Raw genomic sequence first — 57,671 nt, 5'->3', positions numbered from 1 at the left:
ATAATCTTTATAAATTGGTTCACCCATTTAAACTACTCCTTTTCGTCTAGTAACACTAGTCACCAAAAATATATATTTATATGATATCAAAAACTTTCTGCTATAGTTATCAATATTATCAATTCAGAAAGAAATGGGTTCTTTTGCATTATAAATAAAAAATCAGATAAATTATAATCCTACTGTTATTCTACTACAAAATCGCAAATTTTTGGAGATTAGCTCTTAAGACTTAGTAGAAAGCTGTTAATTAAATACTAAGCTGACTTTTAAGTGCCTAGCACGGATGGTTATCAATTAGGGCTAGGGCAAAACAAAAAGGGCTGTTTCTAGCCCTAATTATCTCAATAATTCAATCAGTATACTCTTTACTGAATATATAACCTTGCTTTTCAATAAAAGATAAATCCAATTTCTAATTTTACTCGACTATAATAATCTCCAGCAGCCCTCATAACTTCTATGTCGAATTCCATCTTGTCACAATCATTTACTTTCATGAACTGTTCTTGTGCTTCTCTTGCTTTACCTATTATTTGAGCCCTTCCATAATGAATTGTATTACAAGGACTACATATACCTATGATGTCAACAAGCTTTTGAATATGGTTTTTTTCGTCAAAATCCCAAACTTCGTGAGCATCCAGTGTTTGGCAAAGCCTCCACTAACTTCTAGCTATACAAGAGGATATCCTGCACGCAATTCACACAGAAAGCCATCACCAAAAATTTATGATCATATTTTGGATCTAAAGATGCTTCTATTAGTTTTGAAGAAAAGTTAAGTAAGTTAAATATTTTTTCACAAAAATCAGAGGAAGAACAAAGAAAAAAGCCAAATGGGAACCTCTATGAATAAAACTTTCAGAGTTATATTAAAGAGACAATTAGTAACATGTAAAGGGAGAACTGTTAGTTCCAAGAAATAATTTACAAACGAAGGGATAAAATGAAAACGTTATATACCATGACATTGCTTTTATGTAGATTAATGTTAACTGGATATGGAACATCAATAACTATGAATAATACGCAAAGCAAAACCTATTAATTTATTAGAAGATAATGAAATTGAAGAAGAAAGAGAAACACAAGATGACGAATTATAGGAATTATATACGATGCTCGATGAGCTTGGCTTGGAATATACGACACCAGACGGAAACGCGTCAATAGTCATTGAAAAGCCTAAAAAGATTGTATCAACCTAAGAAGTAAAGTAAGTTATAGTCCGTAATTAAGAACCTACAGAAACAATAATGACTCAATTAATAAAAATGACGCACTACTATGTTAGAAATGCGTCATCAGTCATCTTTGTTTTAGTTTATTTTTCTATTTACGTAAGTTTCCAATTGCAGCTATCACATTAGGGAAATAAACAATAAACTCCCAAAATGATGGCTTTTTCTTTTATCATACTAAAAAATAACGACTATATTTTATCGATAAAAAGGTATTAAACATTAGTTGAAACAGTGATTGATTCTTGTTTTTTTCTTCGAAACAGATATAAACACAGGCCCAAAGAAATCACGGCATACAAAACTCCAAAAATCCCTCCTGCTAAAATGAGAGTATAATTATCAAGAAATAAACTAAAGAAAAACGGGCCTAAACCAAACCCAATATTAAATGTTGCGTTTAGAATTCCAAAAATAATTCCTTTTTTGTTTGAAGGTGTAAATTCATTTACTTTTGAATTCAAGTTAGCTATATGTGTAAGTTCTCCAGTTGTAAAGATAATTATTAGAATTATACATAACCATATACTTGGATAAGAAGGTAAGATACTCAATAAAAAGAAAAAACACGCAAACATAAATGCTGTAACACTCATTTGACTTATAAATCTCCATTTACTAACATGTTTTATTACAAACATTTGAAAAAAAACGATTAATAATGAGTTAAATGCAAACAAATAACCGATGGTTATAGGTGACAGTTTAACAAAATCTACAAATATAGCTCCTAGAAGTTCATTATAGACACCATATGATAAAACAAGAACAATGTTTAAAAGAAAAACACCTGTAAGCAATGGAATATAATTAGGTTTTTCTTCCTCAATATCTTCTGTGTTTGATTCCGTGCTTATTTTAGCTCTTCTGATATCATCTTTCAGGTAAGGGTTGAAAGTTGCAATAAGAGAAAAACACAATAATAAAACACCTGTGAAGATATAAATAAATACTGAATTATATGTAACAAGTACACCACCTAGCACTGCTCCGATACCCACAGAAATATTTTGGTTAATATGAAACAGAGCAAAAGGTGTTGTGGGATCTGTTTTGTCAATTGTATCGCCAATTAACGCAGCAAAAACTCCACGGAATAATGAATGAGCAAATCCAAGGATGATATAAATAGCAAAAAATTGGATCAATGAGGTTACAAACGGAAGCAATAAATAAGATAGACTTGTAACAAAAAGTCCAATTAACATTAAAGGTTTTCTGCCAAAGCGATCAGAAAGTGCACCACCAATTAGCCCTCCAAAAGTTCGAGCAATAAAATAAAGCAAAATACTTCCAGTGATTTCACTATAATTAACATTTAGACGTATTTTCATATCAAGTACTAGAAAAGGAATAATTGCACCACGTGAAAGTCCAAATAAAAAATCAAGTAAGATAATGCGCTTATGAACTGGCTTCAACTTTAAAAGCTGTTTCAAGAGCATAATGAACATCTCCATTCTTAATTTAGGATGGAGCAAATTATTTATTATCAAAAATTTAAGTGTAAAGACTTATCCTTATCTCCATCCACTTCAGTTTTGTTCTTATTTCAAACACTTTCTATATGAGATTAATTTATATACTCTAAGTCAAGACATATCCAAATATCTTGAATAGTTTCCAATCTTTTGTGGCACTTGTTATAAGTGCCACAAATTCTTATAAATACATACCATCGTATTAAATCTGAGATTTTAATATATTCTCTAATAAATCCATATTTTGTAATGAAGATTGGTTCTCACTATAAACTACATAGATATGTCGGCTTAATGAGTCCGTTACTGCTTTAATCTCATGGCCGTGTTGAATTAATATACCAATTTCATAAAGATATATTTCCTGGTTATCAGAAAATTTTATTCCCTGTTCTTTACGGACAAAACCTTGGTATTCAGGATGAGATGGCCAGTACACTATAGGGTTTTCAGGGTCATATGGTCTTTCAAATTTAGATCCAATCTCTAATGTTAAGTATTTTTGAAAAACCTTTTTTTTAGGTGTATCGATATTATCTACATTTTCTCCCAATGCAACTTGCACATATAAATCATATGGATTAACTGCACCGGCATAAAGGTATAAGTCCATTATTCTGTCCCCTGGATTTCTTACGCTCCACTCCATAATTTTTGGGATACCTTGGTGATTAACTTTAAACTCTAGGTGAACAATAGCATTTTTAATTTTTGATTCTCTAATAACGAATTCGTTCATTTTTTCTACTTCATTCATTAATTCCTCAGGTAAATTAGTGAAATGAACTTCATGTCCAACTTCTACAGGAAATTCAATCCCGTTTGAGCTTAATGTTTCTTTTTTAGTAATTGAGGAATAAACAATAGTTCCATTTTGAACCCAACTTTCAATAGAATATTCCTGACCATCAATTCTATCTTCTAAAAGGTAAATTTGACTAGTATCTTCCAAATCGATAGAGTTTAAAACTTCTTGCCCTTGCTCTTTGTTTGACCAAATAACAACATTTACAGACCCATATTTATCAATAGGTTTAATTACTCCACTCTTAGGTAGTTCAGTGGTTTTTAGTTGGGAAATAGAAAGCTTCTGAGAATGTACCCCCCATGGAGTTTCTTTTACAAGCTCCCGTTGTTTTTCTTTATTTCTAGAAATTACTGCAGCCTGTAAGCCAACTGACGGTACATTAAAATAATTAGCTAAAATTGCGGAATCAATTACCCATCTTTCATCCATAGCAACCAAACCTGTAATCTTGTAAGCTTTCAAGCAATCCTCTAATTCTAGGAACAATGACTCCATAGAGAATTCATTCTGGGGTATGCAAATATACTGATCAACTAACCTTGTAAAATGATCAACATTTCCCTCTTTATATGACATTAGTTGTTTATATTTTTCATGTTTGTTATCAAGAATAATAACTGCGAGCCCTCTTTTATGAATAGCTCTCACATAGCCCTCTGCAAACTCTGTAAATCCACCAACAATAAGAACTGCCTTCTCCACACCAACCCCACACTTTCATTTCAACATATTTATTACCCAACAATAAATCGAAATTTATCAATTGCACTGACAACACTTTTTTCTAATTCCACAAAATCAAACTTTGTGTTTTTAAAGACAATATGTCCATTAGATCTACTGCTTTTTGGTGCTCTTAATGCTTTTTCACCGACGTCATCATAAATTTGATGTTCTCTATACAATGGATCCAAAACAACCGTAGATTCACCAGTTATAGCTGTGATATTACCTTCCATTGGTGCCCAAAGACAATGAGTTATCGTAGGCTTAGGGTTATTTAATTTTATATCAGGGGTATTTCCACAAGAAATATCAATTAAGACTTCGATAAAATCATTACCCGTAGACTGTAGAACTGATCTATAGATAGGTCCTCCACCTAATCTTGCTCCGAATTCTAACAATATTAAATCATCTTTAAAAGTTCTAAATTCAGTGTGGAGTACATAACACCCTTCCCCTAATTCTTCATGTATTCTGGAGACGTATGATTCTGCTTTTTCTTTTAAACTTTCAGGTATCCTACTTGGTGTTGACCATATATACTCTTCAAAATACGGTCCATTACTTGGAATAGGTTTGTCATGAATGGCTAATATTACTGTTTTCCCATTATAATAAATACTCTCCACACTTATTTCCCCTACTCCATAAGGAAACATTGTGTCAAATTGGGTTTCACCACCAATGATTTCTTCTGCAATAAAAGGGATGTTACCTTCTGGGGTTAATTTTTTTTCAAATAACGAATCTTTCCTATAAATATCTATCGCTAGTTCCCTTAATTCACCTATCTCAGTTGTTAGGTCTTCTAAAGATGAAAATCGTTTTACTAAAGTAGATCCTCCACCGATAACTGGTTTAACAATAATAGGGAACTCCAGATCATTACATGCTTTTTCTAAATTGTCAATTATAATCGAGAAATTAGGAATTGGTATAGAAAGTTCATTACATAACTTCCTCATAAGGTATTTATCCCTTGCAATATCGACTACACGTTCACTAGGACCAATTAAATTCCAATAATTAGACAATAAACTATGTAAAGGTACACATGCTTCAGAAAGGTTGACAATACCATCTGGTTTCTTAATATTTTGAATTTTATTAACGATCTCGTTAAAATCCTTATACACATCTTTCATAGAAATAGTAATAAGGTGATCCACATATCTTCTCTGCCAATTTTTCTCATGTGAATGATCCATGATAAGTGTAATTTCAAATTTATTTCTTAAAGAATTTATTTTTCTCAAATGTGCTAACCGACTCGGATTATGTGAGTATAAAAAAAGAATATGTTTCTTATGCATCTTGCAAAATGTCACCTCTTATTCATATCATGATGCATGCATTATATTTTCTGAATGCAAGCATGCCTTTATTTTCTCAATTCCTTTAATAATGTCTGGCATGGAACAAGCATATGAAAATCTTACAAAATGCTCCTTACCAAATGCAATTCCTGGTGTCACAGCTACATGAGCGTGATCCAAAAGGAACTTACTAAAATCTAGTGAATCCATTTTAAATTCTTCTATATTTACAAACAAATAGAACGCTCCTGCTGGTTTCGGAGGTAGCTTAAAGCCAGGTATTTTTGACAGTTCAGAATACATGTAGTCCCTTCTGATAGTTAACTCTTCTTTCATTTCATATAAAAAAGTATTGGCTTTGGTTAGGGCAGTGATTGATGCTGCTTGAGCAATACTGTTAGCATTGGATGCATTATGCCCCTGAACAATACCAGCATATCTTGCAATATCTTTCGGCGCTGCCATATAGCCTATCCTCCAGCCAGTCATTGCATGCCCTTTTGACATACTATTGATAATAATTGTCCGTTGCTTAACCTCTTCTGATATAGTAGCTATAGAAATAGTCTCTCTTTCATAAAGTATTCCTTCATAAACCTCATCAGAGATAACGTGAAAATCATACTTACACGCTAGTTCCCCTATCTTCTTTAATTCATATGGTTCAATAACAGCTCCAGTTGGATTATTTGGATTATTTAGAATAATTGCTTTAGTTTTTGGGGTAACCATTTTTTCAATTTCTGTAGATCTTAACATAAATCCATCTTCAATACTTGATTCTACAAAAACAGGTATTCCACCAGCTAATCTAACCATTTCCGTATAACTAACCCAGTAAGGAAGAGGAATTATCACTTCATCCCCTGGATTAATAATGGTTTGGATCACATTATACAAAGCGTGCTTAGCTCCATTAGATATAACAATTTGATCAATTTCATAATTTAGATGATTTTCCCGCTCTAATTTATTTCTAATGGCTTCCTTTAAAGTTTTTATACCTGTTACTGGGGTGTATCGTGTTAAATTATTGTCGATTGCATCTTTAGCAGCATCTTTAATTTTTTGAGGTGTATGGCAATCTAACTCTCCAGCTCCAAAGGAAACAATGTCTTTACCTCCTTCGCGCAGTTGATTTACTCTCTCTAGGATCTCAGATGTAACAGACGATCTAATTTGTAAAACACGTTCTGATAAACCCAACCAAACCACCTCCCTGGATAATGTCTTTAAGCTTATATTTGGTTTAGGTTCTTCTTTTATGTAGATTCTCCCTTAATAAATCCGTTCAAAAAATAGGTAATTATATAAATATCTTGGACACAAAAATGTGCGTTTTTGTTCCAAGATATTTAATCAAATACCACCAAAGAGATTAGACAATTAATCAAGGTTTCACTACTGTCCACCTCTATTAAACAAAGCGAAATTATATTCTTTTACCAGATTTTTATCTTATTTAAATAAATCTGAGCTTGTCCCGTCGTTTAGTATAGTCTTTACTCTCCAACAAGATGGATCTGAAGCAACTAAACACTCATACTCGGAGTAACCATGTGTTTTTAGAGTTTGGTATACGGTTCCTCTACATCCTCCGTAGCACTCTCGGGTTTTAAATAACTCACAATCAGAACAATCACCCTCAATATATGTCTCAAGGTTACGTACTATATTAAGATTTTTATCTTTAAGAATATCTTTAAGGGATTTGTCGTTAAGGTTACCAAGTATAGTTTCAACTCCTGGGCACGGCTTTACTTCTCCATTAGCATGAAGGTCAACTCGGATTAAATTCTGGTAGCATACGCCCGCCACATATGGAGGCTTCGGTGACCAATCTTCATAACCATTTGTAACATCTTGTTTACGAACTTCTTCAAAAAAGTCTGCGATTTGATGTTTAGAAACCTGTAGAAATTGTTGGTTTTTTGCAAACCCTTGATCCTTAATAATTTCAATATGGCTGTAAATGTTCCACGACCGTAATTGAGCAATTAAATCTGGCAGATACGGTAGGTTATTTGCTGCTATAACAGATTCTACTCCAAGACGTGTTTGCCCTTCACTTGGTGATGTATTAAATCCGGCCTCCATTAATCTATAAATTAAGTTCTTTTGATATTCATAGATTTCTTTTTCGTCTCCTAATTTACCAGATAGGACCTTTTGTATACCTACAAACTCCTCGTATTGAGTATCATCTTCTTCAACAAGAGGAACATTAATTTTGGTTAATAACGAAACCCCCAAATCATACAATTTCTTAATTAGTTCATCCGTTAAAAACCCTCCATTTGTCACAAGGGTTACCTGTACCCCATTTGATTGACAGTATTCAAGGATTTCTAAGTAATCTGGAGATGTTGTCGGTTCAAAAGTACCATTAATTGTTACGGCACGAACCCCTTCCTCCATTCCTTGAGCAATCCAACCTTTCATTTTTTCAGCCCAATCTTTATCTTTATAGGGGTTATAATCGTCAACCCCCTCTGGCTTCAAAATACGTGGGCGATCTTTTGCATCTGGATTTCCTACATAACAATAGGGACAAGCCCAGTTACATGTTTCAGGTGTATTAACTTTTACACCAAGACGAAGTAATTTATTTTCAGATGCTACTCTATAGTTCTCATCTACACCCACTTTAAATCCATAGAAAGATGGGATAGGTTTCACACTTACTGCGTTATTCATTTTTTAAAAAGCCTCCACTAGATCATTTTGTTTTCTTAAATTCTATATGTATCATAAAGACATTAACTAGATATACTGCCAATTGGTTTCCCAAATACAATTATCTTCTACCCATTTTGTTATAAGATCCATTCGTGCCACAACTTCTTCTTCTGTTTTACCTTCTACAACTGAAACTGCAATCTTATCAGCACTATTATTAATAGAGTCGTTAATCATACCTATTTCTGCTCTTATTTGGTAATTGACAACCCAATGAAATGGAACTTCTTTAGGAATAGATAATAACTTCCCTTTACGAGGTGGAATTTGCACGAAGCCAAAAATCTTATCGTTTCTCACTAGATTAAGCTCACTAACTAGTCCACACTGTCCTTGAACCCACGCATGATTTAAATTCACACCAAATTTGAATTGTGCTAGTTCATTCATACATCCCCCCCCTGTACGACTCGCTATTTCACAAAGTACTAAGCGGTTATCAGAAGTATGGAATACTTCTGCATGAAACGGAGTTACTTTTGGCATGGGCATACTTGTTATTAGTTCTTGAATGAATTGTTGAAGACGGTTGTATAATGGATTTGACTCAGCAAGCTGTACATTTGAGGCCTGCTTTCCATCATGAAAGGAGAGACAATCATTTACATATCTCCCAGGCCAACTAAATAGAACTTCTCCATCTTGATATAATCCATCTACAGTGTACATGTCGCCTTGAATATACTCTTCAATTTCAAATCCCTGGAATTTTCCATTTTCCAAAAAGATGTTTAGCTCGTTTTGATCTTTGAGAATATAGGTATTTATTGAGCCAGAACCATCAATCGGCTTGATCACAATAGGAAACCCATAATCACTGAGAAAATCATAAATATCAAAAGGTGTCTTAATTCTCCGAAAATTCGGGACTTCAACTACTGCTTGTGCATATTCTTTCATAATAATTTTATCTCGAAATGCAGAGGCACTTCGTATACCTTGTCCCTGAACCCCTAATTTTTCTCTTAACCTTGCAGTGCGATTAATATCGTATTCTGATGTAACCACTATACTAGAAAAGTTATAGGACTTACTTAATTCAATAGCCCGAAATTCAACTTGAGCATTATTATCAAAGTTGTTAAATCCCTCGACATATGCATACCCTTTATCGTAGGTATCTATTTGTTCATTTGCAGTTAAAAGAATTAGTTCTTCTTGGGAATCTTTTAATAGTTCAGAAAACGGTATCTTTTCATTAGAAAATCGATTAATTAGCAAGATAGCCATTATATGCGCGAAAATATCTCTCGCTTCCCCCCTTATATTAAAAGCTTCTACTTCAAGGTGTTTTCTTTTCCTAATACTATTTATTTGTTAAACAATTCGATCATGTTTTTATATTGTTAACTAGTCATTTATACAAATGGTGATAAGCTTTATTTCAAAATTGTCCATCAACAAACTTCTTAACATTTTCCTTTACAGAATGAATCTCTGAATAGTTCTCACCTTTAAATATTATCCTTCCTGATCTATCAAAAGATGAGCTGTATACACTAGCTTTTTCTTTTTCTGCGATTTTCCAGTCTACTATGTTATTTGAATATACATTTTGAAATTCCTCAAACCCACTCTCATCGTTTATGTTATCGATAAATTGAATAGAAGAATATTCTATCAAATCATTAGGGATGGAGACTTCATTTCCTGCTAATATGTCAATTAAAGCAAGATATGGATTGAAGCCATATGATATGTCTATCAAGTTAAAAATATAATCACCTGCAGGTCTCCCAGCACATTCTATTACCCTCGGACCATTCTCATTTATAATCCATTCTATATGCATAACACCATTTTCAAAACCGAGTGTTGATACTAATTTGTTTATATTAAATAGTAATTCTTCCTTACTCTTATCTGGTTGTGAAGATGGAACAATATGCCCCAGTTCAACAGAGTACCTTCCACTTGATACAAGTTTATCTGTGTAATTAACGAATAGAATTTCCCCATTTTGCACAAATACTTCTGTACTTATTTCCTCTCCAAATATACATTCCTCAATTATGTAATTAGTAGACATTTCCCGGTTTGCACGATGAATTCCCTCATCTGTTGATAATACTTCTTCCCAAGAACTCTCTATTTCTGAATTGTTAGTTATTTTAACAACACCTAAGCTCCCTTGTTTATTAGATGGCTTTAATACTATAGGTGCTCCACTAAACAACTTTCTAATCTCTTCAGAATTTTTTACTTTTTTGTACCAAGGTTGTGGAATTCCATGTTTTTCACAGTGATTTCTGAATAATAATTTGTCATTAAGAATTTCTTCTTTCTTTATACCTGAATTCTTAAGACCAATCTCACGAGCTAACCTTGTTGCAGCTGGTGTTCCATATTCTAATCCTGGAACTACAGCTTTAAATTCAACATTATTCTTAGTCATATATTCTTTTACAACATCGATATAGTTATTACATTGTTGGTACTCAGCTAATATGATCTCATCCAAATGTTCAAACTTCTTTTCTCCAAGATTTTTTCCGTTATATAAATCTGGTTCTTCAAGAACTGTTATTTTGATATTCACATTTTCCTTAGATAACAAATTAAAAAAATTAATGTTAAATCCTATCATTAATATATTCATTTATCCCCTACGTCCTTTTCATCAATTAGTGTTTAAGTTTGTGTGGTATTTATATTTGGTTTTGTCATACTGTTATTAAGTGCTCTTATTGGGGCAAGTTTTCACTTTCTAGGTAAGTTAAGAGCGTGTTACTAACGGTAAGCTATATCTCTCCCAATTAATAATTCCACCCTTAAGTGACCATATATTTTTGATACCTTTATCATTAAATTCTTTTTGAATATGTTTGCTTATCTTCCCAAATTGACATACAATTACAACATTATATAAGCTGTTCATTTCTTGTATTGTCTTCTTTAAATTGTTTTCTTCAATTAATATGGATCCTTCAATATGACCATCATTAAACAGTTCTTTATCCCGAATGTCTATTATTTTAAAAGAATCATCTTTTTTCAATACGTTTAATTCATGAGGATTAATTTCATAGTCTACATTTTTTACTTTTTTATTATCAACAGTACATTCTTCTACATAAGTGATATGATCTTCTTGGTTGTTACTACATATAGGACAATTGGGGTTTGGTTTTCGTTGTAGAGTTTGAAAGTCACCAGATAATGCATCATAAAATATTAGACGGCTTTCATAGCTTTGACCAATATTTAAAAGAACCTTAATAGTTTCCATTGCTTGAATGGATCCCATTACTCCAACAAGTGGTCCAAATACCCCCGAGTTACTACAAGATGGAGCATTATCTCCTGCCGGTGGGGTTGGATAGAGACACCTATAACAGCCTTTTTTAGGCATATATACTGCTACTTGCCCCTCAGACATAACTACACTTGCATCAACTAAAGGCTTATTCAGCTTGCTACATGTATCGTTCACAAGATACCTAGTAGAAAAATTATCCGATCCGTTGATTACAACATCATAATTTTTAATAATAGAGTTTGCATTTTCTGAAGTTAAATATTCATTGTATGGCTTCAAATTAATATTTGGATTAATTTGTTTTAACCTTTCAGCTGCAGTTATCGCTTTAGATTTTTCTATATCATACGTAGTAAAGATGATTTGTCTTTGTAAATTTGATAGGTCAATGTTATCTCCGTCAATTATACCAATTGAGCCTACACCTGCTCCTGCTAAATAAAGTGCAACAGGTGACCCTAATCCCCCTGCACCTATTAACAAAACAGAACTATTAAGGAGCCTATCTTGCCCTTTAACGCCTACTTCTTTAAGAAGTAATTGACGAGAATAACGGTCTACTTCTTCATCTGTTAATATAGGTCTCTTTATCGTCAAATTACTCATCCTTCTTTTCTTATATTATAATTAATTAAAATCAAGAGTAGCTTAAGCTACTCTTGATAGAATTAATTATCCCACTCGTGGCATATCGATTTCCGTCGCCATGCGCGGCATATCGATTTCCGTTGCCATGCGCGGCATATCGATTTCCGTTGCCATGCGCGGCATATCGATTTCCGTTGCCATGCGCGGCATATCGATTTCCGTTGCCATGCGCGGCATATCGATTTCCGTTGCCATGCGCGGCATATCGATTTCCGTTGCCATGCGCGGCATATCGATTTCCGTCGCCATGCGTGGCATATCAATTTCCGTTGCCATGCGCGGCATATCGATTTCTGTTGCCATGCGTGGCATATCAATTTCTGTTGCAGTACGCGGCATATCAATTTCTGTTGCTGTGCGCATTTCTGAGATTGATATATTTGCTACTGCGTTTTTGAAATCATTTATTGAATATTTCTTCATGATGTTCACCTCCTTTCAAGTGTTAACATTTTCTCTTTTCTCTTCATTTACAATTTCATAAGCTTTTTCTATAGCTTTAATTGCATCTAATCTTTTAATCCTATAATCGAAATTTTCAATCATGTTGAGCAAGCTATTGTATTTTTCTATAGATAGACAGTCTGAAGCAAATTGATAGAACATAGCTAACGTTCGTTCAGTAAAATAAAGCTGTTGGATCTTATGAAACAATTCTTCTGAATCTTTTACATTTAATAAGCCTATTTCTTTTGCCTTTTCTATAATTATTCTAAAATGAACAAGAGGTTCAGACATTGCAGATCCGGTAATTGGATCCATAGACATAGCTACTTCATCATCTGCTATGATTATTTCATCTCGATACATTTCAAAGACCCTTCCGACTCCTATCATCCCAAAACTTCTTAATTCAGTTGCACGAATTGCTCCTAAACTAGATGCACCTATCACCTTGATACCTTGTTTTAATAAATTTAAAATTTCCCTTGGAGAAACTGTTAAAGTATTTAGAAATGCTCCATCTATAAGAACAATTATCTTTGGTCTAATAGAATCGGATGGAAAAACGAAATCTCCACGTTTCGCAGGTGGTAAAATAGTTATATTAGGTGCTATAACTTTGGCCTCTTCCATAGATAGGGAAGGTCCTGTATATACCCAAATATCATTTATTAAGTTCGAGTACTTGTCTTCCTCGTTCACCTAGAACACATCCTTTAATATCAAAGTGATTAAGAACCCAATTTTCTAACTGTGGTATTAAGACCCTAACTACAGGAATACCTATATCACCTTTAGTTAGATCAGCCATAAACACTCTCTGTACTCCAACATCCCATAGTCTGTCTAAAATACAACGGATATCTTCTTCAACAGTTTTATTTTTATAAGAGATGCATTCATTAAATGATTTTACATTCCCTCGATCTGAAGTCATAAAAGATAAATCACTTGGTTTTTGACTCGGTGCTTGTTCAGACATATCTTCCCTAGTACCTTGGAAATCAGTCAATCTAGATTGCGCTGCTTCTGTAATTGCTCTTTCTAAAGCTATTGTGGAATCTGGATGAGTACCCACTCCACCGTGGCAATAATAGTTACCTTCCCAATTCTCTTCTACAAGAGCAGCTGAAAAGGTAGGAATACCTATATTTGAAGTTATATCTCTGATGATCAACCTTACCCCTTCACTCTCTATTTTCTTTGAAATTTCGAGTAGATGTTCTGGGATAGAATTTATATCTAAGATATCGAAACCAGTTGGATCACTTGCAACTAAGGGACTTCCTTCTATAATGCTTGAAAGATTTGGTTTAATCCTTGCTTTTAAAACAGCTAACGTATGGGCATCTCGTTCAATTAATTCATTTAAAGCATGACAAATAGCCTCTTCAATAACATTACCGCTTCCAAGTCCGTTTGTACTTTCAATCCAGATGCCTTTACCGTTTCCTTCCCATGGGATACCAACTAAATTTCCTGGCACATAAATTCTTTCTCCCGAAAAAATTTCAATAGAAGGTACCCAATCAAATTGTTCAATATGTAAGTTTTTTTCCAAATCTATATAACTAGCAACAGAATAGGGATCTAATAGGTGCTTATCTTTTGAAAGCTCATCAAAAGTTCCTGTGATAATTGGTAATTCAACGTTTTCAGCACAGAATCTTTCGATAGTCTCCATCATTGCTCCTACTTTAGCAGCTTCCATCGTAGTACCCTTTCCATTATTTACAGAAATAGCACAACGATCGTCAGGTACAGTCGCGGAAAATACAGGTACGCCTAACCGGTCCAACCCTGTCAAATCTGCAATTCTGGTAATACCAACTTTAGGTACGATATCTTTGATTTTTTCTAGTGTTTCATTAGGTGACATGACCCTATGAGTACCAAAGTTATTGTATTTTCTAGTGTCACCAAATAATATTCCCTTTATATCAGCCATAGTGGATCAACCCCCTGCTACACTTCCAATAAATAGAACTTCATCATTCGGTTCTATCCTAATATTTTGAAATTCACCTTCTACTTTAGAGCCATTTAAGTACACACCAACAAATGCTTTTATGTTATCGTTACCATCAGTGATTTTATTGTACAGTTTAAGATTTTTAACTTTTAATTCAGTCATCACGTTCTGTAAGTTTCCTTCTGATACTTCCCATACTATAGAGGATGACTGTCCAGCAAGAGCTCCTGAAAATTTCACTTTAACATTCATATATATCATCCTTACTTAACTTGATAGATAATCAAATGTTACTTATAGTAACTTTAAATTGATAAGATGTTTTCACCGCATTCTCTCTTTGAAAAGTTTATGTCCAATAACATTTTCTATAATTACTCTCAAAGAATTTTATCTATACAAAGGAACTAAGCCTGTTCATTAAGCGTAAACTCTTTAAGCTTTAATAGACCATGGTAGGATTTCATCTTCTCCAAATGCTTTATTTTCAGTCATTGATGTTGTGAAAACAGATAATAAAATAATTAAGCAACATAAGAAAATTAACTTTTTCATATATTAATACCTCATTTTTTGTTATTATTAGTACTCAAATAGTTACTAATAAAAACATTTTTGCATAATATGTTGCTATTTGTCAATAGTAATTAGTAAATAGTGATATATTTTTCCTATTTAAGTCATTTAATAAAATCACAAATGTTAGTTAGTTTTATAAACCCTCCATGATTCAAGCATTAAGTAATAGTGGCATAATTGTAAGTTATTCGATTTACTTATATAATTACTCTGTTTAGAATAAAAAAGAAAATCATAAAAACACCAGGAACAAAAGGCCTGCTTTCAGTAAACAAAGATAATTTATTCTGCTAGGAATTGTTAGAATGTAAATATGTTTATAAAAAAGTATGTGTATTCAACAAAACTTCTTTATCTTCAACTCCTGGATAATGTTTTGTATATTTGATATAGGATATTAACGGACTGGTTATATAATTTTTCTGGCGGATTTTTCTAGATTTTTACATACGATGAAAGATAAAGAATTAAAGTCAAAGGAGTTTTCGATAATGGACAATCAAAGAATTGGACTAAAGATTAAAGAATTAAGAATATCAAATAATATGACACAAGAAGAGTTAGCAGATGGAATTATAACAAGAGGATTTCTTAGTAGATTAGAGAGAGGATTAGCCATCCCATCAATAGAAACACTAAGTCAAATTGCCCAAAAGCTAAATAGTAGTATTGCTGACTTAATGGATACTGTAGATAATGTAGGTTCAATACCTAACAATAAAATAGATCAGACGAATAACACCACCACTTTAGATTACATAGAATTAAAAATAGAGGAACGAGAATTCAAACATGCAAAAAAACTATTGGATAAATATGAGGAAAGTTATACTACTTCGTATAACCAAATAAATCACGGAAGGTACTTATACTTAAAAGCTTTCCTATTGTGGGAAGAAAGAAATATTAAGCTTGCTCAAAAATTTATAGATGAATCCATAGATATTTTGAAATTTGAAGATAGTGAACTTATCAAAGTATTTAATTTAAAAGGAATAATTTGTTTTCATTTAAACAAACATGAAGAAGCTTTAAATCTATTCATTAAATCATTAAGCTTATCATTTAAATATCCCTCAAATGTAAAGCATAAAATAAATACAAATTTAAATTTAGGTGTACTATATACTCATTTAAAAGAATATACAAGTGCAATATACTATCTAAATGAAGCTGAAAGATTAAATGTTTCATCAGATTTAATGTATAAAGCTTCAGATATTTTTTTAACCTTAGGGGTATGTTTTAAAAGGATTAAAAGGCACAAAAAGTCTGAATTTTTTTATCAAAAAGCTTTAAGTATTTCTAATATAAAAGCTGATTTGAATATAAAAGCTGCTGCTTTAACCAATTTATCTGTCTTAATGAGAGAATTAGAAGACTTAGATTTAGCCCTTACTTATATCAAAGAAGCAATTAGCATCTACAAGAGCGTTGGAAAAGAACAATTAGAAATTTCGGCCTATATAAACTATTTAAAAACTCTAATACTCGTGAACAATTTTGAAGAAATTGAAAAGGTATTCATATATTTGGAAGAAAAATTAAATGTTTTCACAAAACAACAATTAGCCACTTTTTATCATATTAAATTCAATTTTATATTAATAAATAGCAAGAATGAAGAATCGGAAAAAATGAATTATTTCGATAAGTCTTTGCAGTTATACAAAGATCTTAATCTAATAGAAGAACAAATCTCTTTATATAAAGATGCTATTGAGTACTATATTAACAATGATTCGGCAAAAGCTTTACATCTATATAAAAGTCTTTCTATTTTACTCAAATAGAAGTTGTAATTCTAAATTTTGTTAAGTCGTTTATGTAAGTTACTAAGGATAAAATATATAATGTCGATGAAGGAAGTCTAAATATTGAAGATCCCTGAACTACCCCCACTATAACAAGACCGAGAGGTCTTGTTATAGTGGGGGTTTTCTGACCATATATTGATAAAATATGAGTTCTCTAAGTAAATGATTTTACTTTCGCATATTTATCTACCTTATCAAGTGCTAATCGTGTAAATATTATACCGATGAAGGAGAATAATACAATTAAAATTGCCATATTAATTCCTCCTACAGCTTCACCAACAATAATTCCTAGCGCTCCAAATAATTTTCCAATTTGAAATACAAAACCATTAAAGGCCATATAAGCCCCTCTACGACTGTCATCGACAATATCAGCTAGAAGAGACTGTCTGGTAGGAACATACAAGAGCTCCCCTATTGATAAAACAACGACTGCAACGAATAGCCCAATTATGTGGTTAGAAAAAGCAAGAACGGCATAACCAAGACCAAATAACAAAAAGCCAAAATACATAATTGGTTGTTCAGATTTATTTTTGATCCACTTTGATACAAAACTAGTAAGTAAGACAATAATTAGTGTGTTTTCAATTACTAGTAAACTTAAAAGCTTTACTCCGTCTAATGAAAATTGTATATTTCCGAATAATGTGATTGCTTTAGGTATAATTTCCTCTTCCAGTCTGATTGAAATAAAGTTGTTCCTTTGAAATTCAATTGAAAAAATTGCAATGCCACCTAGTGTAAATAGTACAAATGGTATATCTCGTATTACAGTTTTATAACTTTGAATAATAGGTTTTAGCCCGTATAATTTAATATTTTCAAAAGGTTTCTTTTTTGATGAGTATGTTTCTTTTATTAGTACAGTTGTCATCCACAGTGTTATCAAAGATATAATAAAAAGAGTGATTAATAGTTCAAAAAAATAGTTTTTAAACAGGAGACCTCCGATCATTAATCCTAACATTATCGATAAATTCACAGCCCAGTAGTTAACAGAATACATGAATGCTCTAGTTTTTTTTGTACTAACATCTATAAGCATTGCATCTGCTGCTGGGTTTACAACACCTGAAGAAATCCCCATAATCACTAACATTAGAAATGTGATCCATGGTGATGTAATCCAAGGAGAGTTCGCAATAATCATTCCAAGGAATGCAAATACCTTCATCCATTCTCCGATAACCATCATTTTTTTTCTACCGATTGTATCAGCAAAATACCCACCGTAAAGACTTGAGATAAATTGGATGATAATTTGAATCATTAATAAAATCCCTGCATAGGTAGCATTTAACTTTAAAGTAAAATAAATTGCCATAAATGGGAAAATCATCGCACCTATAACTCTACTTAAGAAAGAAGTATAAATTCTAATACGAATATTTGAGTGTAGTTCTTTAAACAAATCCGTGTCTCCTCCTTTGAAAATATAAAAACGCACTAATCCCTCAATAAGGGACGAGTGCGTTATACCCGTGGTTCCACCCAAATTCCCATAAGATAAAAAGATATCTTATGGCTCTGGTGCTATAACGTAGCATAGACGATATTGGATACTTGGATTCCCCAATACAGCTCAAAGGTGGTAAGATACTTTCCTGCGTTAGGAAGATTTCAGAATTTCTTCCCTCTCTGGAAACCGTAAAAAGTAACTCATGTCCTTATCAGCGCTTTTTGAATTTAAAATTATTTTTCATACTACAATAAATTTTCATAAATAGCAACATTTGTTTTTGCTTCTAACATTAGCCTTTCACTATCAATCAATTAAATTCACCAATAGCACCAATACCCTCTTCTTCCCATTTTACGTACCTAACAATGCCCAATTATATACTTGAGAATATCAATCTTGGGAAGTTAATATTTAGATGTTTTTCAAACATATTCAAAGCTAAAAGACCTCTGGAACCTTTAGATACGAATTACTCTAATTCTAATTTAAGGTTCAGAAGGTTGTGATCTGCTTCTTCAGCTGCTTGTAGATCTTATGATACATAGCTATCTTCCTTTAATTCTGATTTATCAATAGTTTTGACAACATCTGATTTAGTGTAGTAAATCGGTTTTCCCCTTTATTAGGGATGGGAGAGTTAATCTGTTGGTATTATGTATTGAATAATTAAATTGAATCCAAAAAGTATTATATGTTATTCAAATTTTGATCAATCAGTATAGAATAAGGTGGTTTTTCGCCAGTTGTACCACCTCCGCAACAAGGATCGTCACTAGCAACAGAAATTCCATTGTTCGAAATTAATATAAGCCCTAACACAGTCAATTTAAAAATATTTTTCATCTTCATTCACCTCTTATATTTATTATTAACATTTTAAACCATATTTTAATATTATGATTTTTCGCTCACTTGCTGTATAGTTTATATACATACATATATCTTTCATATTCTCTATGAATCACCTTTTTATATTAATATATTTATATTGCGAGGAGATTTTGTTGGCAGCTAAAAAAAAGATAATCGGTCTAAGGATTAAAGAGCAGAGAGAAATATTAAATATGACACAAAAACAACTTTGTGAAGGGATATGTTCTCAAGCTCACTTAAGCCGCATTGAACATGGCTCAACCTACCCCACTACATATATAGTTGAGAAAATAGCTAATAGAATAAATGTGGATATTAATCGTTTACTGGGAGATGTTACTTTATATCAGAACCATTACATTGAACAGTTCAATATTGAGGTTCAAAAATCCTTAGCTAAAAGTGATTATGAGGATGTAGCTCTAATTATTAAAAGAGAAGAAAACAACCCTATATTTTTCTCAGGAGAAAATCTTCGAGTTTTTCTACGTTATAAAGCAATTATAATGTATTTTTACTATAAAAATCCTGATGAATCATTGAATATAATAAACAAAGTTCTACTAATAGATCAACCAGAAAACTCTTATAATTATCTAGATATCGAAATCAAAAGTTTAAAGGCAAATATTATTTTCAATCAAGGGGATATTAAGCAATCTATTAATATATATGAAGATATAATGGAATCAATAAAAAATATGGAGAAAATCAATTACGGAAAATTGTATAACCGAATTACATATAATTACTCAAGAATACTATTTGCATTTAAGGACTATAACAAATCACTAACTATCTGCTTAAAAGGTATATCTTATTCAAAAAATATCTTCAGTATGTATTACTTAGATCATCTTTATCATTTAAAAGCTGAAATTCATTGGAAATTGAATGAAAAAAATCTGTGCAAAAGATCATTAAAACTAGCTTATTCATTTGCTGAAGTATTGGATAATGAACAAATCTTATCCAAGGTGAAAAAATCATTAGATAATTTTTTTAATAATAATTAAACTTTATAGAACGTAAATGAAATGAATTTGAAAGAACTTGAGAAAAAATTAGAAGCGTAAAACTAGAACGGTTATGAAAAAAAGTACGATGTCATAATACTCTGCTTTAGTAATTTTAAATTTAAAAACCTCGTTTTCTCAAAGGTTATTGCTTTAATGAATTTTCTGATAGTATCATCATATATACCGATATTTAGACAAATATTAAATTGAAACTAATAAGGATATTAAACGTCTAATATAAAAAAGAGGGAAATATGAGGAAATTAGTTTTTTATTTAGCCATTACAGTTTTCACAGCACTATTGTTAGAGGGCTGTTCTGATAATCAAAATGCGAAAAATCAAAGCGAAATAGATGGTTATATTGAAGCAAGAGAATCCGCTTGGAATTTCGTTAAAGAAAAAGGCTGGTATGATACGGCAAAAGATAATTGGCAGAGTGCCGGAGTAACAAAAGTCGTTGTTAATAATAACTATGAGTTATTAGATAAAACTTATGAGGGAAAAGAAGTGTTATCTGTTTCCTTTGAAGATAAAGAGAATAGCATAGTTGGTGCACCTTTAATATTAATCGAACCGTATACAAATAAGGTGATTGGTTATATGCCAAGTGAATAGGGAATGGAATAGATCTCTTAATGGAGGTCTTTTCTTATGCACTTATCAACATCTCCAGAGTTAAATAATTCAATGTTTGACACACTGAAATGAGTATTTGTTCTACTCGTTTTATTTCTCCTGTATTTCATTAAGATTTTTTAATCACATTTTTTGACCAAGACACCAATAACAAAATACATTTTAATACTCGCTGCACTTTGTCTAACATCTTTCCCTCTGTTTTTGTCATTTCATATAACCTACCTTTTGCATTAATTACATTTATTTAATTTCGATCGATCGAACAAACATTCAGTTTTCTGATGCAAAAAAATCCTCCACTCCGAAGAGAAGAGGCTACGTGAGGTTATGTAAATATGAGTATTTCATGTTTGCAGACTATTTCTACCCAATGTAACTATGAAGATGAGGCTTTATGTACACTCTCTTCTAAAATATGTGCATTTCTAAGGTGATGGTTTAGCCCTGCAAAGACTCCCATCAAAATGATCCAAAAACCTGCAGCAGTGAAAAGAATCGGTACTCCAATAATATCTCCCAATATTCCAGCTATTAGGGTTGATACTGGCATAGTAATGATTGCAAAAGTTCTTACTATCCCCCATACACGACCACGATATTCTTGTGAGACTATAGACATTTGTAAAGTACTTAAATATATTGAACTTATTGATACAAAGAAGGTTTGACCGAACATAAGGAATAATGTTAACGGAACAAAAGTAGAGAATGATATTCCTAATGTACATAATCCTGCTAGAATCCATAATAGCCCAACAATTGATTTTAATTTGAGCTTACGAACAACACTCCCTGTAACTAATCCCCCAGTAATTCCTCCAATTAAACTAACAACATGAATAAATCCAAATACTGATGCGTTTCCATTTAACTGTTGATCTACTAATGCTGGGTATAGAGGAGGCATAAAAGATATAATGTTAATCATTAGGTATAACCATAAAATAGTCTTAATTAATGGAAACAATTTTATATAGTTCCAGCCATCCTTTATATCTGTTATTAGAGAAAAGGTAAATGATTTATCTTTGTTTGAATTAGATTTATAGATTTTATTCTTAGGGATTCTTGCTATTCCGATAAGTAAAGCTACTATCATAAAAGTGACTGCGTCAATAGTAATTGACCAGCCAGCACCGATACCTGCAATTATTACCCCTGCAACAGCATTGCCTAATAATGCAGCAGTTTGCCCAATTGAAGAAAAAATACCATAAGCAGTGGCTAATTGTTCTTTCCCTACAATTTCAGGCATTATCGATGCTTCACATGGAGATAAAAATGTATTTAAAATGTTTAATAAGAGCACGGATACAAGCGCTACCGAAAAAGGCAAGTAACCAAAAACTAATACGATAGTTGCTACACAAAACAACACCAATGAAGCTATTACATTTGTATAGACCATTACTTTTTTTCTATTCATACGATCAGCAACGGTACCTGCTACGAGAGAAAAGATAGCGGTTGACAAATGTGAAAGAGCTCCTATTACAGCGGTTTGAAGAACCGATTGACTTTGAGAATAAACCACCCAAATCACTGCTAAGTCAAAAAAAGCATCCCCAATTATAGAAATAGACTGGCCTGACCATAATAACATTAATGTTCTATTCTTTATTAGGTTTAGATAAATAGACTTCTTCTCTCTTTGAGTGTTATTAATCATTTTTCACCTATATTTATTGGCGTGCTGCTTACATTTTCATTTGGTAGCTTTAAATTTTTTGCTTTTTCCTGCAGTATTAGCTCATCCACTAAAAAATTAAAATTTGAACCTTGATTCAACAACCTATGAAGGAATAAGGCTATACCACTAGAACCTGTTCCAAAGTCGTTATTAATTCTGAACAAATTATCCCCTGGAAACGCTACGCCATCCCCCTTTAATATTTTAAAAGAATTAATACTCTTTGCAATATCATATGCCCTATGTAAATATTTTTCTTCATTAAGGAATTGGTAACAGTCTAATAAAAAATTTCCTATACCCGAAAGCCCATTATATAACCCTGGAAAAAGAGAAAATTTTCTAAACGTATCAGTTTCTATTTGGTTAAGCTGATCCTTATAATATTTACTTTCAGTAACAATAAAATATCTTAGTACAGTTGTTGCTACACCTGCTGTACCAAAAGCCCAATATGGAGAAACTATATTACTATTTGAAACTCTACGTGGGAATGAAGCAATTCCTTCATATTTAATAGAATTGTTCAAGTCAAAATCCAGTGCTTCCTTTCCACAATCCAGATATTTCTGTTCATTAGTAGCCTGATACAAGTATAGAAGGTATAATGCTGTACCACTAGAACCTCTGGAATAGCCTATGTGAGTCTCTCCTTCAGGAGATGGCCAATATATCCCTTTTTCATTTTTAATACCAGTATCAAGTAACCTATCTCCTACCTCTTTGGCCATTTTTATATAAGATGTATCTCTAGTAATCGTCCAAAAGTATAAATTTGCAAGTCCTACACCTGATAGCCCTGTATATATATCAGTAGATTTATTCAATAGTGGATGATTATTAGCTCTTTCCATTACATCTGTTGCATAATCCTTTAAACCAATTATTGATAGCGCCCAAGCAATACCGGATAATCCTACATACAGTCCTTGAGGATATTTTTCACATGTAATTTCTTGTTTTAATACCCAATTAATATGTTGACTTGGTATTTCACCATTAATTAGTTTAAGTGTAACAGCTACTCCTAATGCTCCATTTGAAATAGATAATGAATTGACCATTTTTGCATCAGAAGGATAAAGGCGATCGTTCCGTTTAAGTGTAGCAGTTTCTTCAATAAATCTTGTAGCACCCTGAATTGTTTGAGAAATAATGTTATCAGAAATTCGATCCTTTATATAAAATTTATGGGAAAGGGATACAACAGTCGCCTCAAGTTGAGTTATAACATCCTGTATAGACGGCCGACAACTTGGATCATCATCCATTAAAGACAGTATAATTTCCATAATTTCTTCTGGTAAACCAAACTCGGTAACTAATTCATCTAAGAAATCTTTATGTGCATTTGGTTTAATTCCCAACATATTATTATGAGGAGATAATAAGTTTAAGAATATACAACCTAGACCATAAAAATCATTATATACAGAGATTTCCTTCCCCTCTGTTCCATTACTATCAAAAAAACCCATTGAGTACATTGCATCGTTTTTTTTACTTTTTCCAATTATGAATGACCCATCTAAATCTGGGAACATTACACTGAAATCAGATTTGATAAAGATATTATCTGGGGACCAATCTACTAATATAACATTTTCTTTGTGTAGTTTTTCTAAACCTTTAGCTAAATTAACACATATTTTTATAATATTGTTATAAAAATCTATTAACTGCTTCTCAGTTGGATCAATTAACAAAAACGGGCTATTCGATGCAATATATTCCCTTAAAGTATCCGCCTCAATGTAACCTTCTACTAAGAAAAGATGCTCCCATTCATAAAATAAGGCAATTGGATCTGGTACTACTTTGGTCTCTTTTAATACGTTTAATATATCCCATTCCTTTTCTCGTAGCTTCATTGAGTTAACAAACTCATTATGCATACCTGTATATGGTCGTGCTTCTTTTACTATAACCTTTTTCTTTAATTTATTATCAAAAGCTAAATAAACACCCCCACTATTTGTAAATCTTATGGCTTCCAATACATCAAACCTTCCATCCATTAAACCCGTTTCGTCTTCAGTTTGATTAGAATTATCCAAACTTTCCTCGGTTTCAAACGGATCATTAACCCAAAAGGGTTCAGAATAGTATGGTAATCTTAAATCAGGAGTTTGTTGTCCATCTGGTGCAGATAAATAATCTACAAATGATCCATCATAATCTAATTCTTTGTCAGGTAATATACCCCCGTATCTATAATAAAGTACTTTACAATCCTTGTATCTTTTATCAGATAGGATGTATGGACCATTAAATTCTTTCAGACTTATATATAATTCTTCTATTATTGTTTTAAAAGCAGCTTCATTAATTGGGTATATTGTAATAAATTTCCCTGAAGAACTTCGAGGATAATTCTTATCAGAAGATATACTAATAATAAATTTATCTAGCATAAATTTAAATGATGTATCAAACTTTATACAAATTGGTATGACTTTTCGAAGTACAGATTCATGGTCTAATAAAGATGATGAAATATGAATTTTCCAGCCCTGTTTTGGTAGGGATTGTTTAGGGTTAACAACATGGTAATAAATACTTTGTCTAATTATTTTCCAATCGGATAGTACTTTATCCTTTACTATTGAGATTAAATGATCGTTTGGAATATATCTATCTAATGAATCATAATAATTTTTATCACTAATCAATGAAAAAAAATCTTGTTTCATATGTTCATATGAACGCATGTCCGACAATACTTGAGTTTCATTCCTTTGTGTCATAATATCCTCCTTGTAAACCTCTTATACACAAAAACTTTTTATTTACGCAAGTTATAATCCCTTTTAAAACCAAAGGTATGTGTTATTCATATCCTGAATAAATATTTGTTTATAAAATCGTAGGATAGTATTGAGCAATTTACATAAATATTATAGTTAGAATTATTCAAAGGAAGGGTATCCCCTTCCTTTGAAAATCTTACATAATAATTATCTTACTCTACGCCTACTTTACAACCAATACTGAAAGAACTAGCAAACTTACCGCCTTCTTCTTTTTGCCTTTGGTCCAATTTTTGTAAATTAAGAACATTGTTCATTAAGTAACACCTCTTCCCATCATTTTTGCAAGAATGTAATTCTTGTATTTTTATAATAGTCTAATATTTCCGTAAACAAAAACGCTGTATTTCCTTATTTTGAGATAAATTACTCTATATTTTTTTACATTTTTATTTTTTACTAAATATCTCATAATTTAATATACATATATGTATATTTAATTTTTGATTAGAGTCTAATATCGCCGTTAAGAATGTAATCATTTCTGGTCAAAAAACCCCCACTTCAATCAAAACCTTGAGGTCTAATAAGTGGGGGAGTTCAAAAAAAAGACGAGAAATAAGCTCTCGTCTTTAAGTGTGCCCGGCATGGTTGTAATCTCTAGGGTGAAAGTCCCGAACCGTGAAGGCAGAAGTAACGGTTAGCTTAACGCAAGGGTGTCTGTGGCGACGCAGAATCTGAAGGAAGCGGACGGCAAACTTCCGGTCTGAGGAACATGAACTTCATACAAGGCTAGGTATCATTGGATGAGTTTGCTTAACAAAACAAAGTCCTTTCTGTCAAAGGTGATACCAAGTAAATGAAGCAGATAGGTGGAAGGAAAGATTGCACTCTTACCCGGGGAGGTCTGATGAATACGTGAAGTAAACTTCATAACCTACTTAGTGATAAGTAGCTGAATCATCAGAAGTCAGCAGAGGTCATAGTACGAATCGGTCTAGAACGGTTCGGAAGGACTGAACAATTAAGAGAGAATAGCCCTTGGCATGCAGTATGTCATGATGAACACAGAAAACGCAATACCTCACTTGAGGAAGGAAACGGTGAATCCCGTGGGGGACCTCTTGGAGGGTGGAGGTACAACTGTTATAAGAAGAATAGTTATTCACGGAAGGAAAAATTAACGATGCTTATGAATCAAATCCTATCACGGGAGAATATGCTTCTAGCACTAAAGCGAGTAGAACAAAATAAAGGGAGTCACGGAGTAGATATGATGCCCATACAAATCCTACGAAAGCATATAGCAGAAAACTGGCAATCCTTCCGAGAGGCAATTTTCGAGGGTACCTATGAGCCAATGCCAGTCCGAAGAGTCGAAATCCCGAAACCTGATGGCGGTATTCGATTATTAGGTATTCCAACTGTGACAGATCGTTTGATTCAACAAGCAATCGCCCAAGTATTGTCGAAGATATATGACCCGTTGTTCTCCGAACATAGTTATGGTTTTCGACCAAATCGAAGTGCACATGACGCAATAAGGAAAGAAAAAGGATATATCAAAGAAGGGTATAGATGGGTAGTAGACATGGACTTAGAGAAGTTCTTTGACAAGGTAAATCATGATAAACTCATGAGCATACTAGCGAAAAGAATCAAAGAAAAACCACTTCTAAAACTCATCCGCAAATATCTACAAGCTGGTGTCATGATAAATGGAGTAGTTACGAGTACAGGACAAGGAACACCGCAGGGTGGTCCTCTTAGCCCACTTCTATCGAACATTGTGCTAGATGAACCAGATAAGAAGTTAGAAGCTAGAGGACACAACTTCGTTCGTTACACAGATGACTGTAATATCTATGTAAAATCGAAACGGGCAGGAAACCGGACAATGGCAAGCATTCGACGTTTCATCGAAAAGAAGCTTCGCCTGAAGGTGAATGAGAAGAAGTCAACAGTGGATAGACCATGGAAACGAAAGTTTCTAGGGTTCAGCTTCACAAATTCAATAGATCCGAAAGTCCGTATCGCAAAAGAAAGCTTAAAACGATGGAAGAAGAAAGTACGAGAAATTACTTCAAGAAAGATACCCTAATCGGATCGAGAAATTGAATCAGTATTTAATAGGGTGGTGTGGATATTTCGCGTTGGCAGATACGAAAACCATCTTTAAAGAATTAGATGGGTGGGTTCGGAGAAGACTTCGGATGTGTTTGTGGAAAAACTGGAAGAAACCAAAGACAAAAGTACGCAAACTCGTCAAATTAGGAGTTCCTAAGTGTAAAGCTTATGAGTGGGGGAATAGCCGGAAGGGTTATTGGCGTATCTCGAATAGTCCAATATTACACAGAACCCTTGGCAACACCTATTGGAATTGCCAAGGGTTTAGAAATCTACAAGAACGTTATGAATCCGTACGTCATTTATCTTAATTGAACCGCCGTATACCGAACGGTACGTACTGGTGATGTGAGAGGACGGGAGGTAATCACTCCCTCCTACTCGAGATTGTAGTAAAATCTATGATCAATTTCGTCTCTATCTCTCACACTGTATTTATAGGCAAGTTTTGGAGATAAATGTTCCTAGAATGGCATTTCATCTATATGGTTTTCATACCATTTCTTATATAATTGTATCACTTTCGTTTTTTCTAAATCTGATTCAGATAATGGAGGTAATCGATTGTCTATTCTATATTGATTAATACTATCAAATTTGTTGAACAAGACTTTCTCTCTTTCTCTAGCCAGCTCATCAATATCAGCTTTTGTTTCAGGGTTTACTTTCCTAATCATCATAATGAAATGATCATAAAGCTCTTCCAGTTCTTTAATGTCTTTACCAGTTAACTCTTTTATTCGACTAGCCACGTTTCCGATTGCTAATTTATATAATGGATTGTCATTACTTTCTACTTCATAAGAAACATCAGCATAATTGTTTTCAATAGCTTTTACTATATAACCTGCCACATTGCCTAACGCTTGATTATCCATTCGCATGACATAACGTAGGTTATCCTCTATGTATTTTGGATGGTATTTTTTTATAATTTCTACTGCTTTTTCTCTTCTTACACCCTTAGATACTAAACGACTCAACATAAGTTGTATGTCATAATCAACAGCTTCTTCAGATAAATTCATTTCAATATTGTTCGTATTTTTGTAAATGTAGAAGATGAATGAATCAATTGTTCTACCAATCTTCTTATGTACTTCATATTCAAAACGGATATCCGTTTTCTCACTAATTTCCTTTTTAGCTTTCTCAAGAACGACTGAACGGAAGTTTTTCATGAGCTTTAACTTATCGTCAGGTATCCCTAATAAGGATCTTAACTCTTTTACTTTAATTATCCGTTGATGCCAGGGCTCTCTCTCCTTTAACAGTTCATATATCCTCCAGGAGTATTCAGACCTTAATTGCAAAACGTTATAAAGTTGATACTTAGTATAAGATTTTAAATTTAACAGAAACTGGGCCAAATCCTCAGATAATTTTATTTTGATTTGTCCCTCTTTATATGAGGCACGTTGTACCCAATATATATCATCTATTACAAGTTTATTATTTTCTGTCCTTTGAATTGAAAGTGGCTTATTATTTAAGCCTTGAACTACTTCTCTAATACGCTCATAGAATCCAGTTTCTGATATCCCAAATAAATGAGCCAATTCTTTTGTCTGCAAGGTGTATGTTTTAAAGTCCTTATGTTCAGGCTGAACCAAAGACACCAAAGCATACAATAGTCTTCTTTCATTAATTGATAAGTTCTGTCTCATATTAATTAAAGCATTCGACTGGTTGACCCAATAATATGGTTTAATATCTGCTTCTACCAAATCAGCATCAAATGTAAGTTGCTCCTCATGTATTACTTCTGCATCCACCATTCTCTGCCTCCTTAACAACGTAGGTATAACTACAATATAGTACAAATAATAGTAATAATCCACGTTTAATTACAAAGTTTGATGCCCTCAAACGGAAGAAATCTCTTATGTCTACTTATTCGGTGTAAAGAAAAAATTAAATATTACGTCAACTCATTATATGTCTACCTTAACGGTGCATAAAAACCTTATATTATTAGGGATTTATGGAAATATAACTATATATTTGGTAAATAGGAATGAATGTCTAAAAATATATCCTTTTATATGTCTACATATTCGGTGCAAAAAATTTTTTTTCATAAATAATAGTCTAGCATCGTTTTGATAGACATATAGACTTTCTTATTTTTCCCTTAAAAGACCTCCTCGTCTTTTATTAAGAGATTTATTAGATAAATTTAGTACTAAAATGCTGTTAAATAGCAATAATATTGAGGTTTTAGACATATAGCTACCTAAATGATGTGATTACATTGTTATAGTAACTTTAATATTATTGCTTTAATTTATATGTCTATCAAAACGATGTTAATTTTCATGTGGAATTCAATTTTTTTAATTATTCGTAGGTATATTTTCCAAATAAAAGTATATAATCTAAAGAAATACAAGATAAATAATACAAAACATACTCTTCCACCGAATTTATAGACATAATATCTAGTAATAAATATCCCTATATCGTTTAAGTAGACATATTACATCGAGTTAGTAGACATATCACACTCAATTTGTAGCCATATAATATCGAATTTATAGACTTAATCACCGAAATGATAGACATATCACATCGAATAAGTAGCTATAAACTCCTTCCATCCCTACTCTCCCAAGGGTTATAAATCTAGTAAACAAATAAACATATATAAAACATATATAAACATATATTAACAATATAAACATAAATTCTATTTTTTTGGATATCAAATACAATAATTCTCAAATAAGATTTAAGCACTTACTAGATTAATAAAATCTCAATATTAAAAAAGCCTAATTTCCCAGTAATGAAAAATTAGACGTATTTCTTTCTTGACCGATGTTAAATATATTTCATATAACTTTGTTAACGACCTTATTTTTCCTCATTAACTAGCTATTTAAAATCACTAGGCATTATCGACAATACCCAAAAAAATCCTATTGCAAAGAATCCAATTGAAACAGCAAGAAAAAAGATGGATAGATAAATCAACCATCTTTTTTTAACATCAAATCCAACGTTTAACAGTATCACACCTACGATAAGTATAAAAATGTTTATATGAACTATACCCAATTCTTCATTCCCTCTATTATTTAATCCAATGTAAATATAACGAAAACAGTATAACTATTGTTTATGTATTTTATGACTGAATCATAATATTCCAATCTAATTTTAGGACATTAAGATTCAAATTCAGCTGTTAAAACCCTCTATGATCAACTGTTTATTTTTTACAATATGCTATCTTGCTACCAAATCCACATATTGTTGGCGGACACCTAAAAGGAAGGAAAATCTCCATAGTAAAACATAAACTATGACAAACGAAATTTGAAAGGAAGAATGCGAGGTTCATGAGGTGAACTAGTTAATATGAACCTTCTGTGATTGTTTTGTACCTAGAAATGTTATTTATAGTTGACTTATAGAAGGATGTCTCCTACACATTATACAACTAGACTTTTAAAGCTCATCTGTAATCATAAAAAAATTCATATTATTACCCGTAATTTCAACAGATTTTTCTTTTTTTAATTTGATAATGATATTTTCAAAACTTATATTTGTATTTTGCTGAAGTATTCTTGCTACTTGTAATGTGACTAAGGGGGCAGCAACGGATGTTCCAGATACCATCGTAGCAGGTCGTCCATTCAATCCTTTAACCCATATATCTTTCCCTAAACAGACAAAATCAATTTTCTCACCCACGTTTGAGTTGGTTACTAATTTACCATTTTTATCAACTGCTCCAACAGCGATAACGTCGGAATATTCTGCCGGAAACCTTAACTTATCTACAAAATTGTCATTCCCAGATGAGGCAATAATGGGTACTCCTTCTTGCTTAGCAGTATTAACGGCATCTTCTAATTTGCTATTAGTTGCTAAAGAACCAAGAGAAATATTAATAACGTCTGCACCACTCTGAACAGCAGTTATAATTGCTTGAGCAAGCATTTCTATATCAGTACTTTTAAATTTGGAAGTTACTTTTATAGGCATAATTCTAAATGATGGATCTTTACTAGCGATTAAGGAGGTAACTATTGTACCATGTCCTGTTTCATCATTTGGATATTCATCTATATTAATTAAATTGACTGGTTTTATAATATTATTATGTAGATCTAATCTATTTCTATCTAACCCACTATCTATAACTGCAATAATGATAGGATTGTTAAACTGTAATGTAGAGCCAGTCATAAAAAAACTTAATAGTAAGATAAATAGGTAACATCTATTCATAAATCCTCCTGAAAAAGTAAAAGAGCAAAAGTATTTTTCTTTGCTCTTTTACTCTTTTGTTTTGGATAATTAATCTAAATCCCAAGCATATGCTTTATATCCCGCATTAAACAACGTATCAATTGGTTCATCTTCCTTGTCAGTTGTGTGGTAAGTAACATAAATTTTACCGCTTTCAATTTTTGTAACAACTACAGTATGTCCAATATGAAACTCTCCATCATCGAATGTATCCCAAGATACTATATCACCTAATTCTAAGTCTGATGTAGAATAAATTCTTTTCACATTAGAACTATGATCTCTTAAATGCTCATAGAAGTTATGTGCTCCTCCCCACGTCCAACTTGGAGGATTATTAAAAGAGTCTTCGTAGTACCAGTTATCTACATCATCATAATCATAACCGAAATTATCGTTTCTGATCTGTGACATTCCGCCCCCCTCATAAACAACTTGTGATACAAAGTTGGTGCAGTCATTTTTACCATCATAGTAGTCATAATTCGAGTTTCGCAATTCCGTACCGTTTTTAGTCCAAGTATGAGCATAGTCAATGGCATCGGTTACATTATAACCATTGAAATCTATTAATGATTCAACTGTTTCTTCTTTATCTTTTTTATCTCCTACGCCGTTAAAAACAGTCTCTGCGTCAATTTCATCACTTTTCTTTTTCTGCCCCTTAACTATTAGCTTTCCAATATCATTACCTAATTTTCTTACATCGTTATATATTGGATCTTCTTTAGATAAACTAGTAAATACTTCTAGTTGGACTAATCTAACATAATAATTCAAATTAAAATTAACTGATTTACTAGTAAAATCGATCCCTCTTTCTTCTAATATATTATCTACAGCTTCAATTGTACTAGCGTGCTTTTTTAATAGTTTTTCTGGTATGTAGTCGTAAAAAACTTCATCATTTATTTCCCACGACTCTTTTACTTTTTCTTTAGCTTCTTTAGAAAGAGGTTCTACGTCTGTTGCAAATACATTGTTTACACCTAAATATGATGCAGAAGAAATTCCAAGTCCAAGTGCAAGTGCTATTAAAATACTTTTTTTCTTCACTTCTAACTCCTCCAATACCAATTTATTTTGTAGCCTCATCTATACAACAAAACAAATAATACTATAATATGGAATAAATAACAACTTATTGTTATAAAATTCAATAAATTTACATATTCTTAATGAATTAATTTTAGTTTTTATTATAATATTGGTATATAGTGAAATATTAGGAGGAGTAACCATGAATAAAAGAACTATATTTATAGGGTTATTTAGTTTATTAATTATTATTGGTGGAGTAATGTCTTTCGCAGTAGTACGAAGCGGAATTTATCAAGAGGACAGACCAATTAAACTAACTCTTTCTATTATTAATAGCACAATTTTTGACAAAGAATACATCGAATATAATACTGATCCATTTCTATATGTTGCTAAATTTTCTGATGGTTCATATTCCTCAATAAAAACAGTTATGGAGAATAAAGGATGGCTTTATAAAGATCAGGTAGGATCCGGTTTAGTTTTTGAAAAAGATGGTGAACAAATAACTATAGCAACAAAAAACATCACTAGATTTTACTATATATGGGAAAGTAAGTTTTAGTAGAAATAGTTTACCTTGTCGAAGCTTCATATCAGAATCGTATAATAAACAAAGGATGGCTTATATTGTATAAGAACAAGTATTAACTCTGGAGGATAATAGTTTAAAAGAATGTAAATACTTATTTTAAAATTGTAAAAGCAGCCCCGCTATGAATAGGGCTGTTTTTCATGGAGCCAATCGTGATGTACTTTACTTTATGTCATTGTTATTTTGTCTATTCATTTAAGGATTGGTTCAGTTACTTAGTTTGCTTTTTTACGGAGCTTTTCTCCATTTATTTAGGAGGAGCCGACGTGCTTTGTTCTTCGAAATCTAAGCAAAATATTTGTTGGTTCTTATATTTACAAGGTCTAATTTTAATAGGTTTTCTTGTAACTGTTAGATCATGCTATAGAATTTGATCCTTAATTACTTAGGGATATAGAAACGAATATGTCATAAGTAGAAAAAAACTTATGAAAAATGATAGTCCGATATTAAATTTACTTACCCCTTAAAAGGCAACAGCTTTGAGGAAACTAAATGACACTTGTAATGTTGCATATTACAGAACTACTCGAAATCATTTACAAAAAAAAGAGAATAGGAATTAACCCATTCTCTCTTATAATTAATAATTTCTATGAAATTTTAAAGCTTCATATATGTTTCCTATTATTTCAATTAAATAATTTGCATCACTTTGTACATGTGCTGATATTTCTGGATGCATTGCATGAAATTGAAATAGGTATTCCCCATCTTCAATACGTTCAAAGTTTTCTTGCCATAACTCTGCAATCCAGGTATATTCATAAGTTGACGTTGATACAAGTGTGAATTGTTCCTTTGGAATATCCACTTTACCAATATCTCCACCAAAATTGACTGATCCCCACACATACGCAGCTGGTGTAGATGTTAGTTCTATAATAAACTTTTCACCCGCATAAAACGTATTTACATTCTCATCAAACCCTTGTGATACCCAAACCTCTTTCCAACCATCAGCATGGGTTACTAAAGGGGTGAGTTTTGCTATATCGACATTCACTACTTTTGTTACTGAACCTTTACCACCTCGGTCATCTGTGACCTCTAGATTGACAGTATAATACTCCGTATCTCCTGTAATAGATGGATATTCCTCATTACTCGTTTGAATACTTCCATCGCTGCCTGTCAAAGTCCATGACCAACTTACAATTTCACCATCTATATCATATGAAGAATCTGGATTGAATCTGATTTGTTCTCCTAAAAACGGTGTAAATGGCTCCCAATTGAAATTTGCAACTGGTGGTAAATTAGGCGGTAACGGACCAACTTTAATCGTATGTTCTGCAGGTACTTGAGACCGCAAACCATCATTGTCTGTTACATGAAGGCTAACATCATATTCTCCCTCTAATGCATTAATAACCTTTGGAAAACGCTCTGTTGAAGTCGTTCTTAATCCATTAGGAGCTAAGATCGTCCATTGATATCCAATAACCTCTCCATCAAGATCATAACTAAAAGTAGGGTCGAGCGTAAATGTATCACCCACTACTAAACCTTGGGGTTGCCAACTAAACTCTGCAAATGGTGCCTCTAAACCTTGTATCATTTCCACAATAATCGAGCTACTTCCCGATAAACTTGGCAATGGAAATGGCGGATCATCGAATACTGTTTGAGTGATACGGTAGGTTCCAATACCCGCGAAATCTCTTAAATCGGTAGGTACAGCGCCGGTTATCCATGAATCTATTGTATTTTGATTCTCATCTAGTAATTCAATCTCCCAAGAATAATTAATCAATGGATGTCCATCAGGGTCATAGGAAGAGTCACTGTATGTGAGATATGTTCCTTTTTCTACTGGATTTGGACTCAATGTAAAAATTGATACAGGTGGATTATTATCGTTTATCACTTGAATTGATTTTTCGAATAGATCCGATTGTAAAGATGAACCACTCGTTGGAATATCCCGTACTGTTAACCCAATTACATAAGTACCTTCAGACAAGTTCATATCTGCAAAACTAGTTGGAAATGAGCTAAGAGTTTTTAAAATCGTAGAATTACCTTGCTGCCTAACAGTAATTCTATAGTCTGTCAAAGGATCTCCATCAGGATCATAAGATAAATCTTCAAAATCAAGTTCTTGTGAACGATAAACTACTTCTTGAACGTTGAATTTTGCGACAGGCTTTAAATTACCTGATTTAGTGCTAATTCTCTTTGTAATAGAACCATACGCACCATCGATATCCTTTACCTGTAACGTAACATCATAGTATTTTTCACTTACTAGATTTGTAGGTGGTTGACCATTGTATTGTATACCGTCTAAATAATAACTCCAGTTATACTCTACAATACCTCGATCAGGACGATTAAATTCATGCTCTGGATCGTAACTTGGGCTAGAATCTAATGTTAATCGGTTTGAGCTATCCAAAGTAAAATTAAATTCAGCAATAGGAGGACGGTGAACTGAAACCTTGTATTCTCTCACTATTTCTTCATCAGACCATTTACGATAATTAAAGAAACGGTCATCACCCCACCAAATCGGATCATCCATCGCACGTAATTCAATAGAATACGTTCCTACAGCAGGTAATTGCATTGGATTGTTAATCCATAGTCCACTTTGTGCAATTGGCTCACTTGGTTGATTATCTATAACTCTACCGTTTACGCTTGTATTATCATGTGTAAATTTCCACTCACGCTTAAGTTCAGGATCATTTTCATGATCTTCATAGGTAACAGTATAATCAAGTTGATCACCTAATAGAATCGTATAATACTCACCATCAGCTACTAGTAAGTACTTGTTAATCATGTAATCTTTTATATCTTGAATCTGCTTTTCTAAAGCTGTTGAATCATAAACATCAAACTGTCCTTTTGTAGATCCATTGGCGATGTTTGTATCAACAGTGCTTCTTAAAGAGTTCGGACCAAAATCCCAGAAGTAGATATCATCATTTCTCATCTTATTTCTAAAATTAGTCACCTTTGATGATGAATTGGTCCATGCCCAGTCACGTTTATCAAAGTGTAGATAGTATCTATCAGCATCTGCACGGTATGATGCGTTCGTAAATGACTGTGTAAAGTCTGTAGTATCGACTTGTTCTGTAGAGTTACATCCGTAGTCAGTGTAGCGCTGTATTTCATAGACTTCATGGTGAACTGTTTTCTTTAATCTGTACGTATATTCAGTATGACTATACTCTCTGACCGTTCTTTCCCAGCGCGCCCATTCTCTACCAGTTTCAGAATCAATTCCACCATCTAGGAAACTCCATCCTGATCCAGACGGTCTACCTCCCGAAGTTTGCCTTGTCTCTGTTCTTTCGTCGTAAAAATCTCGTGAAGATGAACTTGTAATCGACCAGCCACTAGGAGGACGATAACTAGAATTGGTCGTTGTGACGGTATTATAATCATAGGTTGTCCAACGAGTCCAACCCCAAACTGGGACATCACGTCTACATACACCATCAGAGTCGGCTACTTGGTAGTAACTATTATCAATAGTGATATCACTATTAATCCCCTTTGTAATTAAATCTACTTCGAGATTAGCAGCAATCGAAGTTAGTTTGTTTTTTTCTGTCGTATCATATGTGAAAAAATAATGGTCGTAGTTTCCACCTCCACTTACACGTCCAGTTTGATGTTGACGTGTGGCTGTATCTACACCACTGAAGTTGATCGTTACATCAACAACACTGTGTCGCTGTACACCAAAGTCAACGGTTGGAGGTGCATTATCAACCTCGATAGCCACATCAGATTCAGGGATATTGAAGTTTTCGTCTAAAAGATAGTCTTCAATGTTCCCTTGAGGATTAATAGGCTCGGTAAGGTCTGTCCTGTAATGCTCATCTTGAATAAATTCATATAGAGATTGCTGGCCAAAACCTTCTACAACATCAAGGGAAAAGCGATAATTACCTACTTTATCGGTTTCATATGTGATGTTTTCTTTGTTTTCATTTGATAAGATTTCTTTTGGCGTATCATATCTTGTACCAAAAACACCATCATTATTAGAATCAAATTCAACTGACCAAATACGTTGTTTAATGTAGTCATCATCCATAGATAGACTATTATCTGTAAGGGTTATTGTTGCTTTTTTAGTTGTACCATCACGAAGGTATTTTTTCTTATCAACAGTAAATTGCGCTATAGGCTTTTCGTCTGGATCAACGATGACTTTCTTTGTTACAGGCTTAGAAGTTTCATTCAACTCATTTGTGACAGTTACAGTGATCTCATATTCTCCGGCTTCTCTCACAAGAAATTCAAGGTTTGATCTATCACTGTTTTGACGAATCATAATACCTGCAGGATCAATTCCAGATGTGACAGGACGAATATCGTAGGTTGTCCTGGAGTAATCAATCGGAATTAAATCTGATGAAGGTGAGGCTGCATCCGAAAGAGTTGCATCAACGACAATCGTTCGATTCTCTTTTCCAGCATCATTAATCTGATTATTATCTCTATCAAAGCTATAAATCTGAAAATCAGCTGTAGGTGTTGTCGGTAATACTCTAAAGTCTTGTTGTTCAAAGTCGGTTTCTCCATCGTTATCTGTCACTGTCAATCCTAACCTATGAAGCTCAGGCTCTGTTACTCTCGTAAAAGTAAGAGGGATAGATGTTCTACCGCTATCAAGCGTCCAGTCACTACTTACAATCTCACCATCAATATCATATGAATTGTTCTGAGGTACTACCTCTTCAATCCAAAAATACTCTTCTTCAATAAAAAATGATGCTACAGGTGGAGTTCCTGGTTTGCCCGCTTCGATAATCTTTGTAACCGTATCCGACTTGCCGTTTGCATCAGTACACGTCAACTTTGCAGTATTAGAGCCATAGTTTTCCAATGTCATACGTGTAGTTCTATCATTACCACCTACACTCCAATTCCATTCAACAATCTCTACGTCATTAGGATGAGTACAAGCTTCAATTAGAGTAACTGTATCACCTTGTTTTAGATCGTCAGAAGGTGTCCAAGTAAAATCTGCGTTTGGTCCATCAATATCAGGAATATCACCGTCTGTTATAAATGTATTTGCTTCATCACTCGAATTATCGGGTACAGAGTTATCGATTAGTGTAACTCTAGCTCTCCCTACATAATTTTGAATGAATTGATTATCAACCATGCCATCTACAATTCTGTTCTTAGGGATTGTAAAATCAAATGTTGTTTGACTAGTAAATGACTTGTCACTATTTGTTTTTACTTTTGGAGTTGTTACTTCTTCTTCTCGAACGAGGAACTCCCACCCCTTAATCCGATTACTATCAGATATTCCGTGTAATTGTCCATGTACAGTTACTTTCACTTTCACGTCTTTATCTTCAAAACGGACCGTTGAAGGGTCTACTGATACAGTAGTAGTTGTATAACGTTCGGTATCTGGTTCAACTACTAGAGTTATAGTAGTGTTTGCACGAGTTTGGTCTTTTTCTCCCCATATCGCTTCAATACGAAAATCCGCTTCAAGATTAATCGTATGTGTTCCTACTGAATACATATCTCGAGTCAGCTTAAAACTACCATCTTTAGTAGAGAATTTACTTCCACTTGTAGTCACATAATCACTTGAACCTAACTGATCAATATGTTTTTCAAAGTTGAACCCAGCCTTCAATGATCTGATATCAGCATGGCGAAAGTGTAACCCTTCACCGTCTGAGGTGGCTTTTGCCGTATAGTTTACAGTAACATCATCTTCACCTGCTGCAATTTTGTATTCCGTTTTGTCTGTAGTAATGTCGCCTTCAAGAACAGGTCTTGATGATAGCGGTGGCACCACAAAGTCCGCATACCAGGTTCGACCACCTGCATTGTTTTGAGTAAATATATTCCCTTCAGATCTCCATGTAGGGGCAAGTGATACTTTTCCGTATTTCTTACCACCTAAAGATGAGATTGTGAGGTTTGTAGCACCATGACCTTCTAATTTGCTTGAAAGAATATGGTTTTCTTGAGAAGAACTTAAATTTTCCCAACTAACTCCTAGTGAATCTACAATAAGGTAATCCCAATTTTCTGGATTCGATCCTTGAGCATCATTAGGGAAACAATAGTTATATATTTTTTCCCCATTATAATCCTCACCTAAATATTCATTTTCTCTACTATTACCACACTTACTATTAGAAGAAGTCCTTCCATAATTATCAGTTTTATATACGACTTTATTGTATGTGGTATATACCCAGTAATCTGCTCTTCTGTCATTTATATTGTAATCGTCTATATAAACATTTCTTACATAATCGTAAAATTCTGCTTCAGTTGAGGGGTAGTCTGCATTCACTTCTTTGGGTATCATACCCATGAAAGTAGTTTGCAAAATAAGAATTGTAAGAAATAATATATAGATTTTTTTTCGTTTTATTATGATGCTTCCCTCATTGTTGAATTATATGGTATCATCTACAATTCACCACCTTTTAATAATCCCCTCTCCTAGTACACACAATGAATGCTCTTTTTATGTGTACTAGGAGAGTCTCAATATAGTTATGTATTGAGACTTATAAAGGTGATGTTATGTTATTTATTAATGGGACTGAAAGAAGCTACTGTGTATGCTTCATCAACCTCAAAATCTACTTGCCAGTTGCTTGTTTTCTTTGTGTAGTTCTTACCATATACAGCATCATGATTGCTATTCAGAAAGTTCTCCATTCTAAAATTCCACTTTTCTAAAATAAAATCATACATATCCTTTCCATCCTCACCAAACATACCTATTAAACTATCTTTTAATTTATTTGCTACTTTTTCTTCCACTCTGAATTCATTTGTGTTAAAACGATCAAAATAAAGTGCTCTTATATACAATCTAATACTTACATTTTCACTATCGTAACTTGCGACAGAGCTATTTTCATAAAACTGATATTTAAATGCCCCACCAAATGTTGCATTTGTTGCATTATGTCCATATGTCACCATCGCTATATCAAGGTCAGATAATTGCTTATAACCTACTTCTACAAAGTGTTCATCATCTAGTAATGCTTTTGCTGAACGGTATACTTGTTGGTTAATAATCGGGTTTACATCTGTATCAAACAAAGTTCCCTTATCACGATGTACTAACAGTCCGTCCTCTACACTTACAAGTAAGTGATTGTATTTATCTGGTACAAACTCAGATCCTTTTATTCCACGATAGACAAATGCTGCCATTTGAGCTCTTGTTACATTGTTGTTTGGTTTGTAAGTAAAGTCAGAGTAACCCGTCGTAACCTCTGAAGCTCTTAATTTGCTAATGTAATCTTCTGCCCAAAAATCATTAGATATATCTTTAAAACTAAATGGGAAATCTCCTTCAAGGTCGAATGTCTCAACAATTACTTTAGCCATTTGAGCTCTTGTTAAATTTTCATTTGTTCCGAAATTCCCATTATCTTTACCTTTAAAGATCCCCTCGTTGACTGCTACTTTTATGTACGGATAATCTGCATGGGATTTACTTAAATCTGGAAATGATACATCAGGAATGCTTGTGTCGTTCACATCTATTTTTAGTGCTTTCACTAACATTCTTGCTGCTTGCGCCCTAGTAATATTGTCATTAGGCATATACTTTGTTCCGTTTAATGATTCAGCAATTCCCTCATCTAAGAGGTAATTAATTTCCTTGTAAGCCCAATAGTCTGAATTCACATCTGAAAAGCTAGTAATCTCAGCAGCTTGTACTTTTTGAGCATTGAACGTATTCGATAAAGGCACAACACCACCGACTAATAATGAGGTACTAAGAACGACTGGTATCATTTTCTTCATTTTTATTACATCCTTTCCTGCAATATATTGGTGGAAAGATAGACACACCTATCCTACTATCTATTATACTGCAAGTTTTAAGAAATGTCAATATTTTCCATTTTTATTTTTGCTAGTTTTTCATTTTATATTCTTGTATTGCGATATCAACAAACCGATCTTCTTCACCAATTATCTGAGTCTCAATCACATAGACTACACTAGGGCCAAAGATAATTCGATTGAAGCGTTGTTGAGTTTCTGTATGTAAATATTCGAGTACATACGGGAACGTAACCTCTGTGCCCGTGTTCGGATCAATGTAATTGTGATCAATATTCATCACCTGCTCGATTTTTATTTTGTCAGTGAAGAAATATTCATGGAGCGGTTCTAGGCTACTATTAATTGGTAGATTTCTTATTAGTGCATCCTTAAATGCTTGAAAACTTTCAACTTCTTCAAAATCTATTACTCCATCAGAAACTTTCGTTGAATCTACAAACAAAGCAGCATCATGAACGCCATGATCAAGTGCATAACGTAAATTCACATGTGCCTTATGTTGAAGATATGTTTCTAGGTCATAAACCCAAATTGATATGGCGGCAGCAACTGCCATGATTGTAAATAATAGCTTTCCCATATGTCACCTCAGTTAACAAATTCACTCATACGAGAAGCTGTGTTCACATGATACAGCTCATCATTCTCTTTTCTCTCTATCAGATTAGAGATTAAGATAAACGAATATTTATCTGGTAGTTTCACCGTACCTTCAATGATATCTCCACGATACGTTACATCTGTAGTCAAACGATACTCTATTTCATCTTCTGAGTATCCTAGTTTCATTAATAATTCCGTCATTTCTTCAATAATCTCTGGTGTGTAGTATCCTTCTATTGCAGCTTTCTCGGTTGCCCGCTCAATTGCTTGTTTTGAAACAATATCTCTCGCTTGTTCAACGTTGTTTAGCTGTGGTTGAAAAAGAATAATTAGCATGATAGGAATAATCATATATAACACTAGTATCTTGTCCATATAACTACGTCCTTTCGTATTTTAAAGGGGATTCCGTTGGAACCCCCTCCCCCACTTTAGGATTCTGTATCTTGCATTGTAGAATTTGCATTTTGTATGATTTCTTGTGCAGTTGACTTCACGTCAACAACATCCTTTTGAACTCCATTATCCTTATCAAATAACGTTGAATTCGCTGTTCCAACACACAATAGAATAATCATAAAAAAGATTAGTAGTTTTCCCATTTAATAAACTCCTCCTCGTAATTAACTTTGCTAGATTTCGCTTGCATTACATTCTTCAACATAAAATAAGTTTGATGAGTTACTTTATGACGGGTAATCACCCCCTGAAAATTGACTGATATTAATTAAATTAAAAGTTATTAACTGTACTCATAACCTCTTTGTACCACACCCAAAACCCTGCAACTGGATTTAAAAACACAACCACTGCTCCAAATGCTAGGACAACAAATATTACCCCTCTTTTTCTAAATAAATGGTCTTTATATGCGTTAATAATAGAGTTCGAAAATTCTTCTCTTCGATTTTCCAGTAAATGAGCTGCCTCTTTTACTTCAACATTTTCTAGCTCCATCATGACAATCGCTAAGTTTTTTGCTTCCTTCGTACCAATCTCTTCTTCAAATAAATCCCATGCTTCTTTTTGTTTTTTGTCGCGTAAATAAGGAAGCATTTTCTCAAGTGTAGCTTTTATCGTTTCATAATACGGAATGAGGTTGTACATTAAATGATACATATTAATAGGTTGTCCCTGCTTTGTTATGAACTCACTCTTAATGTCTGTGAACAGTTGATATACCTCATTATTTTTTTTAGCATTGTATGACTTCCTAACCCAGGTCAATATGTAATACATCGCAAAGTATCTTCGTGGTTCTAGTTGAATGGCAATAATAGCTAATGATATTGCTGTTATATTAGAAATTACATCTGTATCTGAAATCATTTCGATTATAAATCCCACAGTAGGATACAACATCAACACCAAACGTAATTGGTTAACACGTAAACTAGTAATATAATCTGGTAAGCCCATTTGTTTGAATAATTGATCTACATGAGGTTGATGGAGCGTTTCCTTTAACTTATTCTTCCGAACTTGTTGAATAGCTCTTCCCCTATACCTCTTTACTAACCTTTCATCGTAAGAAGATCTAATGAAAAACATGTAACTAACATATAAAACACCAGCAGTTACTATATAATAGAAGAATTTAAGATTCACCAAGCTAAGATATGATTGTATAAACTCGACCATAATTAAAAATCCTTTCTACAACCCTTGTTTTGGCTTTCGTAAGATCAATGCCATCACAAAATTGATCATTCCTATAATCATCGAAAAGATGAAGACCTTTAATCCTAAGCTAGTAGCAAAATGATATGAGTAACCATTTTCACCAGGTAACATAAATTCTACGTTTAGAACAATGAGTAGAAATGTAGCAGGAATCGGTATAAACCCCATTACAGCTGCTTCTCTTCCATCACTCAGCTCGTCCCTTGCTTTTTTTCTGATCTCTGACATGTCGTCAACCATATCTTGTAAGCTAGCTTGAATATTAATTCCATCTTGAACAGAAGCTCTTAAAATCATCGTGCTTAGATTTTTACCCCAATGACGCCCAATTTGATATCCAAAAGTCTCGGTAGCTAGCTGTTTTTCTTCAGTTGTACCATGCATTCTGGCAAACAACTTGGAAAACAAAATCTGTGTCGTTCCTTCTGCTTTATTACTTACTTCTTTCAATGCGTACAGCATATTACAATGATTCTTCTGATACTCCTGTAGCAAAAGCTCTATATCTTCTGAAATACTTTCTTGTGCAAAACTTTGTATCTGTTTGAACCGCACCCAAAATCCGCCTATAGGTAACAAGAAAGCAAAGAAAAAGGATGAAAATAAAGTGAAAAAGAAGTCTTCTATTACAATTAAATTAACCGATAGCAATAAAACAAATACTGATACATGAAGCCATACAATCATTGATAAATGATGCTGTTCATATGCTTTTATCGTCGTATCAAGTATGTGGTGATATTTTTTCAACCACTTGTATTTCAGTAAGTTCGAACTTTGAAACTTGTTTTTGACATCTTTAGAAAGCCTAAAACGAGTCTTCACTTTGTTAGGATCAAAACCGAGCCATGATATAAAGAAGTAAGCTGATATTATTGCAATACCGTAGGTAATGATTTTTATTGTTATCTCAATCGCTTCAAATGGTATGTTCAATTAACTCACCGCCATTGTATAAGCACTAATTTGTATTTTTTCGACATCCGGCATTGGTGATAGCTTTTCCAACTCTTTGAGTTTTTCAGTGAAGGTCAAATAATTTTGTTTATCATATTTCTGACAAATGCGCTGCATTCTTTCCGGTATGCTACTATTAAATGTCCAGCTATCACTATCTTCATCGTAGTGCATGATTTTCACCATTTTTAACTCAAATGTTCTTGTATCAAAGTCATAGAATTGAACACCTGTCACTTTCTTGACTAGTTCTTCATCCTGCATGAATTCGTCCATTGTAATAGAGTAATGGATATTTCGGGCGAACATTTTATATAACTGGTCGGGATTTACATTACTGTTGTAATACATCATATATAAACTGAACAATATCTCAGGTATATCAATTGGGTCTTTATCGTGCAAAGTACCAAGGATCTGCTTAATTCCTTGTATCCCTGAACGTTGAAAGAGCCCTACTTCATGTTCACGTATTTCTTGGAGTACAACCCTTGTGACATCGTGTCGTAGCAATGAGGTGGGAATAACTTTTTCAAATTCTACCCCTTTACCAATAACGTGATTGATATTAGCTTTTGGGAAGAGTTCATTTACTGCAAACTCTAGGCTCGACTCTCCAAAGATCGTATTGATTCTCTCTGGAATTTTTTTACCGTTATTAACTTCATATAAGACTTCACCAAGTAAAGTAAGCAGAAATGAACTTTTACCACATCCAGGTGGGCCAGCAATTACACCATTTGCTTTGAACTTTGGAAGAGATTTAAATAATGTAGTTGCTTCAACTGGAATCGTACCTAATTCAACTTGTTTTGCTAACTGATGCACCTTCACTGTTTGGCGACGAAGCGTAATTAAGGGCAACACATGCATTCTTTCGGGGATCATGATAGAAACTCGAAATCCTTCATGTGTCCTTGTCTCAAGCTCAGGCTTTGTATGCTTATTTAAATGGTTTTTTGAACTTGTATTTGCAAATCTAGCTACTACTTCTTCTACCTGTATTAGGTCACTAAAGGAAAATGGTTGTAAACGCCAGCCATCTTTATGTTTAAACTTTATGTCAGTTCCTAACACTTGTGCTGCTTCAATATTGTGTTGATATTTAAAAACACTGAGAGGGCCCCACCCGAATTTTTCTTCAAACACTCCATCTTCTAAAGACAAATAATAGTTCGGGTAAGGAGTGTCACCAAAGCCATGATTTGATATGTATGATTCAATATGCGTCTTTATAAACTTCACAGAAGAGGGTACACCTATCATCGCTTCATGAAACAAATTTACATAATTCTCATTAGTGGTAGCGTTCTGATTCTCTTCGATTTTTTTATCATAAATACTTAATATATGATCTTTAACATCCTTACATAGGCTGAAAAATTCATTGAATTGGTCTGATTTTCTTGTTTGATCAGCTCCCTGTTTTCTATTTATTTCTACTGAAAGCTTTCGAACATCCAAAGTACGTCTTTCTTTTGGAGATATATACGTTGCCAAAGACTTCACTCCTCACTTTATCTATTTCAAATAAAGACTCTATTCACTAACACCGTTAGGTAGAAATTCACCTAATTTTTTTAAGCTACTTTATTTAATCGTTGCTCCAAATAGCCCTGAAAATAACTTTCTTTTGTTCTTCTTATTCACTTGTTGTTGCTCTTTGACTTCACCAATTAATGCTTTAGAGATACTAATAACTGCATTTTTGTAGGGTTTGAATTCAACATTTCCCAAGTAACCTGACTCAATCTGAGCATCTGCTGCTTCAGGAAAAAACGGTATTTCACCTAGATACGATACTTCCAGTTCGTCTTGAAGTTGCTTAGCAGTGATAGTTGCGTTTGAAGCGTACTTGTTGATGATTAAATGCGAATGAGTTGGTTTAAGTTGAAGTGTCGATAATATTTGCGACTTCCATCGATTGTATTCATTTGTAGCAATAAATTCTTGACTAGCTACTAACAAGTGAGTGTCTGCAAGTTGGAGTCCAGTTATTGGCAAGAAATTATCATAATGACTACCACAATCTAGTAAGACAACATCGTAATGATCTTTAACGCTATCTATCAGTAATTTAATGGGTTCTCCCTCAAATTCTGGAGCTCGGTAAAAATCACGATTCCCAATTATATAATCAAAGCCATCAACATCATTCATATACGCTTTCAACTCCTCAAAGCTCTTTAGAACGTTGTTTTGTAGGCTAGGATAGATGTAATCAAGTGAATATTGATTTGTGACATCAGCTATTTCACCAGGGTTATATGGATTTAGACCAACAACACAAACACTATAGTTATATTCCCTCATGATCCTAGCAATAGAGAGTGTTGTTTGTGTCACACCAACTTGTCTATGCGTGCCATGAACAGCAATCACATTTTTGTAACTAGATCTCAATTCAACCTTAAACCATTCTGACTCAATGATACTTTTAATCGTACTCTCATCTTCGGTTACATCAATGGGAATCATTGAATGTGTTATACAAGCTTTTTTAAAGAAAGCATCATCTGTATCACACATCATAACTACTTTAATTTTTGGGTGCTTTTCACGAAAAGCTAATAAATCAGGAGATGTAATTCCGTTCTGATCCATTAGAACTGCTTTAATCTTCAGCTTTTGATTACTCAATTCATCTAGTGATTCAATAGAAACAACTTCGTTAATAAAAGAAATACTTTCTAGTACTTGTAATAAAATGTTATTCTCACTATAAATAGCTACTTTCAACTATGTCGCCTCCCTAACGTTAGTAACTAAATGTAAACTTATATCCTTCTAGGAATAATTCTTCTAATTGTTTATATTCTTGTGGTAGTAAGCTAAGCTCAATCTTTGATGGATTTGTGTTTGGATGTAATCTCTGTCCATTTTGATCAATAATTTCATTGTTCTTCGAATTTTTAACATAAACTACAGGGACATCAATAAGAATTTTTTCCTTTTTCACTAATTGACGCGGCTTTTGATTTTGTTGTTCATCATCATCTACTTCATTTCTCCGATCTATCACTGCGTACACATTAATTAGGTCATATCGTCGTATACTTCCTTGAATATCATCAACAATCCATGCATTAGGAATCAAGAAAAATTCATGGTTCTCAGATGGTCTTAGTATAGATTGATCAAGCATACGACTCGTGAAAAACCCCTTTTTATCAACTTGTGTTGTCGTCATCTTCCCAATTACTTGGTTGGGGTCGGTAATCATATCGGGTGTATACAATTCCAATGGATATCGCTCGATGGAAATATCATTTTCTCCAATAGTAGAGTTAACAGGGAGTTCATCATTTGCCAAGACTACTTGTGTTGTCTGGAGATCACGTAGAATCCCCATTTCGTTCACAACAACAACTCCTGCAAACATAGAAAAGAACAAACCACCTAATACAAAATTCTTATTTATCCATTTAAACTTTCTTTTCATGAGATTCCTCCAGGTCAATTTTTGAATGGCTCATAAATTAATTGTTACTCTTTATCTGTTCTTAGTGACCGAAATAGATTTATTAAAAACTTTTCGAAACAAACTACCCTCACTGTTTTTCTTTTTCACGTATTCTTTTGGAAGAATTTCCTCTAGCAGAGGCTTCATACTCTTTCTGACTTTATCTACTACCAGCTTATCTTTAAATCCAAAATCTCCCTCATATTGCATGTTGTAAACACTCTCATGATGTAATGGTGGAAATATGAATGGAGTTTGACCTAAGACTGCAGGTATTGTTTTATGACTGGATCTGTTTACTACAATCTTTGTTTTTTCCTGCGTTAAAACTTGTTTATGATACTGGAATTCTCCGCTACCATTTGAAAAAAAGAAATCCACTAGCGGTATATCTGTATCAAATACCATGAATGCATGATCACAAATCTCGTATAGTTGTTGAAACACCTTACTTTCCCAATCACTTCCAATATCAAGGATAACCACTGGGGATTTTTGAATAGAAAGTAATAGTCGTGCAAATGATTCAAATGTAATCTGGGATTCTAAGTATTTAACTTCCTTAACAGGATGTTTAGCAATGATCTGAACTCCCTCGTACTCCCACGAAGATTCTTGAGACTGTTCAAGGTTGTCCCCGAGATTATTCTTAAATACATCCGAACTACTTTGACCATCATTTCTACTAAACTGATGATAATAGCTAATATAGTTGGGAGCATTTTTTTCACCGAAGAATCGATCAAAAGTGTATGCTCTTTGAAAAGGGTTTTCAATATAAGCGGTTGGTACACCATAGTCAACAATTGTTCTTGCTAATAAATGAGAAATAAACGTACATCCAGCTCGGTTGTATGGACTACCAACAAGAATGAGCTTTCTTTCTAAGGAATAACCAATATGAGTTTTCTCTGTGCTAGTGATATTAAGCTTAAAGCTCTCTTTAACCGATTGATGATTTATATAGTTATCTGAGTCTACTTCTTTGCTTTCTGATCTTTGTTGATTATCCTTTTTACGCTCCTTCTTTTTCGAGAATGATTTAAGTTTAGGTAGTTTGATAATATTGTTACTTACTTTTAATTCAGTATCTTCTTCCTCATCAGTTTCACTCTCAATTACTTCATTGGTATTTGTATTTTCGACGTAGTCATCTACTAGTACATTACCTTTGAACTTCGCTACATTTGAGTATTTTGGAGCTAACGTTAACTGATTTATTATTTCCTCAATATTCAAAATACGTTTAGGGAAAATATCCAAGACATTCGACTGAACTAGTCTTGTTAAGAACTTATCAGTACTATCTCTTTCACAAATAAATACAATTCTTACCGAACCTTCGTGCTTAAGGCGTATTTCATCAATCTGCTCAATCCATTCATTCTCTTTCTTATCATCTTCTTCAAACTCAGATGCTAGATAATGATCATGAACAATAACTATGTCAGGAATTTCTTCATGAACAATTTCCTGCAAGTATCTACGATGAATGACTTCTTGATCCAAAACTCTGAATGTTCCAGTTTCAGCAAATTCTTTAAAACCTTTTCTCAATGCTTCATTAAATTGGTCAAACCCAGTTGCTAATAAGACTGTCTGCACAATATTTCACCCTTTACAAACAAAAAAAGCCCCCCGTCTCAATGAAAACAAACATACATATGTATGTTGTAAACATAGAGACGGAGGACTTCCGTTAAGATTCAAATTTAATTTGGGTGTTGAAAGCCACGAGGACGCGCAGCTCTCAACTTGACTAAAAATCAATTTCAAGAAGGACTCAAATAAGAGACCAACTTAGGATAATTAAAGTATACCATTTCTAAAAAGCATGTCAATAAGATTGAATCTAAAAATAAAACACTATTAAACTAGCCTATGTTACTTATAATACTAGGTTATTAATTGATAGTATTACTTCTAACACAAACCATTAACAATGAACTAATATCGAATAATTATTATGATTTACTACAGTTAAGTTAGACGGCGACTCAATTTTATCAGCAGCTTCATCTGACAATTCTACAATGGCAGACCTTTCTAATATTTTTATAATTTTGCCTTCTATCTTAGTATTTTGACGTTCAAATGAAACCACTTCTCCAACTTTTGCTTTATTCTTCTTCATTACTTTCCTCCAGCTGAGATTTTAATTTCTTTATCTTTAACACTTCAACATATTTATCACTCTTAATAATCATTTCCGTTTCTCTCTTGCCTTGATACTCATTTTTTCTTAAATGCCCGTATACCATAACATGTTTGCCAACAAGTTCTTCGTTGCTATAATTAAATTCGTGCCAATACTTTTGAAATAATACGATAGTAAATGCTACTCCCTGTTCCTCATCAAAATTTATATACTGCACTTTATCCCTTTTGATCATATTTGCAACTTTTCCATATACAAAGTAGCCAACATCAAACACCCGGTCTTCCCAAAGCATCTTATGAGCATCTATGTGTTTAACTACAAGCTCTGAAATAGGAATTTTATAACCACCACCGACATTTACCAAAATGCTCGCTAAAATGTCTGGTTCATATTCTGTAATTAACTTCACAACAGACTTTACGGAACTAATAGATGCAGGTGTATCGTTATCCTGTTTAACTTTTATTTTTGTAGAATCATCTTTTTTATCTTTTTTTCCTCTTTCAACAGCCTTGCTTTCATGGTCTGGGTCAATTCGATTCATATTTAACCGAATTAACGTTTCGTTCATGTTATCTCCTAAATCTTCCTGATATTCTTTCACTTTTGCTACTGATTCTAAAAGGTCAAGCGGTTCATAAAAACCGCATTTTTGTTTATGTTTTGACTCACCCTTACCTGTCGTTTTAAAATGTTCACTTTTATTTTGGGTTTTCACAACATGTATAAGGGGAGCACGACAATTTTTATCAATACAATAAATCCTACTTCCGTTAGTTGATTCATCATATTCTTTTGCAGTGATAATCTCACCATTGTGAAGTAAAGCCGTATTCATAAATCCACCCTCCGTTTGCGACTATTAATTTCATCATTAACATCTAGAGTTATGATTTTTGGGGTCCTACTGAGCAGGTTTCATTGATATTAACCCCGCTCAACTAAATTAGTTTTCTAAACAATGGATGATTCTTTTTTTCTACAAAAATAATAAATTCTTTTGCTATGGTAGGATCATATGCATTGCCTATATTATCCTCAATTGATACAAGAGCACTTTGGATAGACTTTCTTTTGTTATAAGATCTTTGACTCGTCATAGCATCAAATGAGTCTATGATTCGTGCAATTCGAGCTGTATATGGGATTGAGTCGCCTTTAAGGCCATCAGGGTATCCACTTCCATTGTAGTTTTCATGATGGTGTTTGGTTATCTCAAGGATGGTGGGATGATGTAGCGGTTTACTAAGTAAATTGATTCCTTCGGATGGGTGACATAAAATTTGCTTCCATTCTTCTGCTGTTAAAACGTCTGGTTTAGATAATATACTTTTACATACATTGAGCTTTCCTATATCATGTAAAAGCCCTGCATTATAAGATGCTTCACATTCTTCAGAAGAAAAGCCTATGTAAGCACTAAAAGTACTCAATAGGCTAGCAACGCGTAAAGAGTGATAGTAAGTGTAAGGATCATGAGACAATAATTTGTGCATATAGCTAGAACGAATAATAGATGGTAGCCCAGTAATTTCTTTAGGTCTATTACGTACTGACTCCTTTTGCTTCATGTAAATTACTCACTCCCTACTACGTTACTTGAAAACAATGAAGGCAAATCGAAACGTCTAAGTTTTTCTAATTTAGGTACAAAGAATGCTTTGTTAATCCCCAGTTCACTTTTCATATCTTCCTCGATCAAAAACAAGATTGGAAAGGGTACGTTATCAGTTTGGATCTCTTTAAGAACAGCAATAGCAATAGACCTTGTTGAACAATATAAGACCAATATGCTCTTATTGGTGTTCACATGAGTACCTTCCCTAGTCTTAACATGAACCTGAAACGAGCCATATCGCTCATTCAAGTATGTATATTTATCGATTTTTTCCTTGAAGAATGATATAAAATCTTTTGTCTGCTGCGCTCTTTCAATAATAAGGTTAATATTGCCTTGTTTAGCTGTTTTAAGCTCAGCCACACCATGTGGCCTTGTATATTTTGGATTACCAGCAAGAACAGCATTCCATGTCCAGTTACTCATATAGCGATTTTCAGCAAGTTGCAAACGAACCTCGTTCATTGCAACATATCTCTGAACTACTTTTACTCCCCAAGTAAACCATTTTTCAGGATATACAAAGTACGATTCGTTAAAGTGATGCTTAAGTAAGTTAAAACCTCCAATCCCTATCGTAAACGGAGCGGGAGGTTTTCTGTTTTCCGAATGTATTTGACTGCTAACAAACCACCTATCTACAAGACCTAATTCACGAAAACGTTTTAGACGATCAGAGACCATTGAGCGACTATACCCATTTAACTCCAAGTATCTTCTCATTTGATTTTCATTTGCACATATAACATCCCCTAACACTTTCAAAATCACAACATCTTCTGGTTTTAATATGCCATATTGATATTTATTGAGTACACTAGATACAGTAGTTAAGGGCTTGTACTTTTTGGGATGACGGATACCCCCTACCATTGAAGGGTCATCCCAAATTAAGACCTGGCCATTGGAGTCAGTCCAGTATTGGTTGTCTAGTTCTTGCGTATTTAAATGATTTTCTGCCATAGCTTCAACATTAGACATACAAGAAAGATGTCATATCATTCACTTGTTTTTTTCCTTGTGGGTATCCAGTAATTACAACCCTGCCTTTTCTTGCATTTACGTCTATGTCTCTAATCTTACATCTGACTAACTCTCCAACAAGTGGTGTTGGAACCTTACGAGGTACTGTACCTTTTAACTCAAGTTTATTATCCAATTGGACAAACACACCATGAACTGGGTCAATATGCGAAACTCGTCCTACAATCGCTTCATCTTTTTCGTATTTCAACAGTTCCTTAAATGGATCTGGTATCGCCGCTTTCCTACTTACGTGCACATGACCTGTTTCCTCGTTAAATTTAAGTACTTTTACAGGAACTATTTTGTTTCTTTGAGCTTCAAAACGAATGTTTGATCGCTTTTCATGGTCCCATTCATTCATGTGCATAATACAACCTTGACCATTTACTTTCACATACACTTTTCTTGTTTCAAAGCTAAATCCAGTAATAGCCCCTTCGAAAACCTTACTATCCAGCTGATCTTCTTCTTCAAGGATTTTAAGTGTGTCCCAAAACTGCTCTTTCTTTAAAAGATCAGCTTGTTTTACACTTACTAGTGCAATATGAGTATCTGTTACATCATCCGATAATAACTCTTCAATAATAAATTCATGTTTTGTACCAACAAAACCAGTTAAAGATGAAAAATGATACTCTCCAAATTCATGTATTGGACAAAATCCTGTGAAGCCACCGTCTAGATTAAAAATCGCTGTCTCCACTTCTTTGGTTACCATTTGGCCATTTTCCTCAACTGGCATTTTCCTTTTTCCAACACTCCTTACAACTCCCGATGTAACTTGTCTATTCCTTCTAAGTGAAGATAGAACTTCTAAAGCTGTTGGTTGCATAAAAATTCCTCCTTAATAATTTAATAAAGATTAGTATTGTAACCATGTGACTACTAATTAGAAACTAATGAATATATAGTGGTGCAGCATTCAAGAAATATAGTAGATAACACATCACTCCAAGTACGTAAAAAACCCCGCTTTGAAAATAGACTTATGGTAAGTCTATTCAAAGCGGGGAATCCCGTTAAATTTATATTTTTCAATTAAATGAATCTCTTAAAGTGGTCTAACTAAGTAAAATGTATAATAATTCATATGGAAAGTCAACTCAAATCTGCTTTTTCACCCGTTAGTATAGATAATTGCTTCGCCAATATAAATCATTTATAAATTCTTCCTGATCTGTTGAGGTGTAATTACATATATTAAATATGACCTCTCGGAAAGTAGAGAGATCTTATTTTATTATATATGCTTTTTGTCTACGCTATATCAGATATACCCATATTCACTCTATTCACGAATTGTTGAACCTTATCTTTTTCTAGAATTGATATTTCAATATCTGCTGCCTGTCCAGCATTATTTGTCACTATCATCCTACTTGTGTAGCTATTAAGAAGTGGTAAAGCACCCACAGCTAGTAAAACTAGCCCAACAAAAAAGGAAGTGTCAAACGCCCCTAAGCCCATAAATACTAATATAAGACCAATAATAAAACGTTTAAAATGAAATTTTGTCGAAACCCCTACACTAGCAACATTTTTCAGTGGATATGAGAATTCATTTTTCCCTAGAGGAAAAACTCCAAATAATGTATTTGGACTAAACCCTACTAACCTTTTATTAGTTAGTGAAAAATCCGTTTTTAGCCATGAAAGGACGAGGTTAGTAGTGAAATTTTCTTTGCTTGTTACTGTTTCGTCATTGCCTAGTACAATACTCATATAATCCTCCTCATATTTGGTTATTTCTACATAATTATACAAGATTTTATCTGTGTTTTGTAAAAAACATTGAAAAACTAGTAATTATTACGCACTACTTTAGTACTCGACTTCTAAAATTGTAGCTTTATAATAAAATCTGATCAAAAACTCCTCACAAACCTACATCTATTATTAGTTAAAAGTAACCACTTTTGAAAAAAGTCTGATCAAAACGGTTTCTATTTTGGTTAAGTATTCTACAATTTTTATAAAAAAAGATTGACCATTATCTAGTTGTGGTTTTATATATTTGCGCCATTTAGTTGAATACCGATTGAATTTTAGTAGCAACTTCTTTTGGTTTAACATCAACTGATGATAACTGATTTATTTCAATCCACATAGGAAGATAAGTTCCTCGATTTCTATTCTTATCTTTATATTCTATACCTTCCCCTGTACCAAATTTCCCTTCTGTTATCTCAGCAAGGAAAAAGTATTGTGTACCATTATATTTAACTTTGGCAAAGCATTCACTTATATTAACCGTTACACCCAACTCCTCTAGGGCTTCTCTTTTTGCTCCATCTTCAGGTGTCTCTCCACTTTCTATTCCTCCACCAGGGAATACATAATAAACTGAATCTCCAACAACTCTCTTAATAAGACATACTTTTTTATTATCAATTAAAACTACCGAGCCTCTATTTCTCATATTTCCCTCCATGCTAAATATCTATTAACAGTTACATCATAATTTAATCAAAAAAAACGCAATGATATTATATCATCGCACCATTTTGTTGAATATCACACCCGCTTCGGGTTATGTTTGTAAATTTTATTTAGCATAATTGTTACTCCCTATATATAATTGTTAAAATTTTTAAACTTTTCCAACAAAAAGTGCAACGGATTTCGACTTCATTCGTCTTTCTTATGTATATAAATTTAAGGAGGAGATTTTTAAATGAAAAGGCTAACTAAAATTGCAAGTTCTTCAATTTTATCCATGGGTTTGTTAATAGGAACGTTGGGAACTACAGCTAGTGCAGCAGGAGAGTATGTCCCAATAAGAGAATTATTTCCGGACGCAACTATAACATACGATAACGCCACACAAACAGCATATGTTCAACGTGATAACGGCCTTTCAGAATATTGGAAATGTGATAAAGTGGAAAATGGAACATGTTACATATGGTGGGATGAATAAAAATAAAAGATGCTACACTATTTTAATTACTTTAGTTTAAAGCACTCATATATGGGTGCTTTTCTGTGTTTCTGTGATGCTCTCAGACAAAAATTATCTTTCCGTTTACGTACTCCATTTTTTTTGGAAATTGTATCAAACAATATAGGGATCTTCCTAAAATTTATTAACCTACAACATTATTAATCAAAATTCATGTTATTCCAAAATATGGCCCTAAGATGCAGAAAAGCACTAATCCTTTTACTTATTAGCGCCATATTGTTGAAAACTCGAATTATAATAATCTTAAAAGAGCCCTTATTTGGAAAATTATTTCGACTTAATACCAAGTTTTACAGATAGTTCTATTTTTTCTTTATAAATTCCAGATTCATCAACTTCTAACAAAGCCTTTTTTAAATCTCGTTCAAATGCCTCTACATTATTTCCAAGAAAACGCTTAGAACCATATGAGGTTGAGTAAAGATTTCCTAATATCGATTCTACTGTCCAATGAATTTCGTATGTAGGTAAAAGATGATTTTCTAATTTAAACTTTGAGTTAGCTATCACTTCTTCATGACTTTCTTTTGGATGAGAATAAGTGACATTACCAGCTCTTCTTTCCTTACCGTACCAATAGGCTTTCACTTCATCTAGTTGCTCCTGCCAGACAGTTAGTTTTTTATGTGGAGCATAATTATCAATAATTGCTACACCGCCAGCATCTGAAACTAGTTCAAATAATTCCTCTAAAACTTTCTTACGGTCCATCCAATGAAAAGCTTTTGCAATTGTTACTAGTTCAAATTTTTCATTAGTGGATTGTTTGTATTCCTTTAATGTCCCTTTAAACCACTGTATATTACCAAATCGTATTTCCTTATGAAGACGTTGGGCTTCAGCTATCATTTCAGGTTCAATGTCAATAGCGACAATTTTATTACACCAATCGGAAAATCTTATTGTTAAATGCCCAGTACCACAACCTAAATCAAGTAGCTGTTGCTCTCCATTTAATGAGAACTTATTAACTAAGAATCTAATCAAGCTAGAGGAATACGTTGGTCTATATTTTGAATAATATGAAGCTGCCCCTTTAAATAATTCATTACCATAAATGCTCAATGCTTTACCTCCAATAATTTAAATACAAACCTAATAAAAAGCATAGATTTATGTAATTAATTGTAATGCTTCTCGCTTTTTTATTTCTGTTGCTTTTTTTTGATATCATTACAATTAACCAGACAAGTTGAAAAAGTGAAGGGATTACAAAAGCTGCTACTAAAACCGTAATATTCAACATTATAATTTCTGGAGTTTGAACTGCACCAGTTGCATCCACGTTTCTTTGTGTTAAATAAATATATCCTATTGCAAACAAAAGTAACCCAGAAGCATTTACAATCCACCATGCAATCCAAGAAATTCTCACACAGCAACACCTAACTTATAATCTAATAAACACTACACCAAGTAACTATAAATGTAGTAATAACTTCAGGTAGAACGATGCTCTTTTCACTATAAAAAAGCTAGTATGTAAATCGCCAGTGGACCTTTACATTCCTTTTTGAACAACAAAAGGTACTGATTAATCATTGCTCCATTACAGCGCCATATTGTTGAACAACACTATCGGTTACTTAGTTGGAAACTCAACTTATGTTTACTAACACCTCCTGTTGCAAAAACTTTTTATGCAAGAAATTAAGGAAATAATAAAATTCCCCCTCTTCAAAACCTTTATAATTCAACAATATATAAAATCATGTATATATGAAAAATTTTCAACCTTTAAAAAACGTTGTTATATTAAGGATTGTGAAATTGTATTGGTTCCGATAGTTACGATTATGTAAACTAGAATTGAATATGTTATTCATTGATATACAAAAAGCTGGCATTATCACTCGCCAGCTTCT

Annotated in this window: 46 protein-coding genes, 1 pseudogene and 1 other annotated feature (1 of these 48 running past the window's edge); of the genes and pseudogenes, 6 read left to right on the top strand and 41 right to left on the bottom strand. The window is 33.2% G+C overall.

Translation table 11 applies throughout. From position 1 onward, the window contains the following. The 13 genes from JM172_RS18190 to JM172_RS18130 form a co-directional block, all read right to left on the bottom strand. Positions 1–27 carry the 5' portion of a hypothetical protein gene (locus JM172_RS18190; protein ID WP_214483803.1) on the bottom strand. It extends 324 nt beyond the left edge of the window, so 27 of the gene's 351 nt are visible here — the first part of the coding sequence; its start codon is at positions 25–27; its stop codon lies beyond the left edge, outside the window. Positions 28–1,459: 1,432 nt separating this feature from the next. Further along, on the bottom strand, positions 1,460–2,665 hold the full coding sequence (locus JM172_RS18185) for an MFS transporter (protein WP_214483802.1): 1,206 nt from the start codon (positions 2,663–2,665) through the stop codon (positions 1,460–1,462). Positions 2,666–2,927: 262 nt separating this feature from the next. Continuing rightward, positions 2,928–4,235 (bottom strand): ATP-grasp domain-containing protein, encoded by a 1,308-nt coding sequence (locus JM172_RS18180; RefSeq protein ID WP_214483801.1) that lies wholly within the window; start codon positions 4,233–4,235, stop codon positions 2,928–2,930. A gap of 32 nt (positions 4,236–4,267) precedes the next feature. Continuing rightward, a complete protein-coding gene (locus tag JM172_RS18175) occupies positions 4,268–5,572 on the bottom strand; it encodes an ATP-grasp domain-containing protein (protein WP_214483800.1) in 1,305 nt (434 codons plus the stop codon). Between the two features lie 27 nt (positions 5,573–5,599). Then, positions 5,600–6,781: a pyridoxal phosphate-dependent aminotransferase gene (locus tag JM172_RS18170; protein ID WP_214483799.1), complete on the bottom strand. Its 1,182-nt coding sequence runs from the start codon at positions 6,779–6,781 to the stop codon at positions 5,600–5,602. 252 nt (positions 6,782–7,033) lie between these two features. After that, positions 7,034–8,272, bottom strand: a complete 1,239-nt coding sequence (locus JM172_RS18165; protein WP_214483798.1) for a radical SAM protein — start codon at positions 8,270–8,272, stop codon at positions 7,034–7,036. Positions 8,273–8,338: 66 nt separating this feature from the next. Continuing rightward, positions 8,339–9,544 (bottom strand): ATP-grasp domain-containing protein, encoded by a 1,206-nt coding sequence (locus JM172_RS18160; RefSeq protein WP_214483797.1) that lies wholly within the window; start codon positions 9,542–9,544, stop codon positions 8,339–8,341. A gap of 154 nt (positions 9,545–9,698) precedes the next feature. Next, on the bottom strand, positions 9,699–10,913 hold the full coding sequence (locus JM172_RS18155) for an ATP-grasp domain-containing protein (protein WP_214483796.1): 1,215 nt from the start codon (positions 10,911–10,913) through the stop codon (positions 9,699–9,701). A gap of 117 nt (positions 10,914–11,030) precedes the next feature. Further along, positions 11,031–12,170, bottom strand: a complete 1,140-nt coding sequence (moeB, locus tag JM172_RS18150; RefSeq protein ID WP_214483795.1) for a HesA/MoeB/ThiF family protein — start codon at positions 12,168–12,170, stop codon at positions 11,031–11,033. A 75-nt stretch (positions 12,171–12,245) separates the two neighbouring features. Continuing rightward, the gene (locus JM172_RS18145) at positions 12,246–12,644 is read right to left on the bottom strand and encodes a glutamate-rich protein 5 (protein ID WP_214483794.1); all 399 of its coding nucleotides are present in this window, start codon (positions 12,642–12,644) and stop codon (positions 12,246–12,248) included. A 15-nt stretch (positions 12,645–12,659) separates the two neighbouring features. Beyond that, positions 12,660–13,367 (bottom strand): TfuA-like protein, encoded by a 708-nt coding sequence (locus tag JM172_RS18140; protein WP_214483793.1) that lies wholly within the window; start codon positions 13,365–13,367, stop codon positions 12,660–12,662. Continuing rightward, entirely contained in the window at positions 13,330–14,613 is a 1,284-nt protein-coding gene (locus JM172_RS18135; protein WP_214483792.1) for a YcaO-like family protein, read from the bottom strand. Before JM172_RS18135 ends, JM172_RS18140 begins: the two co-directional genes overlap by 38 nt. A 6-nt stretch (positions 14,614–14,619) precedes the next feature. Beyond that, entirely contained in the window at positions 14,620–14,889 is a 270-nt protein-coding gene (locus JM172_RS18130) for a MoaD/ThiS family protein (RefSeq protein WP_214483791.1), read from the bottom strand. 818 nt (positions 14,890–15,707) lie between these two features. Between JM172_RS18130 and JM172_RS18125 the strand changes: the two genes are divergently transcribed. Next, positions 15,708–17,009, top strand: coding sequence for a helix-turn-helix transcriptional regulator (locus tag JM172_RS18125; RefSeq protein WP_214483790.1), 1,302 nt, complete (start codon positions 15,708–15,710; stop codon positions 17,007–17,009). A 178-nt stretch (positions 17,010–17,187) separates the two neighbouring features. Here the strand turns inward: JM172_RS18125 and JM172_RS18120 are convergent, their stop codons facing one another. Together JM172_RS18120 and JM172_RS18115 are read right to left on the bottom strand one after the other, a co-directional pair. Further along, positions 17,188–18,450, bottom strand: a complete 1,263-nt coding sequence (locus JM172_RS18120; protein WP_214483789.1) for an MDR family MFS transporter — start codon at positions 18,448–18,450, stop codon at positions 17,188–17,190. A gap of 46 nt (positions 18,451–18,496) precedes the next feature. Further along, positions 18,497–18,722, bottom strand: a binding site (T-box leader). Positions 18,723–19,188: 466 nt separating this feature from the next. Beyond that, the gene (locus tag JM172_RS18115) at positions 19,189–19,350 is read right to left on the bottom strand and encodes a hypothetical protein (protein ID WP_214483788.1); all 162 of its coding nucleotides are present in this window, start codon (positions 19,348–19,350) and stop codon (positions 19,189–19,191) included. A gap of 155 nt (positions 19,351–19,505) precedes the next feature. Here JM172_RS18115 and JM172_RS18110 point away from each other — a divergent pair, with 155 nt between their 5' ends. Further along, positions 19,506–20,390 carry a helix-turn-helix domain-containing protein gene (locus tag JM172_RS18110; RefSeq protein ID WP_214483787.1) on the top strand — a complete coding sequence of 295 codons (885 nt, stop codon included), beginning with the start codon at positions 19,506–19,508 and terminating at the stop codon, positions 20,388–20,390. Between the two features lie 257 nt (positions 20,391–20,647). Then, the gene (locus JM172_RS18105; RefSeq protein ID WP_214483786.1) at positions 20,648–21,010 is read left to right on the top strand and encodes a hypothetical protein; all 363 of its coding nucleotides are present in this window, start codon (positions 20,648–20,650) and stop codon (positions 21,008–21,010) included. A gap of 400 nt (positions 21,011–21,410) precedes the next feature. Here the strand turns inward: JM172_RS18105 and JM172_RS18100 are convergent, their stop codons facing one another. The 3 genes from JM172_RS18100 to JM172_RS18090 form a co-directional block, all read right to left on the bottom strand. Further along, positions 21,411–22,703, bottom strand: a complete 1,293-nt coding sequence (locus JM172_RS18100) for an MFS transporter (RefSeq protein ID WP_214483785.1) — start codon at positions 22,701–22,703, stop codon at positions 21,411–21,413. After that, positions 22,700–25,471: a class III lanthionine synthetase LanKC gene (lanKC, locus tag JM172_RS18095; protein WP_214483784.1), complete on the bottom strand. Its 2,772-nt coding sequence runs from the start codon at positions 25,469–25,471 to the stop codon at positions 22,700–22,702. Before lanKC ends, JM172_RS18100 begins: the two co-directional genes overlap by 4 nt. 215 nt (positions 25,472–25,686) lie before the next feature. Next, complete coding sequence (locus JM172_RS18090; RefSeq protein ID WP_214483783.1) at positions 25,687–25,791, bottom strand: class III lanthipeptide; 105 nt, start codon at positions 25,789–25,791, stop codon at positions 25,687–25,689. Positions 25,792–26,660: 869 nt separating this feature from the next. Between JM172_RS18090 and ltrA the strand changes: the two are divergent. Then, positions 26,661–27,912 (top strand): annotated as a pseudogene (gene ltrA, locus JM172_RS18085) (group II intron reverse transcriptase/maturase). A gap of 153 nt (positions 27,913–28,065) precedes the next feature. Here the strand turns inward: ltrA and JM172_RS18080 are convergent. The 3 genes from JM172_RS18080 to JM172_RS18070 form a co-directional block, all read right to left on the bottom strand. After that, the gene (locus tag JM172_RS18080; protein WP_214483782.1) at positions 28,066–29,379 is read right to left on the bottom strand and encodes a replication initiation protein; all 1,314 of its coding nucleotides are present in this window, start codon (positions 29,377–29,379) and stop codon (positions 28,066–28,068) included. 1,675 nt (positions 29,380–31,054) lie between these two features. Then, a complete protein-coding gene (locus JM172_RS18075) occupies positions 31,055–31,843 on the bottom strand; it encodes a S8 family peptidase (protein WP_214483781.1) in 789 nt (262 codons plus the stop codon). Positions 31,844–31,912: 69 nt separating this feature from the next. Beyond that, positions 31,913–32,920, bottom strand: coding sequence for an amidase domain-containing protein (locus tag JM172_RS18070; protein WP_214483780.1), 1,008 nt, complete (start codon positions 32,918–32,920; stop codon positions 31,913–31,915). A 184-nt stretch (positions 32,921–33,104) separates the two neighbouring features. On the opposite strand from JM172_RS18070, the gene JM172_RS18065 reads away from it, so the two are divergent. Further along, positions 33,105–33,470 carry a hypothetical protein gene (locus tag JM172_RS18065; RefSeq protein ID WP_214483779.1) on the top strand — a complete coding sequence of 122 codons (366 nt, stop codon included), beginning with the start codon at positions 33,105–33,107 and terminating at the stop codon, positions 33,468–33,470. Positions 33,471–34,083: 613 nt separating this feature from the next. Here the strand turns inward: JM172_RS18065 and JM172_RS18060 are convergent. The 18 genes from JM172_RS18060 to JM172_RS17975 all read right to left on the bottom strand — a co-directional run bounded on the left by JM172_RS18060 (position 34,084) and on the right by JM172_RS17975 (position 55,260). Then, positions 34,084–39,825 (bottom strand): PKD domain-containing protein, encoded by a 5,742-nt coding sequence (locus JM172_RS18060; RefSeq protein ID WP_214483778.1) that lies wholly within the window; start codon positions 39,823–39,825, stop codon positions 34,084–34,086. A gap of 218 nt (positions 39,826–40,043) precedes the next feature. Next, on the bottom strand, positions 40,044–41,285 hold the full coding sequence (locus JM172_RS18055; protein ID WP_214483777.1) for an S-layer homology domain-containing protein: 1,242 nt from the start codon (positions 41,283–41,285) through the stop codon (positions 40,044–40,046). 112 nt (positions 41,286–41,397) lie between these two features. Next, entirely contained in the window at positions 41,398–41,910 is a 513-nt protein-coding gene (locus JM172_RS18050; protein ID WP_214483776.1) for a hypothetical protein, read from the bottom strand. An 8-nt stretch (positions 41,911–41,918) separates the two neighbouring features. Then, positions 41,919–42,308: a hypothetical protein gene (locus tag JM172_RS18045; protein WP_214483775.1), complete on the bottom strand. Its 390-nt coding sequence runs from the start codon at positions 42,306–42,308 to the stop codon at positions 41,919–41,921. A 56-nt stretch (positions 42,309–42,364) separates the two neighbouring features. Further along, on the bottom strand, positions 42,365–42,535 hold the full coding sequence (locus JM172_RS18040; protein ID WP_214483774.1) for a hypothetical protein: 171 nt from the start codon (positions 42,533–42,535) through the stop codon (positions 42,365–42,367). Between the two features lie 130 nt (positions 42,536–42,665). After that, positions 42,666–43,484 (bottom strand): hypothetical protein, encoded by an 819-nt coding sequence (locus JM172_RS18035; RefSeq protein WP_214483773.1) that lies wholly within the window; start codon positions 43,482–43,484, stop codon positions 42,666–42,668. 105 nt (positions 43,485–43,589) lie between these two features. Continuing rightward, entirely contained in the window at positions 43,590–44,552 is a 963-nt protein-coding gene (locus tag JM172_RS18030) for a hypothetical protein (protein WP_214483772.1), read from the bottom strand. Continuing rightward, complete coding sequence (locus JM172_RS18025; protein WP_214483771.1) at positions 44,553–46,073, bottom strand: ATPase, T2SS/T4P/T4SS family; 1,521 nt, start codon at positions 46,071–46,073, stop codon at positions 44,553–44,555. Between the two features lie 90 nt (positions 46,074–46,163). Beyond that, positions 46,164–47,312, bottom strand: a complete 1,149-nt coding sequence (locus JM172_RS18020; RefSeq protein WP_214483770.1) for a CpaE/TadZ family protein — start codon at positions 47,310–47,312, stop codon at positions 46,164–46,166. 19 nt (positions 47,313–47,331) lie between these two features. Further along, entirely contained in the window at positions 47,332–48,015 is a 684-nt protein-coding gene (locus tag JM172_RS18015; protein ID WP_214483769.1) for a flagella basal body P-ring formation protein FlgA, read from the bottom strand. A 51-nt stretch (positions 48,016–48,066) separates the two neighbouring features. Beyond that, positions 48,067–49,641 carry a CpaE/TadZ family protein gene (locus tag JM172_RS18010; protein WP_214483768.1) on the bottom strand — a complete coding sequence of 525 codons (1,575 nt, stop codon included), beginning with the start codon at positions 49,639–49,641 and terminating at the stop codon, positions 48,067–48,069. A gap of 331 nt (positions 49,642–49,972) precedes the next feature. Continuing rightward, a complete protein-coding gene (locus JM172_RS18005; RefSeq protein WP_214483767.1) occupies positions 49,973–50,170 on the bottom strand; it encodes a DUF2187 family protein in 198 nt (65 codons plus the stop codon). Beyond that, positions 50,157–51,035 (bottom strand): hypothetical protein, encoded by an 879-nt coding sequence (locus JM172_RS18000; protein WP_214483766.1) that lies wholly within the window; start codon positions 51,033–51,035, stop codon positions 50,157–50,159. Before JM172_RS18000 ends, JM172_RS18005 begins: the two co-directional genes overlap by 14 nt. 103 nt (positions 51,036–51,138) lie before the next feature. Beyond that, entirely contained in the window at positions 51,139–51,768 is a 630-nt protein-coding gene (locus tag JM172_RS17995; RefSeq protein ID WP_214483765.1) for an HD-GYP domain-containing protein, read from the bottom strand. A 5-nt stretch (positions 51,769–51,773) separates the two neighbouring features. Continuing rightward, positions 51,774–52,796 (bottom strand): replication-relaxation family protein, encoded by a 1,023-nt coding sequence (locus JM172_RS17990; RefSeq protein ID WP_214483764.1) that lies wholly within the window; start codon positions 52,794–52,796, stop codon positions 51,774–51,776. Next, on the bottom strand, positions 52,789–53,673 hold the full coding sequence (locus tag JM172_RS17985; protein WP_214483763.1) for a hypothetical protein: 885 nt from the start codon (positions 53,671–53,673) through the stop codon (positions 52,789–52,791). The genes JM172_RS17990 and JM172_RS17985 overlap by 8 nt, the downstream gene beginning before the upstream one ends. A gap of 425 nt (positions 53,674–54,098) precedes the next feature. After that, positions 54,099–54,563, bottom strand: coding sequence for a hypothetical protein (locus tag JM172_RS17980; RefSeq protein ID WP_214483762.1), 465 nt, complete (start codon positions 54,561–54,563; stop codon positions 54,099–54,101). Between the two features lie 301 nt (positions 54,564–54,864). Then, a complete protein-coding gene (locus JM172_RS17975; protein WP_214483761.1) occupies positions 54,865–55,260 on the bottom strand; it encodes an NUDIX hydrolase in 396 nt (131 codons plus the stop codon). 255 nt (positions 55,261–55,515) lie between these two features. On the opposite strand from JM172_RS17975, the gene JM172_RS17970 reads away from it, so the two are divergent. Further along, a complete protein-coding gene (locus JM172_RS17970) occupies positions 55,516–55,761 on the top strand; it encodes a hypothetical protein (protein WP_214483760.1) in 246 nt (81 codons plus the stop codon). 312 nt (positions 55,762–56,073) lie between these two features. Here the strand turns inward: JM172_RS17970 and JM172_RS17965 are convergent, their stop codons facing one another. Beyond that, the gene (locus tag JM172_RS17965) at positions 56,074–56,871 is read right to left on the bottom strand and encodes a class I SAM-dependent methyltransferase (RefSeq protein ID WP_214483759.1); all 798 of its coding nucleotides are present in this window, start codon (positions 56,869–56,871) and stop codon (positions 56,074–56,076) included. Positions 56,872–56,875: 4 nt separating this feature from the next. Beyond that, entirely contained in the window at positions 56,876–57,181 is a 306-nt protein-coding gene (locus JM172_RS17960) for a DUF3923 family protein (RefSeq protein ID WP_214483758.1), read from the bottom strand. Positions 57,182–57,671 lie beyond the last annotated feature (490 nt).

This window comes from Bacillus sp. SM2101, assembly GCF_018588585.1.
In the GTDB taxonomy this organism is placed as follows: Bacteria; Bacillota; Bacilli; order Bacillales; family SM2101; genus Nanhaiella; species Nanhaiella sioensis.
This window is presented reverse-complemented; position numbering and strand designations above follow the sequence as displayed.

Bases quoted from the DNA above. Each gene is read 5' to 3' on its own strand.
- JM172_RS18175 (WP_214483800.1), bottom strand. From the start codon at position 5,572: ATGCATAAGAAACATATTCTTTTTTTATACTCACATAATCCGAGTCGG.
- JM172_RS18165 (WP_214483798.1), bottom strand. From the start codon at position 8,272: ATGAATAACGCAGTAAGTGTGAAACCTATCCCATCTTTCTATGGATTT.
- JM172_RS18160 (WP_214483797.1), bottom strand. From the start codon at position 9,544: ATGGCTATCTTGCTAATTAATCGATTTTCTAATGAAAAGATACCGTTT.
- JM172_RS18155 (WP_214483796.1), bottom strand. From the start codon at position 10,913: ATGAATATATTAATGATAGGATTTAACATTAATTTTTTTAATTTGTTA.
- JM172_RS18145 (WP_214483794.1), bottom strand. From the start codon at position 12,644: ATGAAGAAATATTCAATAAATGATTTCAAAAACGCAGTAGCAAATATA.
- JM172_RS18135 (WP_214483792.1), bottom strand. From the start codon at position 14,613: ATGGCTGATATAAAGGGAATATTATTTGGTGACACTAGAAAATACAAT.
- JM172_RS18130 (WP_214483791.1), bottom strand. From the start codon at position 14,889: ATGAATGTTAAAGTGAAATTTTCAGGAGCTCTTGCTGGACAGTCATCC.
- JM172_RS18125 (WP_214483790.1), top strand. From the start codon at position 15,708: ATGGACAATCAAAGAATTGGACTAAAGATTAAAGAATTAAGAATATCA.
- JM172_RS18115 (WP_214483788.1), bottom strand. From the start codon at position 19,350: ATGAAGATGAAAAATATTTTTAAATTGACTGTGTTAGGGCTTATATTA.
- JM172_RS18105 (WP_214483786.1), top strand. From the start codon at position 20,648: ATGAGGAAATTAGTTTTTTATTTAGCCATTACAGTTTTCACAGCACTA.
- JM172_RS18100 (WP_214483785.1), bottom strand. From the start codon at position 22,703: ATGATTAATAACACTCAAAGAGAGAAGAAGTCTATTTATCTAAACCTA.
- lanKC (WP_214483784.1), bottom strand. From the start codon at position 25,471: ATGACACAAAGGAATGAAACTCAAGTATTGTCGGACATGCGTTCATAT.
- JM172_RS18090 (WP_214483783.1), bottom strand. From the start codon at position 25,791: ATGAACAATGTTCTTAATTTACAAAAATTGGACCAAAGGCAAAAAGAA.
- JM172_RS18080 (WP_214483782.1), bottom strand. From the start codon at position 29,379: ATGGTGGATGCAGAAGTAATACATGAGGAGCAACTTACATTTGATGCT.
- JM172_RS18075 (WP_214483781.1), bottom strand. From the start codon at position 31,843: ATGAATAGATGTTACCTATTTATCTTACTATTAAGTTTTTTTATGACT.
- JM172_RS18065 (WP_214483779.1), top strand. From the start codon at position 33,105: ATGAATAAAAGAACTATATTTATAGGGTTATTTAGTTTATTAATTATT.
- JM172_RS18060 (WP_214483778.1), bottom strand. From the start codon at position 39,825: ATGGGTATGATACCCAAAGAAGTGAATGCAGACTACCCCTCAACTGAA.
- JM172_RS18055 (WP_214483777.1), bottom strand. From the start codon at position 41,285: ATGAAGAAAATGATACCAGTCGTTCTTAGTACCTCATTATTAGTCGGT.
- JM172_RS18050 (WP_214483776.1), bottom strand. From the start codon at position 41,910: ATGGGAAAGCTATTATTTACAATCATGGCAGTTGCTGCCGCCATATCA.
- JM172_RS18045 (WP_214483775.1), bottom strand. From the start codon at position 42,308: ATGGACAAGATACTAGTGTTATATATGATTATTCCTATCATGCTAATT.
- JM172_RS18040 (WP_214483774.1), bottom strand. From the start codon at position 42,535: ATGGGAAAACTACTAATCTTTTTTATGATTATTCTATTGTGTGTTGGA.
- JM172_RS18035 (WP_214483773.1), bottom strand. From the start codon at position 43,484: ATGTTTTTCATTAGATCTTCTTACGATGAAAGGTTAGTAAAGAGGTAT.
- JM172_RS18015 (WP_214483769.1), bottom strand. From the start codon at position 48,015: ATGAAAAGAAAGTTTAAATGGATAAATAAGAATTTTGTATTAGGTGGT.
- JM172_RS18005 (WP_214483767.1), bottom strand. From the start codon at position 50,170: ATGAAGAAGAATAAAGCAAAAGTTGGAGAAGTGGTTTCATTTGAACGT.
- JM172_RS18000 (WP_214483766.1), bottom strand. From the start codon at position 51,035: ATGAATACGGCTTTACTTCACAATGGTGAGATTATCACTGCAAAAGAA.
- JM172_RS17995 (WP_214483765.1), bottom strand. From the start codon at position 51,768: ATGAAGCAAAAGGAGTCAGTACGTAATAGACCTAAAGAAATTACTGGG.
- JM172_RS17990 (WP_214483764.1), bottom strand. From the start codon at position 52,796: ATGTCTAATGTTGAAGCTATGGCAGAAAATCATTTAAATACGCAAGAA.
- JM172_RS17985 (WP_214483763.1), bottom strand. From the start codon at position 53,673: ATGCAACCAACAGCTTTAGAAGTTCTATCTTCACTTAGAAGGAATAGA.
- JM172_RS17980 (WP_214483762.1), bottom strand. From the start codon at position 54,563: ATGAGTATTGTACTAGGCAATGACGAAACAGTAACAAGCAAAGAAAAT.
- JM172_RS17975 (WP_214483761.1), bottom strand. From the start codon at position 55,260: ATGAGAAATAGAGGCTCGGTAGTTTTAATTGATAATAAAAAAGTATGT.
- JM172_RS17970 (WP_214483760.1), top strand. From the start codon at position 55,516: ATGAAAAGGCTAACTAAAATTGCAAGTTCTTCAATTTTATCCATGGGT.